General features: G+C 40.6%; 43 protein-coding genes, 2 tRNA genes and 1 pseudogene. 27 read left to right on the top strand and 19 right to left on the bottom strand.

Annotation, left to right across the window (positions count from 1 at the left end; all coding sequences use genetic code 11):
• The 7 genes and pseudogenes from EAE90_RS17040 to EAE90_RS17010 form a co-directional block, all read left to right on the top strand.
• Positions 1–559 (top strand): annotated as a pseudogene (locus EAE90_RS17040) (hypothetical protein); the annotation flags it as partial.
• 1 nt (position 560) lies between these two features.
• The gene (locus tag EAE90_RS17035) at positions 561–968 is read left to right on the top strand and encodes a hypothetical protein (protein WP_214054476.1); all 408 of its coding nucleotides are present in this window, start codon (positions 561–563) and stop codon (positions 966–968) included.
• Between the two features lie 29 nt (positions 969–997).
• The gene (locus tag EAE90_RS17030) at positions 998–1,405 is read left to right on the top strand and encodes a hypothetical protein (protein WP_214054475.1); all 408 of its coding nucleotides are present in this window, start codon (positions 998–1,000) and stop codon (positions 1,403–1,405) included.
• A gap of 29 nt (positions 1,406–1,434) precedes the next feature.
• A complete protein-coding gene (locus EAE90_RS17025) occupies positions 1,435–1,842 on the top strand; it encodes a hypothetical protein (RefSeq protein WP_036780774.1) in 408 nt (135 codons plus the stop codon).
• Between the two features lie 548 nt (positions 1,843–2,390).
• Positions 2,391–2,798 (top strand): hypothetical protein, encoded by a 408-nt coding sequence (locus EAE90_RS17020; protein ID WP_214054474.1) that lies wholly within the window; start codon positions 2,391–2,393, stop codon positions 2,796–2,798.
• Between the two features lie 29 nt (positions 2,799–2,827).
• Positions 2,828–3,235 (top strand): hypothetical protein, encoded by a 408-nt coding sequence (locus tag EAE90_RS17015; RefSeq protein ID WP_036780770.1) that lies wholly within the window; start codon positions 2,828–2,830, stop codon positions 3,233–3,235.
• A 29-nt stretch (positions 3,236–3,264) separates the two neighbouring features.
• Positions 3,265–3,684 carry a hypothetical protein gene (locus EAE90_RS17010; protein ID WP_214054473.1) on the top strand — a complete coding sequence of 140 codons (420 nt, stop codon included), beginning with the start codon at positions 3,265–3,267 and terminating at the stop codon, positions 3,682–3,684.
• Positions 3,685–4,277: 593 nt separating this feature from the next.
• On the opposite strand, the gene EAE90_RS24725 is transcribed toward EAE90_RS17010, so the two are convergent.
• Complete coding sequence (locus EAE90_RS24725) at positions 4,278–4,520, bottom strand: type VI secretion system tube protein Hcp (protein WP_422616000.1); 243 nt, start codon at positions 4,518–4,520, stop codon at positions 4,278–4,280.
• Positions 4,521–4,627: 107 nt separating this feature from the next.
• Between EAE90_RS24725 and ttcA the strand changes: the two genes are divergently transcribed.
• The gene (gene ttcA / locus EAE90_RS17005) at positions 4,628–5,557 is read left to right on the top strand and encodes a tRNA 2-thiocytidine(32) synthetase TtcA (RefSeq protein ID WP_214054499.1); all 930 of its coding nucleotides are present in this window, start codon (positions 4,628–4,630) and stop codon (positions 5,555–5,557) included.
• Positions 5,558–5,927: 370 nt separating this feature from the next.
• Here the strand turns inward: ttcA and zntB are convergent, their stop codons facing one another.
• Together zntB and EAE90_RS16995 are read right to left on the bottom strand one after the other, a co-directional pair.
• The gene (gene zntB / locus EAE90_RS17000; protein WP_214054472.1) at positions 5,928–6,911 is read right to left on the bottom strand and encodes a zinc transporter ZntB; all 984 of its coding nucleotides are present in this window, start codon (positions 6,909–6,911) and stop codon (positions 5,928–5,930) included.
• A 14-nt stretch (positions 6,912–6,925) separates the two neighbouring features.
• Entirely contained in the window at positions 6,926–8,545 is a 1,620-nt protein-coding gene (locus tag EAE90_RS16995; protein WP_214054471.1) for a peptide ABC transporter substrate-binding protein, read from the bottom strand.
• Positions 8,546–8,718: 173 nt separating this feature from the next.
• Here EAE90_RS16995 and tpx point away from each other — a divergent pair, with 173 nt between their 5' ends.
• Positions 8,719–9,222 carry a thiol peroxidase gene (tpx, locus tag EAE90_RS16990; RefSeq protein WP_214054470.1) on the top strand — a complete coding sequence of 168 codons (504 nt, stop codon included), beginning with the start codon at positions 8,719–8,721 and terminating at the stop codon, positions 9,220–9,222.
• Between the two features lie 167 nt (positions 9,223–9,389).
• Here the strand turns inward: tpx and tyrR are convergent, their stop codons facing one another.
• The 6 genes from tyrR to pspA form a co-directional block, all read right to left on the bottom strand.
• On the bottom strand, positions 9,390–10,973 hold the full coding sequence (tyrR, locus tag EAE90_RS16985; protein ID WP_214054469.1) for a transcriptional regulator TyrR: 1,584 nt from the start codon (positions 10,971–10,973) through the stop codon (positions 9,390–9,392).
• Positions 10,974–11,230: 257 nt separating this feature from the next.
• On the bottom strand, positions 11,231–12,295 hold the full coding sequence (locus tag EAE90_RS16980) for a YcjF family protein (RefSeq protein WP_214054468.1): 1,065 nt from the start codon (positions 12,293–12,295) through the stop codon (positions 11,231–11,233).
• Positions 12,292–13,689: a YcjX family GTP-binding protein gene (locus EAE90_RS16975; protein ID WP_214054467.1), complete on the bottom strand. Its 1,398-nt coding sequence runs from the start codon at positions 13,687–13,689 to the stop codon at positions 12,292–12,294. Before EAE90_RS16975 ends, EAE90_RS16980 begins: the two co-directional genes overlap by 4 nt.
• Positions 13,690–13,781: 92 nt before the next feature.
• Complete coding sequence (gene pspC / locus EAE90_RS16970) at positions 13,782–14,135, bottom strand: envelope stress response membrane protein PspC (RefSeq protein WP_214054466.1); 354 nt, start codon at positions 14,133–14,135, stop codon at positions 13,782–13,784.
• Entirely contained in the window at positions 14,135–14,353 is a 219-nt protein-coding gene (gene pspB / locus EAE90_RS16965; protein WP_214054465.1) for an envelope stress response membrane protein PspB, read from the bottom strand. The genes pspC and pspB overlap by 1 nt, the downstream gene beginning before the upstream one ends.
• Before the next feature lie 36 nt (positions 14,354–14,389).
• Positions 14,390–15,064 (bottom strand): phage shock protein PspA, encoded by a 675-nt coding sequence (gene pspA, locus EAE90_RS16960; RefSeq protein ID WP_110091274.1) that lies wholly within the window; start codon positions 15,062–15,064, stop codon positions 14,390–14,392.
• Positions 15,065–15,250: 186 nt separating this feature from the next.
• Here pspA and pspF point away from each other — a divergent pair, with 186 nt between their 5' ends.
• The 9 genes from pspF (at position 15,251) to gstA (ending at position 25,070) form a co-directional block, all read left to right on the top strand.
• Positions 15,251–16,255 carry a phage shock protein operon transcriptional activator gene (pspF, locus tag EAE90_RS16955; RefSeq protein WP_214054464.1) on the top strand — a complete coding sequence of 335 codons (1,005 nt, stop codon included), beginning with the start codon at positions 15,251–15,253 and terminating at the stop codon, positions 16,253–16,255.
• A 263-nt stretch (positions 16,256–16,518) separates the two neighbouring features.
• Positions 16,519–18,183, top strand: coding sequence for an ABC transporter substrate-binding protein SapA (sapA, locus tag EAE90_RS16950; RefSeq protein ID WP_214054463.1), 1,665 nt, complete (start codon positions 16,519–16,521; stop codon positions 18,181–18,183).
• Complete coding sequence (sapB, locus tag EAE90_RS16945; protein ID WP_214054462.1) at positions 18,180–19,145, top strand: putrescine export ABC transporter permease SapB; 966 nt, start codon at positions 18,180–18,182, stop codon at positions 19,143–19,145. Before sapA ends, sapB begins: the two co-directional genes overlap by 4 nt.
• On the top strand, positions 19,132–20,022 hold the full coding sequence (sapC, locus tag EAE90_RS16940) for a putrescine export ABC transporter permease SapC (protein ID WP_214054461.1): 891 nt from the start codon (positions 19,132–19,134) through the stop codon (positions 20,020–20,022). The genes sapB and sapC overlap by 14 nt, the downstream gene beginning before the upstream one ends.
• Positions 20,022–21,014: a putrescine export ABC transporter ATP-binding protein SapD gene (sapD, locus tag EAE90_RS16935; protein WP_214054460.1), complete on the top strand. Its 993-nt coding sequence runs from the start codon at positions 20,022–20,024 to the stop codon at positions 21,012–21,014. The genes sapC and sapD overlap by 1 nt, the downstream gene beginning before the upstream one ends.
• Complete coding sequence (sapF, locus tag EAE90_RS16930) at positions 21,015–21,824, top strand: putrescine export ABC transporter ATP-binding protein SapF (protein ID WP_214054459.1); 810 nt, start codon at positions 21,015–21,017, stop codon at positions 21,822–21,824.
• A 174-nt stretch (positions 21,825–21,998) separates the two neighbouring features.
• The gene (gene fabI, locus EAE90_RS16925) at positions 21,999–22,787 is read left to right on the top strand and encodes an enoyl-ACP reductase FabI (protein WP_046396879.1); all 789 of its coding nucleotides are present in this window, start codon (positions 21,999–22,001) and stop codon (positions 22,785–22,787) included.
• Between the two features lie 542 nt (positions 22,788–23,329).
• On the top strand, positions 23,330–24,088 hold the full coding sequence (locus EAE90_RS16920) for a hypothetical protein (RefSeq protein WP_214054458.1): 759 nt from the start codon (positions 23,330–23,332) through the stop codon (positions 24,086–24,088).
• 376 nt (positions 24,089–24,464) lie between these two features.
• Positions 24,465–25,070, top strand: a complete 606-nt coding sequence (gene gstA / locus EAE90_RS16915; RefSeq protein WP_214054457.1) for a glutathione transferase GstA — start codon at positions 24,465–24,467, stop codon at positions 25,068–25,070.
• A gap of 60 nt (positions 25,071–25,130) precedes the next feature.
• Here the strand turns inward: gstA and pdxY are convergent, their stop codons facing one another.
• From pdxY to anmK, 4 genes are all read right to left on the bottom strand, one after another.
• The gene (pdxY, locus tag EAE90_RS16910) at positions 25,131–25,994 is read right to left on the bottom strand and encodes a pyridoxal kinase PdxY (RefSeq protein WP_214054456.1); all 864 of its coding nucleotides are present in this window, start codon (positions 25,992–25,994) and stop codon (positions 25,131–25,133) included.
• 234 nt (positions 25,995–26,228) lie between these two features.
• A complete protein-coding gene (gene tyrS, locus EAE90_RS16905) occupies positions 26,229–27,503 on the bottom strand; it encodes a tyrosine--tRNA ligase (protein WP_214054455.1) in 1,275 nt (424 codons plus the stop codon).
• A gap of 119 nt (positions 27,504–27,622) precedes the next feature.
• Positions 27,623–28,276 carry a pyridoxamine 5'-phosphate oxidase gene (pdxH, locus tag EAE90_RS16900; protein ID WP_214054454.1) on the bottom strand — a complete coding sequence of 218 codons (654 nt, stop codon included), beginning with the start codon at positions 28,274–28,276 and terminating at the stop codon, positions 27,623–27,625.
• Positions 28,277–28,325: 49 nt separating this feature from the next.
• Positions 28,326–29,438, bottom strand: coding sequence for an anhydro-N-acetylmuramic acid kinase (gene anmK / locus EAE90_RS16895; RefSeq protein WP_214054498.1), 1,113 nt, complete (start codon positions 29,436–29,438; stop codon positions 28,326–28,328).
• Positions 29,439–29,785: 347 nt separating this feature from the next.
• On the opposite strand from anmK, the gene EAE90_RS16890 reads away from it, so the two are divergent.
• The gene (locus EAE90_RS16890) at positions 29,786–30,256 is read left to right on the top strand and encodes an outer membrane lipoprotein (protein WP_214054453.1); all 471 of its coding nucleotides are present in this window, start codon (positions 29,786–29,788) and stop codon (positions 30,254–30,256) included.
• 86 nt (positions 30,257–30,342) lie between these two features.
• On the opposite strand, the gene slyA is transcribed toward EAE90_RS16890, so the two are convergent.
• Together slyA and EAE90_RS16880 are read right to left on the bottom strand one after the other, a co-directional pair.
• Positions 30,343–30,774: a transcriptional regulator SlyA gene (slyA, locus tag EAE90_RS16885; protein WP_036805437.1), complete on the bottom strand. Its 432-nt coding sequence runs from the start codon at positions 30,772–30,774 to the stop codon at positions 30,343–30,345.
• 559 nt (positions 30,775–31,333) lie between these two features.
• Positions 31,334–31,573, bottom strand: coding sequence for a DUF1289 domain-containing protein (locus tag EAE90_RS16880; protein ID WP_214054452.1), 240 nt, complete (start codon positions 31,571–31,573; stop codon positions 31,334–31,336).
• 172 nt (positions 31,574–31,745) lie between these two features.
• Between EAE90_RS16880 and gloA the strand changes: the two genes are divergently transcribed.
• Positions 31,746–32,159 carry a lactoylglutathione lyase gene (gene gloA, locus EAE90_RS16875; RefSeq protein ID WP_214054451.1) on the top strand — a complete coding sequence of 138 codons (414 nt, stop codon included), beginning with the start codon at positions 31,746–31,748 and terminating at the stop codon, positions 32,157–32,159.
• The gene (rnt, locus tag EAE90_RS16870) at positions 32,159–32,815 is read left to right on the top strand and encodes a ribonuclease T (protein WP_214054450.1); all 657 of its coding nucleotides are present in this window, start codon (positions 32,159–32,161) and stop codon (positions 32,813–32,815) included. Before gloA ends, rnt begins: the two co-directional genes overlap by 1 nt.
• A gap of 236 nt (positions 32,816–33,051) precedes the next feature.
• Here rnt and EAE90_RS16865 read toward each other — a convergent pair whose 3' ends face one another.
• On the bottom strand, positions 33,052–33,399 hold the full coding sequence (locus EAE90_RS16865) for a Grx4 family monothiol glutaredoxin (RefSeq protein WP_214054449.1): 348 nt from the start codon (positions 33,397–33,399) through the stop codon (positions 33,052–33,054).
• 841 nt (positions 33,400–34,240) lie between these two features.
• Between EAE90_RS16865 and purR the strand changes: the two genes are divergently transcribed.
• On the top strand, positions 34,241–35,266 hold the full coding sequence (purR, locus tag EAE90_RS16860; protein WP_214054448.1) for an HTH-type transcriptional repressor PurR: 1,026 nt from the start codon (positions 34,241–34,243) through the stop codon (positions 35,264–35,266).
• A 6-nt stretch (positions 35,267–35,272) separates the two neighbouring features.
• Here the strand turns inward: purR and punR are convergent, their stop codons facing one another.
• Positions 35,273–36,181 carry a DNA-binding transcriptional activator PunR gene (gene punR / locus EAE90_RS16855; protein ID WP_214054447.1) on the bottom strand — a complete coding sequence of 303 codons (909 nt, stop codon included), beginning with the start codon at positions 36,179–36,181 and terminating at the stop codon, positions 35,273–35,275.
• Positions 36,182–36,328: 147 nt separating this feature from the next.
• On the opposite strand from punR, the gene punC reads away from it, so the two are divergent.
• A complete protein-coding gene (gene punC, locus EAE90_RS16850; protein ID WP_214054446.1) occupies positions 36,329–37,525 on the top strand; it encodes a purine nucleoside transporter PunC in 1,197 nt (398 codons plus the stop codon).
• A gap of 297 nt (positions 37,526–37,822) precedes the next feature.
• Positions 37,823–38,974: a cyclopropane fatty acyl phospholipid synthase gene (gene cfa, locus EAE90_RS16845; RefSeq protein ID WP_214054445.1), complete on the top strand. Its 1,152-nt coding sequence runs from the start codon at positions 37,823–37,825 to the stop codon at positions 38,972–38,974.
• 108 nt (positions 38,975–39,082) lie between these two features.
• Here cfa and EAE90_RS16840 read toward each other — a convergent pair whose 3' ends face one another.
• Entirely contained in the window at positions 39,083–40,060 is a 978-nt protein-coding gene (locus EAE90_RS16840) for a CgnE/CgnB domain-containing protein (protein WP_214054444.1), read from the bottom strand.
• A gap of 423 nt (positions 40,061–40,483) precedes the next feature.
• A complete protein-coding gene (locus EAE90_RS16835) occupies positions 40,484–41,140 on the bottom strand; it encodes a riboflavin synthase subunit alpha (protein ID WP_214054443.1) in 657 nt (218 codons plus the stop codon).
• A 224-nt stretch (positions 41,141–41,364) separates the two neighbouring features.
• On the opposite strand from EAE90_RS16835, the gene EAE90_RS16830 reads away from it, so the two are divergent.
• From EAE90_RS16830 to EAE90_RS16820, 3 genes are all read left to right on the top strand, one after another.
• A complete protein-coding gene (locus tag EAE90_RS16830; RefSeq protein WP_214054442.1) occupies positions 41,365–42,738 on the top strand; it encodes an MATE family efflux transporter in 1,374 nt (457 codons plus the stop codon).
• A gap of 170 nt (positions 42,739–42,908) precedes the next feature.
• Positions 42,909–42,985, top strand: a tRNA-Val gene (locus EAE90_RS16825).
• A 60-nt stretch (positions 42,986–43,045) separates the two neighbouring features.
• A tRNA-Val gene (locus tag EAE90_RS16820) sits at positions 43,046–43,122 on the top strand.
• The last annotated feature ends 346 nt before the right edge of the window (positions 43,123–43,468 follow it).

The following is a 43,468-nucleotide window of genomic DNA, read 5'->3' as shown; positions in this document are numbered from 1 at the left end:
TATCAGTCACGAGTTTTATATAGAAAGACAGTTGATTATGGGTAACTTAAAGGGATTATTAAATAAATTTGGCCGACTCTCTTTGAAAATCGACCAACATCCTAATTTAAAACATGCGTTAAAGTTATCAACCAAAGCCATTGCTCACCAATGGGATAAAGCAGGGATTGGCGCGATAAAGGGATATAGCCATATAATCACCCGCAGTGCTAAAATGGTTAAATGGATGAAATATGGTGGCCGAGTTGCTATTGGTCTGGATTTTATCGATACCACCGGGCAGGTTATTGATGCCTGTAATTATGGACAAACAGGACAATGTGAAAAAGTAGCTATCAAAGAATATAGTAAATTTTCCGGTCGGACAAGCCTGGGCTTTTGGGGAGGATATTACGGCGGAATTGCAGCAGGCACAGCATGTGTTGCTCTTGGAGCTGTAACTGATGGCTTAACTGCCGGACTTTGCATGATGGGCGGCGGTCTTGCTGGTGGTTATGCCGGTAGTAAAGGTGGAGAATGGCTCTTTGAACTTATTGTTGAATCTTCAATGGGACTTTAATATGAATAGAATAATTTTTATCATCTTGGTTATTTCTTTTATCTCTTCTAACATTTTTCTTATTATATCAATAGCCATTTACAAAATAAATCAAAAAAAGATGAATCAAATTATTGAATTATATATGGAAAAAGGTTTTTGCTTATCAACAGCAGCATACATGGGTCATTTGATGGGTATTCGTGGTCAGATTTATCCTGCCATATTTTTCTATAAACTATTGACAGGAAAAAGAATAAGAATAAATAGACCTGATAGTAAATATATGCCTAAAGAATCTTATAATTTCATTCAAAATTTACCCTCCAATTTAACCCACTGGATAAAGATATATTTTATCACCATTAATATAGGTGGTATGTTCTTCTTCATAATAATGATAACATTTCTATTTAGAGAATATTTTTAACTATACTGGACATTCAATGGGATTTTAATATGAATAGAGTCACTTTTATCATTTTACTTATTTCTTGCGCTTCTTTTATTGGTTTTTTCATTATATCAGCGGCTATTTACAAAATAAATCAAAAAAAGATGGATAAAATTATTGATTTATATATGGAAAAAGGATTTTGTTTATCATCAGGAGCATACATTGGGCATTTTATGGGTATTCACGGTCAGTTTTATACTGCCGCATTTTTCTATAAGTTATTAACAGGAAAAAGAATAAGAATAAATGAGCCTAGTAGTAAATATATGCCACAAGAGTCTTACGATTTTATTCAAAATTTACCCCCCAATTTAACTCACTGGATAAAAACACATTTCATTATCGCTAATATAGGTGGGGCATTTTTCTTTATAGCAATGGTAATATACCTATTTGAAAAATACGCTTAATCATACTGAAAACTCAATGGGACTTTAATATGAACATAATCACCTTTATTATTTTGATTATACTTTACACCTCTTCAACACTTATTCTTTTTATATCAATAGCCATTTACAAAATAAATCAGAAAAAGATGGATAAAATTATTGAATTATATATAGAAGAAAGACTTTATTTACCAACAGGCATAATGATACAACGCTTCGGAAGAATGCGTGATCAGATTCACGTCGTTATGTTCTTCTACAGGCTGTTAACTGGAAAAAAAATGAAGATAAATCAGCCTGATAGTAAATATATGCACCAAGAATCTTATGACTTTATTCAAAATCTACCCTCCAGTTTAACGCATTGGATGAAAACATGTATCATTACCACTTATATAGGTGGAGCATTATTTTTTACAGCAACAATAATAATCTTAATTCAAAAAAATTATTAATCGTGCTAAATGGATATGCGTGGCTGTCGGCAGTGTAGTAGGTGGAGTTACCGGAAGCACAGAAGAAAATTTTTTAATCGATAAAATAGTAAGTGAATAATATGAATATCTTAATTAATACAGTTAACTTTATCATGCTTTCTTTATTTTTAGTTAGTATGTTTTTGTTACTATCTTTATTCGTTCTTTATGGAATAAATAAAAAATCCTTCACAGAGATCAGAGATGAATATATAAAAAATGGTTTTTTCATACCACAAATTATATATGTAATATCGTTTTCTGGCTTTTATGGCAGTTATTATCTATCATGTTTCTTCTACCAGACAATAACTAGAAAAAAGACTATAATATCTCGTGCTCTTATAGGTAACTCCATACCGCAAGAAGCATATGAATTCGCAAAGAGTATACCTAAAAAACTTGCCTCAATAATGATTATCTATTATTATTTATTTTCTACTGCTATATTCTCATTCATCTTAAGTAGTATACTTATCTTGTTATATAAGTGTTTAACGAATACATAAAGGCAATAGGAAATTAACATGAACAGATCAACTATTGTCATCATGCTTATTTTTTATATTTTATTTATTATTCTCTTAGTTGTATCAATAGCTATTTATAAAATAAACCAAAAAAAGATGGATGAAATTATTGAATTATATATAGGAAAAGGACTTTGTTTATCAACAGGCGTAAATATTGGTCGTTTCCTAGGTGTTTATGGTCAGTTTCAGGTTGCTACGTTTTTCTACATGTTGTTAACTGGAAAAAGAATGAGGATAAATAGACCTGATAGTAAATATATGCCCCAAGAATCTTATGATTTCATTCAAAACTTACCCTCCAATTTGACCCACTGGATAAAAATATATTTCATTACCATCAATATAGGTGGAATATTCCTCTTTATATCAATGGCAATGTTCTTATTTGAAAAATACGCTTAACTATACTAAATACTCAATGGAATTTTAATATGAACAGAGTCATTTTTATCATCTTGGTTATTTCTTGCGCTTCTTTTATTGGTTTTTTCATTATATCAGCAGCCATTTACAAAATAAATCAAAAAAAGATGGATAAAATTATTGAATTATATATGGAAAAAGGTTTTTGTTTATCATCAGGAGCATACATTGGGCATTTTATGGGTATTCACGGTCAGTTTTATACTGCCGCATTTTTCTATAAGTTATTAACAGGAAAAAGAATAAGAATAAATGAGCCTAGTAGTAAATATATGCCACAAGAGTCTTACGATTTTATTCAAAATTTACCCCCAAATTTAACTCACTGGATAAAAATATGTTACATTACCATCAATATAAGTGTTGCATCCTTTATTATATCAATGGCAATATGCCTGTTTGAAAAATACGCTTAATTATACTGAATACTCAATGGACTTTTTATATGAACAGAGTCACTTTTATCATCTTGGTTATTTCTTGTATCTCTTTCAATATTTTTCTCATTATATCAATAGCCATTTACAAAATAAATCAGAAAAAGATGGATAAAATTATTGATTTATATATGGAAAAAGGTTTTTGCTTATCATCAGCAGCATACATTGGTCATTCTATAGGTATTCATGGTCAGATTCATCCTGCCGTATTTTTCTATAAATTATTAACAGGGAAAAGAATAAGGATAAATAAGCCTGGCAGTAAATACATGCCCCAAGAATCTTATGATTTCATTCAAAATTTACCCTCCAATTTGACCCACTGGATAAAAATATATTTCATCACCATTAATATAAGTTTTATATCCTTCTTTATATCAACAGTAACGGCTTTATGTCATAAATACTCTTATATTTTTAACTGAATTCAACTCAAAATACGCACTAAAATTTGGAGACCATATTGGTAATAAAATTGCCAATTTTCACTCAAAATAATCGAATTTTCTGCTGCCATATAATCATCCTTAAAAAAAGCGGAAACTCTGCTCCGCTTTTCGCTTAACCGGTTCATTACCTGTATACTCGACTATCTTAATGGTTAAACCCATTCAAATTCATCACAAGTAAATCTTTTCATCATCTTCCCCTCTTTTATTTAGTAGATACCAGTAAAGGCTTACATTAAGTGACAATCCCATTTGTCATGGGTACGTGGCTCACCGGTTTTTTATCAATTTGATGTCACTTAACATGATATAAATTTATCTCACCTAACGTGATAATAATTCGATTGAACCCCTAGTTCAACAAATTTAACAACCAGAGTTGTGCTTTTTCTTCGATATATATCCCGGCAGAAATGATTGCCCTACCGATTTCGCATGTTCCGTACAGAACAAGAACGGAATTACATTGCGAAAATGTTGCTGATATAGGCATAGCATTATTTTTTACATCAACAATAATAACCTTAATTCAAAAACATTATTCATTGTACTAAACCTATTTAAGAGTTTTAATAAACATCAAATATCAGTTCCAGTTTTTCATGGCTAACAGCCGCTATCATTAGCAATAGGGAAGATCTATCTAATAGTTTAATAAAGTTTACCTTCTGATAATTGATATTTTGAATAACAGTCAGGCCATGATTGAATTGCAACACCTCAATTTGATTTTCATCTCCATTCTGATACCGGTTATCAACAGAATCTAGGGTATGGGCGATCCTCGTCTTCCATACAGAAAAAGCTATCAATTGATTAGCATTAACAGGTAAAAATAAGCGGAATCTATCACAAACTCTTTTAAGGTGTCAGGTCATAAAAATGGTATACTCCACCGCCTAAATCCCATTTAAACATTATCTACAGAGTGTCCGTGGTGGATCAGAAACAACAATATAACCTGAACAAATTACAGAAGCGTTTACGCCGTGATGTCGGTCAAGCAATCGCTGATTTCAATATGATTGAGGAAGGCGATCGCATTATGGTCTGCCTTTCTGGTGGTAAAGACAGCTATACCCTGCTCTCTATCCTGCAAAATCTGCAAAAAAGTGCTCCGGTTAATTTTTCACTTGTTGCAGTTAATCTGGATCAGAAACAACCCGGTTTTCCTGAACATATTCTTCCCGCTTATCTGGATGAACTGGGTGTCGAATATAAAATTGTCGAAGAAAACACTTATGGCATAGTGAAAGAAAAAATACCCGAAGGTAAAACAACTTGTTCACTCTGCTCCCGTCTGCGCCGTGGCATTTTATATCGCACAGCCACTGAGTTGGGCGCAACGAAAATTGCATTAGGCCATCACCGCGATGATATTTTGCAAACCCTATTTCTCAATATGTTTTATGGCGGCAAACTAAAAGGTATGCCGCCAAAGTTGATGAGTGATGATGGTAAACATGTTGTTATTCGCCCTCTCGCTTATTGCCGTGAGAAAGATATTGAGCGCTATGCAACCGCCAAAGCATTCCCGATCATTCCTTGTAATCTCTGTGGTTCACAACCCAACCTGCAACGTCAGGTTATCAAGGATATGTTACGGGAATGGGATAAGCGTTATCCGGGCAGAATTGAAACTATGTTTCGTGCGGTACAAAATGTCGTTCCATCGCATCTCAGCGATTTTAATCTATTCGATTTCAAAAATATCACTCACGGCAGCGAAGTGATTGATGGTGGTGATCTCGCCTTTGACCGCGAAGAATTACCAATACAACCCGCCAGTGATATGGAAGATCAACCCGATTATCAATCAGAACGATTGGATGTTATTGAAGTCAAATAGTTATTCTTACTGCCTATCCCAATAGCAGGCTCTTAATCACACCGCTCTGGATATATTTCAGAGCGTTAATTTCTTATTCTCTTTCGCCTTGATTTTTATTTATTTTCCTACAACAACAATGAAAAATAAAAAAAGCCGACATTATAAATTAATATCGGCACAAGAATGGGCAATTATTCTGTATAAAGACTTATGTGAGAAAAACTACAATTACGGAGAACAACGTTCATCGCTTAACGTTGCTTTCACCTGCGAGAGCTATCATGCCTCAATGATGTCTGGTGAATATTGATATATCTCAAATTAAGAACCGATTTTCGTAACACTTTCCCACAGTCGTGTTTTATCTCTCCAAATAACTATTTAATTATCATAGCCATTTACTTCGTTTTAACCACCAGGCAACAAATATAATCAATCCCAATAACAGCAAACAAAAAATACTAAAGCCCAAATGGTTTTCATTACCAGGAATACCGCCAAGGTTGACACCAAATAACCCGGTCAGGAATGTTGTTGGTAAAAAAATCATTGCAAGTAATGACATAGTATAAGTACGACGGTTCATCGCATCCGTCATCATGGATGTAATTTCATCTGAAATAATCGCTGTGCGAGCAATACAACCATCCAAATCATCCAGTTCCCTTCCCAAGCGGTCAGATATTTCCTGCATTCGATGACGATCTTCATCACTCATCCAGAGTAATTTTTCATTAGCGAGACGAGAAAATACATCTCTTTGAGGCGCCATATAACGGCGCAGAATGATCAATTGTTTACGCAGTAAAGCTAACCCACCCCGCTCTGGCGTCCGTTGCTCAAGAATCATATTCTCAAGCTCAATAAGGTTGTCATGAAGATCTTCAATAAAGTTACCCACTTCATCGGTTATTGCATCAACCATTTCAACCAACCAGTGCCCGGTCGTTTTTGCGCCTATACCATTTTGTAAATCACTCACTACCTGTTCCAGTGAATGAACTTTACGATGGCGACTGGAAACGATAATTTCAGAATTAATATAAATACGAAATGTTACTAGTTGATCGGGACGTTCACTTTTATTGCTATTAATTGTTCGCAGCGTAATCATCGTACCATCGCCGGTACGAACTATTTTTGGCCTAATACTCTCTCCTGCCAGCCCCTTTTTGACAGTTTCCGGTAACAAATCAGTGTCCATTATCCAGCGATAACTCTTGGGATTATGGTAATCCAAATGTTGCCAGAAAGGTTGAGCTGGTGTGGCTAATCCATTCATATCAATCGGCGTCATACCGCCTTGACCATCAAACTGGCAAGCATAGACTGCATCAGCCTCTTTCAATGATGCGCCATAAATGGTTTCCACATCCAGCTCCTTATTTAGTGCTTAATTATGTACATAGTATGACTATATGCCACATCTTCTGGATTGGTGATCGGGTATCCTTTTAACCAAGGTTTTATCAACCTGCCATTAGTGTATTGATAAATCGGTGCAATAGGCGCCTGTTCAGCAATCATTTGCTCCGCTTTGTTATAGTCATCGTTTCTTAAGCCATCATCTGTTCGCAAACTAGCAGATTGCAGTAATTTGTCATAATTTGCCTGATGGAATTTAGCAATATTGCCACTATGCGTTGAAGTTAACAGGCTTAGAAATGTAGAAGGTTCATTATAATCACCCACCCAAGATGCGCGAATAACATCAAAATCGCCCGTGTTACGGCTATCAATATAAGTTTTCCATTCCTGATTCATCAAACTCACTTGCACCCCCAGTTTTTTCTTCCACATAGAGGCAATAGCAATCGCAATTTTCTGATGGTTTTCAGAATTATTATAGAGCAGAGAAAGTTTCAGTGGATTGTTTGGCCCGTAACCAGCCGCTTGTAATAAAACCTTAGCCTGTTGATCCAGTTCTGCCTGTGTATGTTGTTCCATGTCACTAAGCGCAGGATGGAAACCCGCCGTCACATCCGGCGTAAAATGCCAGGCAGGTTTCTCTCCTGTCCCCAAGACTTTTTCCGTAATGACTTTGCGGTCAATTGCCATTGAAAGCGCTTTACGCACTCTGGCATCATTAGTGGGCGCCCGTTGGGTGTTAAAAGCGTAATAATAGGTGCCTAACTGATCCGGCGTATAGACTTGCCCAGGTAATTCATGCTGCAATTTTTTATACATATTTTTCGGGAAGGATTCGGTGATATCCAAATCATCCGCCAGATAGCGTTTAGTCGCGTGTGATTCCTGATTAATGGGCACAAATGTGACTTTGGTTAGGACGGTTTTTTTATGATCCCAGTAATAAGGGTTTGGCGTCAGAACGATTTTCTCATTAACAATTCGATCATGTAATTCGAAAGCGCCATTTCCCACCAGATGACCAACTTTTATCCACTCTTTCCCATATTTCTCTACTACTTTCTTATTTACCGGGTAGAGACTGAAATTTGCCGTCAGGTTGGGAAAATAAGGCACAGGCCGGTTTAGCGTCACCTTTAATGTGTGCTTATCAATGGCCTCAACACCCAGTTTTGTCGGCAGCAGTTTACCGTCAATAATTTCCTGAGCATTTTCAATACCTGCAAGCGCGGCAAACCAGGCAAAAGATGACGTATTAGCCGGAGTGACCAACCGCTGCCAGCTATACACAAAATCTGCCGCAGTAACCGGCTCGCCATTTGACCAACGGGCATCAGAACGCAAGGTAAAAAACCAAGTTTTGTTGTCTACGGTTTTCCACGCTATTGCTACGCCGGGAACGGCATTGCCATACGCATTCTGATTCACCAATCCTTCAAACAGATCACGCTGAACTTGCGCTTCCGTCAGGCCCACGGCATTAATTGGATCTAAGGACGCCGGTTCGTCTTTTAGATGACGCACCAGTTCCTGTTTGTTATTAAGCTGAGTACCAGGAGGAACTTCCGCGGCAAAAGCAGAAACGATAAGAGAACTATTGATAAGTAGTGCACAAGAAATCAGATTCAAATAACGCATAAGGTAACAATCTGCCCTGTTATAAAATAAATATCCCGTTATTAAATTATAAGCCATTATCGAAATGACACAATCAGACAATTTTACTCTCACAAGCACTATTTTTGATGGGCAAGAGCCGAATATTCTTCTACACTGAGCAATCGTGGTTCATTTATCAGAGGAAGAAAACTATGACACAAACAGTAAAATTTCAAGGCAATGACATCTCCGTAAGCGGCCAGTTCCCAAAAGCAGGGGAAAAAGCGCAAGATTTTACTCTGACAGCCAAAGATCTCTCCGATGTCTCTCTTAGCCACTATGCCGGAAAGCGTAAGGTGCTGAATATTTTCCCAAGTATCGATACCGGTGTTTGCGCGGCATCAGTGCGTAAATTTAATCAGGCGGCGAATGATTTGGAGAATACCGTCGTACTGTGCATTTCCGCCGATCTGCCTTTTGCTCAATCCCGTTTCTGTGGCGCGGAAGGGTTATCAAATGTTGTCACGCTCTCTACCCTGCGTGGCGGCACTTTCAGTGAAGATTATGGCGTCGCCATCAGCAACAGTCCTCTGAGTGGTCTCACAGCCCGTGCAGTTGTTGTGCTTGATGAAAGCGATAACGTGATTTATAGCCAACTGGTTGATGAAATCACTAATGAGCCAGATTACGATAGCGCACTGGCCGTACTGAAATAAATCCCGTGATTTATACCCTATGGATTTCAAGATGCATCGCGACGGCAAGGGAGTGAATCCCCGAGAGCATAGGTAACTATGTTACCGGGGTGAGCGAGTGCAGCCAACAAAGAGGCAACTTGAAAGACGACGGATATATATAATGCCCACTTCCGGTGGGCATTAATTTACTCGTCATCATCCAGTTCATATTCAGTAGCATGTTTCCTGCTACTCAAACCATATTCTCTCAATTTATTGGCAATCGCAGTATGCGATACCCCAAGACGTTTAGCCAGTTTACGTGTGCTTGGATAGTGCCGATAAAGCCGCGTCAACACTGAACGTTCAAAACGTTTACTGATTTCATCCAGAGAACCGTTGAATACATCTTCACTAAAAGACACCTCTGTTTCAAACTCTGGCAATTGTATATCCCGCGGCGTCAGCTCCATATTTTCCAGCTGAGTCAATGCTCGATAAATGGCATTTTGTAACTGCCTTACGTTACCAGGCCAACTGTAACTTGTCAGGAAGTGGGGAAGTTCAGGAGACAATTTAGGTTTCAGTACCCCCTGCTCTTCAGAAAAACGCTCAATAAAATACTCCACCAGCGGCATAATATCCGCTTTACGATCACGCAACGGCGGAAGTGTAATCGCCAACACATTAAGGCGATAATAGAGATCTTCGCGAAATTTCCCCTGCTGTACTAATTCAACCAGATTTTTTTGTGTAGCACAGATAACTCTAACATTCACTTTGACTTCGTTTTCTTCCCCTACTCGGCGAAAAGTCCCATCATTCAGAAAACGCAGTAGCTTAATTTGCATCTGTGGCGACATTTCACCAATTTCATCCAGTAAAACAGTGCCGCCGTTAGCCTGCTCGAAGAAACCTTTCTTTCCTTCAATCGCATTAGGGTAAGCGCCGGCAGCATAACCAAACAGCTCACTTTCTACTACATCATCCGGCATCGATGCGCAGTTCAACCCCAAAAAGGGTTGTTTTCCGCGTAAGCTGTGCAAATGACAAGCTTTTGCCAGAATATCTTTACCCGTTCCTGTCTCGCCAATCAACAGCAGCGGCGCATCCAACATCGCCATTTTACGGGCCTGCTCAATAACTTGAGTCATTTTTGAGCTAACAGCGATAATTTTCTTAAACTCGCTCCCGTCATTGACAGTCAGTTTTTTCAGTTGATTCCCAATTCGGGCAGCGGACTTGAGCATAATCACCGTGCCGACACACTGCATTTTCTGCTTTTCATCCATCAGTTGGATGGGAGTAATATCCATCAGGTAGTCCAGACCCTTGAGCGTTATCCTTTCTACTCGTTGTTGGACATTTTTATTTTCAAACCAGCGTGAGAAGTTATAACCGCTGATAAATTGCCCGATAGGTTTTTGATAAGTTTGTTCTTCACTCACCCCAAACAGCTTAAACACCGCAGAGTTAGCAAGCTCAATATTTCCTTTCAGATCAACTGAGAAAACAGGCTCAGGCAAGGACTCCAACAGTGCGCACATCGCTTTGTGTTCTCTTTCCGAAGGCATAAAAGAGACGGTACGAACATCAATAACACCATTAATACGGCGAATTTCCGCCATCAATTTACGAAATACATTGAAATCAACAGGTGAAAAATTAAGGTAAATCCGGCCGATTTGAGATATTTCTATCCCTTTTAAATCAATATTTTCTAATACCAGTAGATCGAGCAATTCACGGGTAAGCCCAATTCGATCATGGCAAATAACTTCTAAGCGCATCTGTTTTGACCTTATTTACACTAATACATATAATTTTTTAAAATACTACTCTCTACGATTATTCATATGAAGCATTCTGTCAGTAAAAATTGACCAGACTCAGGTTTTTTCAATGTCGTAAATAACACAGCATTTGAAATTTTCACTAAAATAAACAAATTCTACAATTGATTATAAAACAGATTAATAAAATAACGTAAAACATCTGCGTTATCTGGATATTTTGTGCCTTCATATAGAATTAAAGCATATATCATTTAATCAACTATATTCTTAGATTTATTTGGCAGGATATTCTTAAGTTGAGTGATTAGCTGACGACGGAAATCTCCTAATTTAGGTTTATCACCTTCTATCCAAGGCAATGGCCTGCATAATTCCATCGCTTTAATACCCAACCGGGCAGTCAGTAAGCCTACGCCGATCCCTTGAGCAGCCCTGGCAGAAAGACGCGCAGTGATATCCTGCGATAACCAATCCATACCCACTTCCCGCACCATTTCTGAGACACCAGAGAAAATAATATTCAGCAGAACAAGGCGGAAAAGCCGAATACGGCTGAAATATCCCAGTTCAATACCATACAGAGCGGCAATTCGATTAATTAACCGGATATTACGCCAGGCAATAAATGCCATATCGACAACTGCCAACGGGCTAACAGCTATCATTAATGCCGATTCCGCAGCATAGCGGCTGATTTCAGCGCTGGCTTGAGCATCCAAAACAGGTTGAACCCATTTACTGTACAACACCACCACTTCACGATCATTCTGTGTATCATGTAAAGCGGCCCGCCAGCGCTGTAATGCCGGGTTATGCTGCTCGATACCCGCCTGACTTGCCAACTTCTCACAAAACTCCCGCCCTTTACCCACACCATGATGCTGTAATAACGCTTTCGCCGTATCGCGTTCTTCAGACCGCATTCTTAGTCGATAAAGACGACGCCACTCGCTGACAAGGGAACCTATACCCGCAAAGACAATCATGCCCCCCGCTGCCGCTACACCTAACGCGCTCCAATCTTGTTGTTGCCATGATTGATAAATCCACTGCACAAACTGAGCAACAGCGCTCACACCCAGTAAAATCAGAGCGCCATATACCATTTTACGCCAGCAACTACGCTTAGGTTTCAGCGCTGCATTAACTATCCCTTCTACCTGACCTTCGCGCTCTTCCGTCTCAAGCTCTGGCGATACAGGATAGAAATTGTCCATATCTTTTTCGTCGAAAATCTGAGCGGGCTTTAAAACCGGCTCTTGTGGCCCTGATAAGGGTTCTTCAAAGTCAATTCTTGGCTTCAAGGGCTCCGTCATCTCACTTTATCTCCCACTAAAAATTCCAGCACGGTATCTAACCGAATATGAGGCAACGGTGTATCAGTCTCTACCGGACAAGGGCCAAATTCCTCAAAAGAGAAACCCTGTTTTTGCCAGAAATTATCATCAGGTAAACGCCGCGGTACCTCACCGGGAAAAAATGTCAGTGATTTACCATCTGTAAGTCGATATCCTTTCAACGCCGGAATCTTTTCACCATGATGTTCAATCATGCCACTTTCTGTCGCCCGTACCGACGCCAGGCCAACACAATCCATGCTGATACCTTCAAAAGCCGCATTTTGTCTGGCTTCCTGAACCAATTGTTGGAGTAAAGATACCAAATTAGCATGTTGATCTGCGGTAATATGATCCGCCTTACTGGCAGCAAACATTAATTTATCTATACAAGGGGAAAACAGGCGGCGGAAGAGAGTGCGTTTACCATAATGAAAACTCTGCATTAATTGTGTCAGTGCCAAACGCATATCATTAAATGCTTGTGGCCCACTGTTCAACGGCTGTAAACAATCTATCAGCACAATCTGCCGATCAAACCGTAGAAAATGGGCTTTATAGAACCCTTTCACCACCGACTGACAGTAATATTCAAAGCGCTGACGCAGCATACCGATATTGGTGTGTTGATCTGCCTGAGCAAATTGTGACTCAGTGATAGAGTTGATATCCGGCCACGGAAAAAATTGTAAAGCCGGAGCGCCCATCATATCACCGGGCAGAACGAATCTCCCCGGCTGAATAAAATGCAACCCTTGCTCTTTGCATTTAATCAAATATTCCGTATAGGTCTGAGCAATAGCCGCCAATAGATTCTCATCTGCGGGCGCCAATGGATCACACTGTTTGCAAAGTTCCAGCCAAGGCTTTGCCCACTCAGCCCTTTGTCCCTGCAATAAGCTATTCATCTGGTGTGACCATGTTAAATAGCTTTGTGCCAACATCGGTAGATCTAACAACCATTCACCGGGATAATCCACAATTTCCAGATATAATGTGGCGGTTTCTTTAAAATGACGCAGCAGAGAATCCTCAGAACGGTAACGAAGCGCCAGACGGATTTCACTGACACCCCGTGTCGGGGTCGGCCAGGCAGGTGGTGTGCCGTAAAGTGCGGTCAACCCTTCATCATAAGTAAAACGAGGAACGCCTAAATCGCGTTGAGGAACCCGTTTTACACCCAACAAGCGACCGTCACGTGCAGCAGAAAATAGCGGCAACCGGGCGCCGCTATGGAGGTTAAGTAACTGATTAACCAAAGATGTGATAAATGCTGTTTTACCACTACGACTTAATCCTGTTACAGCTAGCCGTAAATGGCGATCCATCCCACGATTAACTAGCGCAGTTAATTCATTTTGCAGCCGTTTCATGTCTCTCCTGTGATAAATATGACGATCAGGCAATACCAGTTACTTTTCCTGCAACTCGTGCTTGCAGGGCTTCACGCTGACGCTGCTTATTATCAAAGCTGCCTGAAACGACTGCGAACACTGAACGTTTCTGAGGTAACATAACGTTCCATTTGACGCAGACGAATCTCCCCCGATTTCAATTGATAATCGATTTCATTCAGCAAGTTTTGTGCCGAAAAATAATCCTCTTGAGTATAACCCGGCGGTGCCGGGTCAAGGACGAAAACCAGTACAATATAAGCGACAACTGCAAAACCAAACAGGCCAAAAAACAGCGACAATACCGCGATGACACGAATCAAGCGCACGGGTACATCAAAATAATAGGCCAACCCGGCACAAACACCTTTAATTTTGCCCTTTTCCGGTATTCGATACAGTTTCCGACGGTTACTATTCGACATTATGATTGCCTCCAATCAGGATGTTCTGCATCCAGAATATCTTCCAATGTTTTGATTCGTGCCTGCATATGTTGTACACGCTCTGCCAGATGCTGAATTTCATTCTGATCCAACTGGCTTTGATTGGAATTCCGGCTGTTATAATGCAACCACAACCAGATGGGTAACACAAAAAGTACAAAGATAGTCAGTGGAATGCCAAGAAATATAGAGCCCATCACTTTTCCTTAATGGTGAGTTGAGTGCGCCAACACTTAATGTTGTTCTTTATTAGCATTTATTTTAGCCTTCATTGCCGCTAACTGCGCACTGATTTCATCGTCTGCTTTTAATTCAGCAAATTGTTGATCCAGCGATTTTTGTTTTCCCATGCCGACGGCTTCTGTTTCCGCTTCCATATGATCGATACGCCGCTCAAATTGCTCGAAGCGAGCCATTGCCTGATCAATTTTACCACTGTCTAAATGATGACGAACTTGTCGGGAAGAGGCCGCCGCCTGATGACGCAAAGCCAACGCTTGCTGTCTTGCTCGGGTTTCACTCAGTTTATTTTCAAGTTCAACAATCTCCCCTTTCATCCGCTCAAGCGTCTCTTCCAGTATGGTGAGTTCATGTCTCAATGTATCCACTAAAGCAGCCGCTTTCTGTTTTTCGATCAGAGCTGCTCGCGCCAAATCTTCTCTCTCTTTATTCAACGCCAGTTCCGCTTTTTCCTGCCAATCGTGCATTTGCTGTTCACCTGCGGCAATACGACGAGACAACTGCTTTTTCTCTGCCAGAGCGCGGGCGGAAGTTGAGCGAATTTCAACTAAAGTATCTTCCATTTCCTGAATCATCAGGCGAATCATTTTCTGCGGATCTTCCGCTTTATCCAATAATGAAGAGATATTGGCATTCACGATATCAGCAAAACGAGAGAAAATACCCATAATAAATTATCCTCTTTGGTTAAGGTTAGTTAATACTATTCATGTCACTCCTATGATTTATTATCAAGAATCGTGCCAACTTTTTATTTGTTCTATTCTCATGAAATACAAAGAGAATTTTTTATTTGACTTTTTATCACAACAAAATAAAGTGGTTGAAATAACCAATTATTGGTGAAAATAACCATGAATGACGCCACAGAAAATCTATTAGGTGAAGCAAACAGCTTTATCGAGATCCTGGAACAGGTATCCACACTAGCAAAATTAAGCAAACCCGTTATTGTTATTGGGGAACGCGGAACCGGCAAGGAGCTGATTGCCCGCCGTTTGCATTATTTATCCCCTCGCTGGCAAGGGCCATTTATCTCCCTAAACTGCGCGGCGTTGAATGAAAATTTATTGGATTCAGAGTTATTTGGTCATGAGGCTGGCGCATTTACTGGCGCACAAAAAAAGCATCAAGGCCGATTTGAACGTGCCGATGGGGGAACGCTATTCCTTGATGAACTGGCAACCGCACCCATGCAAGTTCAGGAAAAGCTGTTGCGCGTCATTGAATATGGGCATCTTGAGCGCGTTGGCGGCAGTCAACCATTACAGGTCGATGTTAGACTCATATGCGCAACCAATGATGATCTGCCCGCAATGGCGGCTAAAGGGCAATTCCGCGCGGATTTACTCGATAGACTGGCTTTTGATGTGGTCAAAATCCCTCCATTGCGCCAGCGGCAACAGGACATCATGTTGCTAGCACAACACTTTGCTATTCAAATGTGCCGCGAACTTGATTTGCCGCTATTTCCCGGTTTCACCGACCAAGCAAAACAACAGTTACAGAGTTATACTTGGCCCGGTAATATCCGTGAACTGAAAAATGTTGTGGAACGATCGGTTTATCGCCACGGCGAGAATTCTGATCAACTTGATAATATTATTATTAACCCATTCGCCCACACACCGCATTTTATAACCCATGTTGATGATAGTAATGATTTATCTTCACAATCTCTGCCTTCACTGCCTGTTAATTTGAAACAGTGGCAACATGACAGCGAACGACAATTAATAGAGTTATCACTAAAAGAGAGCAAGTTTAGCCAAAGAAAAGCAGCAGAGAAACTACGACTGACCTATTATCAATTACGAGGCTTAATGAAGAAACATGATATCAACGTTGGCGATAAGTGATCCGAATGACAGATAAAAAAAAGCCAGCACCCGAGCTGGCTAAAAAAACACTGGAAGCAATGTGAGCAATGTCGTGCCTTTCCTGGGACATAGAAACTGTAACTGTTCCCCGGAAGTGCGGTATAAATGATAATGGTTCTCAATACGTTTTGTAAAGCACTTTGTTGAGAATTTTTCTCATTATCATCACCGCAGCGTTTTTTTGGGCTCAAGCACTATTTGAGATACAATGTGTCAATTCTAATTAATAACAGATGCCTTATATGCGCAGTTTGATTTATTGGATCATATTATCCCTTTCAGCCTCAGCTATTGCAGAAACAACGGCTACGCCTGAAAAACAGCCCCACGTTCCGACTGACATTCAGCAACACGGGTTTATTTATTGCGTTAATGGCAATCTGAATACCTTTAATCCTCAACTGGCTAGCAGTGGCTTAACTGTCGATACGCTGGCCGCCCAACTCTATGAGCGTCTATTAGATGTTGATCCTTATACTTACCGTTTGCTCCCTGAATTAGCTTCCCATTGGGAAATACTGGATAACGGCGCTACTTACCGTTTTCATTTGCGCCGTAATGTCTCATTCCAATCAACAGACTGGTTTACTCCGACCCGTACAATGAATGCTGATGACGTCATTTTTAGCTTTAAGCGCCTGTTCGATAAGCAACACTATTATCATAACGTCAATGGCGGGCATTATCCTTATTTTGACAGTCTTCAACTGGCCGACTCTATTCAAAGTATCCGTAAGATTAATGAATATACGGTGGAATTTCGCTTGAATGAGCCAGACGCTTCTTTTCTTTGGCATTTGGCAACCCATTATGCCCCAATACTTTCACAAGAATATGGGCAACAATTGCATCAAATGAATCGCCATGAACAAATTGACTGGAAACCTGTCGGCACTGGCCCATTTATGTTGAAGGATCATCGAACCAGACAATTTATCCGTCTGGTTCGCCATGATAAATACCGCAAAGGCAAACCACAAATGCGGCAAATAGTTATTGACGTCGGCGCCGGCGGCACCGGCAGGATGTCTAAACTTTTAACCGGTGAATGTGATGTATTAGCGTATCCCGCTGCCAGCCAGCTTACAGTTTTACGAGATGATCCCCGCCTGCGTCTGACTTTACGCCCAGGCATGAATATCGCTTATCTGGCTTTCAATACCAGCAAGCCGCCACTTGATAAACTCCAGGTTCGGCAAGCCATTGCCTACGCTATTAATAACCAACGGCTGATGCAATCCATCTATTATGGTACGGCGGAAACCGCCTCATCAATTTTACCTCGGGCATCATGGGCTTATGATAATCAAACTGAGATTACCGAATACAACCCAGAAAAATCCCGCAAAATGCTTAACGATCTTGGATTAAACGGCTTGCAATTGAGCTTATGGGTACCTTCCGCCTCTCAATCATATAATCCAAGTCCACTCAAAATGGCTGAGTTAATTCAAGCCGATTTAGCACAAGTTGGTATTACCATGAGTATTAAACCTGTTGAGGGCCGCTTTCAGGAAACCAAGCTGATGGATAAATCTCACGATATGACTCTATCAGGCTGGTCAACTGACAGTAATGACCCAGACAGCTTTTTCCGGCCACTGTTAAGTTGTGCTGCTATTGCTTCACAGACCAATTTCAGCCATTGGTGTGATCCAGCGTTTGATAAAATTTTGCGGGAAGCTTTGATTAACCAGCAATTATTATCCCGAATTAAGTATTATCATGCGGCTCAACAAATCCTTGAACAGCAATTACCTGTATTACCATTAGCCTATTCCCTGCATTTACAGGCTTACCGTTACGATATTAAAGGGCTAGTACTCAGTCCATTTGGTAATACTTCTTTTGCCGGTGTTTATCGGGAAAAAGAGGCTGATCAAATGACTCAGAAAGGTGGCAAATGATTATTTACACTCTCCGTCGTCTGCTTTTGCTGATTATTACTCTGTTTTTCCTGTCGCTGATAAGCTTTAGTCTCAGCTACTTCACCCCTAATGCTCCTCTCAGCGGAGCATCCCTGTTTGATGCTTATATATTCTTTTTCCACAGCTTATTACTATGGGATTTTGGCGTATCCAGCGTCAACGGTGAACTTATCAGCACACAGCTATGGGAAGTGTTCCCCGCCACAATGGAACTCTGTATTCTGGCTTTCTCTGTCGCCTTGCTAATCGGCATCCCACTCGGGATTATTGCGGGAGTATGGCGTAACAAACCAGCGGATACGGTTATCACTTCCATTGCTCTAGTCGGATTTTCCATCCCGATTTTTTGGCTAGCATTATTGCTCACTCTATTTTTTTCTCTTTATCTCGGCTGGCTACCGGTCTCAGGGCGCTTTAATCTGCTATATCAGATTGAACCTGTGACAGGTTTCTCATTAATTGATGCCTGGTTATCAAAATCATCCCATCGTAATGAGATGATCATTAGCGCCGTGCAACACTTGCTGCTACCCGTGATTACACTCGCAGTTGCACCGACCACCGAAGTTATTCGGTTGATGAGAAACAGTACAGAAGAGGTTTTTGGTGAAAACTATATCAAAGCCGCCGCAACCCGCGGTTTATCAAGGCTGACAATTATCCGTCGTCATGTGTTACACAATGCGTTGCCCCCTATCATTCCGAAATTAGGATTACAATTTTCCACCATGTTGACACTGGCAATGATGACGGAACTCGTATTTAACTGGCCGGGACTTGGCCATTGGTTAGTCAGTGCCATTCGTCAGCAAGATTATTCCGCCATTTCTGCCGGTGTTATGGTGATTGGCACACTGGTGATTTCTGTCAATGTTCTGTCTGATATTATTGGCGCAATAACTAACCCTTTGAAGCATAAGGAATGGTATGCCCTTAGATAATTTTTATCGTGAAAAGAAAATGCCGTCACCGATAAAGGTCATCTGGCGCTTTTTCTATTCCGACATGTTGGCAATGATGGGGTTTTATGGAGTGCTTATTCTGATCGCCCTAAGTCTGTTTGGTGGCTATCTGGCCCCTTATCAGCTAGATCAACAATTTCTTGGTCATCAACTACTGCCGCCTTCATGGTCATATCACGGTAATATTGCATTTTTTCTAGGTACCGACGACCTTGGGCGCGACATTCTCAGCCGATTGCTAATAGGTACGGCATCCACATTCGGTTCAGCGCTGTTAGTCACTTTAGCGGCCGCTTTATGTGGTTTGATTATCGGCTGTCTGGCAGGCATGACACGAGGATTGAAATCCGCAGTACTCAATCATATTCTCGATACATTACTCTCTATTCCATCATTATTGCTGGCAATTATTGTCGTCGCCTTTGTGGGCGCCAGTTTGCAGCATGCAATAATCGCTATTTGGTTGGCGCTATTGCCACGTATCGTTCGCACGGTTTACAGCGCAGTTCACGATGAGCTAGATAAAGAATATGTTATTGCCGCTCGCCTGGATGGCGCCTCTAATTACCATATTCTATGGTATGCCGTATTGCCAAACATTACCGCCGCCTTGGTCAACGAGCTAACACGCGCTCTTTCTATCGCCATACTTGATATCGCTTCACTTGGTTTTCTTGATCTTGGCGCCCAGCTTCCCTCACCCGAATGGGGCGCCATGTTGGGCGACTCACTGGAACTAATCTATGTTGCGCCCTGGACTGTTATGTTGCCCGGCGCGGCAATCATGTTCAGTGTCTTGTTAGTCAATTTATTAGGTGATGGATTACACCGTGCAATTAATTCCGGGGTGGAATAATGCCATTACTCGACATTCGCAATCTCACTATTGAATTTATGACGGCCAAAGGGCCAGTTAAAGCGGTTGATCGCGTCAGTATTTCACTGACAGAAGGAGAAATACGCGGCCTGGTTGGTGAATCCGGCTCAGGTAAAAGCCTGATTGCCAAAGCAATAAGTGGAGTCACTAAAGACAATCTTAAAGTGACGGCTGACCGTTTTCGCTTCGATGATATTGACCTGCTTCGTCTGACGCCACGGCAGCGCCGAAAAGTGATCGGTCACAATATCTCAATGATTTTTCAGGAACCACAATCCTGTCTTGATCCTTCGGAAAATATTGGTCGGCAACTTATTCAAGCCATCCCCTGCTGGACTTACAAAGGCCGTTGGTGGCAACGTTTCAAATGGCGAAAACGCCGGGCTATTGAATTACTCCACCGTGTGGGAATTAAAGATCATAAGGACATTATGAGTAGCTTCCCTTGCGAATTAACGGAAGGAGAATGCCAGAAGGTCATGATTGCTATCGCATTAGCTAACCAACCACGTCTGCTGATTGCAGATGAACCCACCAATGCGATGGAACCAACCACCCAAGCCCAGATTTTCCGTCTGTTAGCACGATTGAATCAGAACAATAACACTACCATTTTACTGATAAGTCATGACCTGCAAGTCATGAGTAAACTGGTAGATCGCATTAATGTTCTGTATTGTGGTCAAACGGTCGAAAGCGCCGTTCCTGATGAATTACTGATAACGCCACATCACCCCTATACACAAGCGTTAAGCCGCGCTATTCCTGATTTTGGCAGCTCTTTGCCTCATAAAAGTAGGTTAAACACCTTATCAGGCGCTATTCCATCCCTTGAACACCTACCCATCGGCTGCCGTTTAGGTCCGCGTTGCCCTTACGCGCAAAAAACGTGTATTGAAACACCACGGTTGCGGGTGATTAAAAACCATGCTTTTGCCTGCCACTTTCCACTGAATCTGGAGGAACAGTAATTGATTAATACTCTGTTAGAAGTCAGGAATTTGGCTAAAACTTTTCGCTATCGAACCGGTTTTTTTCACCGTCAACATCTTGATGCGGTAAAACCCGTTAGTTTTACCTTAAAAGCTAAACAGACACTGGCGATTATTGGTGAAAACGGTTCCGGAAAATCAACACTGGCAAAAATGCTTTCAGGCGTCATCGAACCAACTGCCGGCGAAATTATGATCGAAGGTCATAAACTCACTTACGGTGATTACAGTTATCGCAGCCAACGCATTCGCATGATATTTCAGGACCCAAGTACATCGCTAAATCCTCGTCAGCGTATTGGGCAAATTCTTGATATTCCCCTTCTGCTTAATACAGCGCTCAATACAATGGAGCGGGAAAAACGGATCAACCAGACATTACGACAAGTTGGCTTGTTACCGGACCATGCCAATTATTATCCACATATGTTAGCCTCAGGCCAAAAACAGCGGGTAGCACTGGCGCGCGCATTAATATTACAACCTCAGATTATTATTGCTGATGAGGCATTAGCATCACTCGATATGTCTATGCGATCTCAAATCATTAATCTGATGTTGGAATTACAGGAAAAACAGGGTATTTCTTACCTCTATGTCACCCAGCATCTTGGCATGATGAAACATATCAGCGATCAGGTGTTGGTCATGCATCAGGGGGAAGTTGTTGAACGGGGAAATACGGCAGAAGTATTGGCTTCTCCTCTGCATGATATGACCCGCCGTCTGATCGCCAGCCACTTTGGTGAGCCACTCACTGCTGATGCTTGGCGACAGGATATTCCTTAACATATAGAAAACGATAATCACTGCTCGGAGCAGAACGCAAAATACAGCACATTTCTCTCTAGCGTGATAGAATTACTGGGTTTATTAACAATAAAACGTCATATTGATATTGTCTCTGTGAACAATTTTAATCCATGAATATCATTACCGGCGTTATCACACAAGGATACTGTTATGGGTTTTATGACCGGCAAGCGCATTCTGATCACTGGCGTCGCCAGTAAACTCTCCATCGCTTATGGTGTTGCAAAAGCAATGCATGACCAGGGAGCTGAGCTGGCTTTCACTTATCAAAATGACAAGTTGAAACCTCGTGTTGAAGAATTTGCTGCTTCCCTGAACTCTACTATCGTTTTGCCATGCGATGTAGTCGAAGACGAAAGCATCGAAGCCCTGTTCACTGAATTGGGTAAGGTCTGGCCAAAATTCGATGGTTTTGTTCACTCCATTGGCTTTGCACCTGCTGATCAACTGGATGGTAACTATGTCAGTTCCGTTACCCGCGAAGGTTTCAGAATCGCACACGACATCAGCTCTTACAGCTTCGTTGCTATGGCAAAAACTTGCCGTGAAATGCTGAACCCAAATTCTGCTTTGTTGACACTCACCTATTTGGGAGCAGAGCGCTCAATCCCTAACTATAACGTAATGGGTCTGGCAAAGGCATCTCTGGAAGCTAACGTTCGTTATATGGCTAACGCTATGGGCGCCGAAGGTATTCGTGTTAACGGTATCTCTGCCGGTCCTATCCGCACTTTGGCTGCATCTGGCATCAAAGATTTCCGTAAAATGCTGGCTCACTGTGAAACCGTTAACCCAATTCGCCGCACTGTAACAACTGAAGATGTGGGTAACGCTGCGGCATTCTTGTGTTCGGATCTGTCCGGCGGTATTACCGGTGAAATCCTGCATGTTGATGGTGGTTTCAGCATTGTCGCAATGAATGAACTGGAATTGAAATAATCTGATTAATAATCAGTAAATTTCAATTCACAAAACAAGGCCCGAAAAGCTAGTTTTTCGGGCCTTTTATTATCAATAAAATGATAGATTAAATAGCGTTTCATAATTCTGCTACACATGGCCTTCTTCAACCCATTGTTATATATGGAATTATAAGTAGTATAAGATGTAGCACTATTTTAGAATCTTATTTAATCACTTCATTAAATCATCACTAATAGGTAAAAATTAATTTTAAATCAAAATATAAAAACTATTGAAAAGAATTATTAAACCCTTTGTAATTAAAGAGTTAAACGATATTACCTTATAACTATTTTATTGGAATAAAAAATATCATCTTATTTCCTTGCGCTAATCAGTAATATGTCCTTTAATATAATCAACAACTTAATTTCATAAAATCGACTGTCAGTACAATATTTTTAGTTAAATATTTTCAGTAAAATATTTTATTATTATTTTGACCTTTTAGTTTGAATATTATATTTCATGCTTTTATACAATTTAATAATATTTATTACTTTAGCAAGGTGCATAAAATGAAAAATGATTTTTTAATTATATCCAATATGTTTAAATCAATTACCAATATAAAATTGCCAGAATGCCTGAAAAATTATGATCTATCTCAAGAAATTTCCAATTCCTGGAATGAGTTTAGTGGATCATTATATCGCTGGCCATCAGCATTGGAAGGTTATGAATATGCATATAATTCCGATGAGCAAGATATTGATAGAATTATTAAAAATATGCATAAAGCAACAACTTATTTAGGTTCACTTAGCAGTGGATATTTAGGTCATGGCTATGTTGCTAGGGTCGATCATGCATTGAAAGAAATTTCATCAGGTTTTAGTAAGCTAAACGATTTCATCTCAAAATTGCCACAACTATTTGAAATATCTCAAATTGATTTTGAGCGTAAGAAAAACTCCGCAGAAAAAACACATATAAAAATACAACAATTATTAAAGAATATTCCCGATGGAGAAGATAAAAAACAAATATACAAAGTCTCTTTATTGATGGAAGAAATCACTTTAAATATATCAGATGTTTCATTTAGTCTTAGAAATATAAATAATTCCGTCAATAGACTTCACGAACAAATAAAAATAATTAATAATATTTACAAAGATTTAATCGAAAAATTTAACAAAGAGAATAAAAAAGACATTTTTACAAGAAACTATAGACAATGCATGGTCTATTTTAATGACTTTGCAAATAAATTTAATTTATTTTCCTATGATTACAAATCATTTAACAAAAATAATATATTAATTATCTTATAATCGATATAAGATGAATTTTTGCAACTATCAATAATCGCCATTATTTATTCCATATAATATAATCAGTTGTAAAATATGCTATATGACATAATAATACGGGGAAGTTCTGGATAAGTCACTTCATCCAAAGCTACCCCTAAATTTCTAGATTAATACAACCAATCTACTTGAAAATAATGATAAAAAATCAATAAACCATTTCTATAACCGAGCATAGAAAAGGGTTATTCACGATACCATCACACCACTTTATATCTATTTAATCATTCATTTATTTCCATCTGTCGTGGTAGTATATATCAAGGCTATAGCAATGCCTTACTGAGTTCCTTTGTCCTATTATATCTATTACCGGAAAATTTTTAAGGAGCTATACATGAAACTTTATTACCAACCTGGAGCTTGTTCTCTCTCACCTCACATCATACTTCGTGAAGCAGGGCTTGATTTCAGCGTGATTAAAGTTGATCTGAAAACTAAAAAAATGGAGAATGGCGACGATTTTTTCGCAATCAACCCAAAAGGCCAGATACCCACTCTTCTGTTAGATAACAATGAGATCCTCACCGAAGGAGCTGTTATTGTCCAATATATTGCCGACCAAAAACCGGACAAAAAATTAATTGCACCAGCCGGAACGATGGAACGATATCATCAACTTGAATGGCTTAGCCATCTTTCCAGTGAGATTCATAAAGGATTTTCCCCTCTGTTTTTTCCAGGAACCCCAGAAAATTATCGTCCTGTTGCTATTAATAATCTACTCAGGAGATTCAAGTATATAGATGAAGTATTAGCAAAACAGCCATACATTGCCGGGGAGCATTTTACTGTTGCTGATGCTTATTTATTTACGCTCAGTAACTGGGCACCTTTAGTGCAATTGGATCTATCAAATCTGGTTCATCTTAAAGCTTATCGAGAGAAGATCGCAGAACGTCCAAATGTTCGTGATGCACTGAAAGCTGAAGGATTAATTTAAAAATAAAAAACCGTTCCACTCAATGTCATTCCACACAATGTCAGTGGAACGGTTAATATCTTAATCCAATTGTGTCGCACAGAATTTATGGTCAGGCGCCACCATTCTGTCCTGAGCAGCCACAATTTGTAATTCGTATTCGCCCATATCTTTCGTCGTTACCATCACTTCATAAACCGCAGCAGCGACATGTTCGAGGGCAGTTTGTAAAGACTCGCCTTTTAATAGATTAACCAGTAACAAGCCGCTGGTTAAATCACCAACACCAACTGGCTGGCGTTCGCCAAAGTCCACCAAAGGCCGACTCACATGCCAGCTATGTTCTTTAGTCACTAATAGCATTTCAAAACGATCAGGCCGATAACCAGCGCGACTAAGATGTTTAACCAGTACAATATCCGGCCCTTTATCACATAATGTTCGAGCAGCCACAACCGCTTGTTCTACATTAGTCACTTTCTGCATACTGAGTGTTTCAAGCTCCAGCAAATTTGGCGCAATGATATCACTTACAGGAAGTGCATCTTTACACAAAAATTCAGCTACCCCAGGCACAACAATACAACCTTTCTCTGGGTGCCCCATAACGGGATCACAGAAATACCAAGCATCAGGATTCACCGCTTTTACCCGTTTTACTATATCGATAATATGGCCGCCCTGCTCCGCTGAACCGATATATCCACTTAGTACTGCATGACAAGACTTAAGCTGTTCAATTTCTTCAATGCCCTGAACGATTTCAGTAAGATGATTCGCCGGCATAACACACCCTTTCCATTGAGCATATTGGGTATGATTTGAAAACTGTACGGTATTCAATGGCCATACATTCACCCCCATCCGACGCATAGGGAATTCCGCAGCGCTGTTACCAGCGTGACCAAAGACAACATGAGATTGAATTGAGAGAATATTTTTCACAATAACGGCCTATATTTTTATTCTGGCTTCTGTTTGTAAGATTAAAGTTATGGTAAGAGTAGTAAGAAGAAGGGCAACATTATTGTTGCCCCATCATACCCGTTATCTTTCAAGTTGCCTCTTTGTTGGCTGCACTCGCTCACCCCAGTCACATAGTTCGCTATGCTCCCGAGGATTCACTCCCTTGCCATCGCGATGCATCTTGAAATCCATAAGGTATATATGCAACCTTAGTTATTTCCAGCAGATCAAACAATCGTGTTTTTTACCACGGCGCAACAGAGTGTAACGACCAAACAGACGGTTACTGTCAGTAAACAGATATTCAGGTTCAGACTGTTTTTCACCATTAATTGCGACAGCGTTGGAACTGATCATCGTACGCGCCTGACCACGAGAAGGCACTAATCCAGCATTAACTAAAGCTTGTTGCAAATCTGCACCTTTTTCCAACTCAATGACCGGCATACCATCCTGTGCCAATTGAGCAAAATCCGCTTCGGTCAAATCAGCAACAGCCCCGGAGAATAAACTTTCTGTAATCCGTTTAGCGGCCGCCAGACCTTCTTCGCCATGTACCATACCGGTAACTTGTTCTGCCAACACATACTGAGCACGAGGCGCTTTACCGCTATTTTTATCTTCTTCTTCCAAAGCATCAATATCTTCAAGATTCATGAAGGTAAAGAATTTCAGGAAACGATAGACATCGGCATCCGCAGTGTTAATCCAGAATTGATAGAATTTGTATGGGCTGGTTTTCTTCGGTTCCAACCAAACAGCGCCGCCTTCTGTTTTACCAAACTTAGTGCCATCAGATTTGGTGATCAGCGGAACGGTCATACCAAATACTTGTTTCTGGTTGATACGACGAGTTAGATCAATACCAGAGGTAATATTTCCCCACTGGTCAGAACCACCAATCTGTAACTCAACACCATGTACTTCATTCAGGCGAGCAAAGTCATAGGATTGCAGTAGATTATAAGAAAACTCAGTGAAAGAGATACCCACATCATCACGGTTTAAACGTTGTTTAACCGCCTCTTTGTTAATCATTTGATTAACTGAGAAATGTTTACCGATATCACGCAGGAAAGTCAGAACATCCATGTTGCCAAACCAATCGTAATTATTGGCTGTTTTAGCGCTATTTTCGCCACAATCAAAATCGAGGAAAGGTGAAACCTGTCTACGGATTTTCTCCACCCACTCTTTAACGGTAGCTTCAGTATTCAGTTTACGTTCAGTGGCTTTGAAACTTGGATCGCCAATCAACCCCGTGGCTCCACCAACTAACGCCACGGGTTTATGCCCGGCTAGTTGGAATCGTTTTAAACACAGCAAGGGAACCAGATGCCCCAAATGCAAGCTGTCAGCGGTCGGATCGAAACCACAATAGAGGGAGACAGGGCCCTGCGCCAGTCTCTCCGCTAACGCATTCTCATCCGTCACCTGGGCAATGAGGCCCCGCTCTTGCAGTTGTTTTATCAGGTTATTGCTAGACATTAATGACTCCATCAATTTGTGTATTTTGTCTGTTGTATAAATCGCGATTTAAAAAGAGTGCGGCATAGGATAAAACGCCGATACTATAAGTGCTAGTATTAAAAATGATAATCCACGATTTATGGTGCAAGCCTGTCAATATGCCAACTATCGCCTTGCCGTTGATAAATAAACCGATCATGGAGCCGGTTTGCCCCACCTTGCCAAAATTCAACAGAATCAAAGGTCACTTTGAATCCTCCCCAAAAGCTAGGCAAAGGCACCTCGCCATTCAAGAATTTCTGTTTCAATTCAAGGAACTTCCCTTCCAAAACACCGCGGGCGGAAATACGAGAAGATTGTTGTGATGCCCATGCAGCAATCTGGCTATCTCTGGGACGACTATGGAAATATTTCACCACTTCAACAGCAGAAAGACGCTCCGCTTTACCAAGAAAAGAGACCTGCCTTTCCAAAGGATACCAAGGGAAATGGAGACTGATTTTGTTATTATGCGCCAAATGCTTGGCTTTCCGGCTGCCTAAATTTGTATAAAAAATCAAACTGTTTGTGTCAAAATGCTTCAATAACACAATACGTTGATATGGTTGACCATTCTCATCGACCGTTGCTATACACATTGCAGTTGGATCACTCAACTTAGCTTCATATGCTTGCTTGAGCCAACGCTCAAAAAGTTCAATAGGTTCTTTAGTCAAATCTTTACGTCTTAACCCACCGCGAGTATATTCACGGCGTAATTCTGCAACATCAAATTCATTATGTTCTGACATTAACGTAGCTCTGTTTATGACTCACTAAATACCAGACAGCTTATCATTGTTATTGATTATTAACAGGATAAACTGCCCCTAAAATGGTTTCAGTACTCGCACCAGTAACAGAAGGCAAATTCCCTGACGCACCTGACATCGTACGGAATGCCAACCAGGCAAATGCCAGCGCTTCCATATCATCGCCGCTGAGGCCATATTTATCTGTCGGGCAAACCTCTGTCCCCGGTAATAAGGCAGAAAGTCGACTCATTATCTGTGGATTACGTGCGCCGCCGCCACAAACCAACAGACGTTCACATCCACCACTCAACATGATTTGCTGCGATACAGACACCGCTGTCAGCTCGGCCAGTGTTGCCTGGACATCAACTGGAGATAGGTCAGGAAAGTTAGCTAATTGCGCCTCCAACCAACTCATATTGAAATACTCCCGGCCGGTGCTTTTAGGGGCTGGCCGTGAAAAATAGTGATCAGAAAGCATTTGTCTAAGTAATGAATTACTAACCGTACCTTCTCGTGCCCACTGCGCATCTTTATCATAGGGCTTCTTCTGATGGCGCCATACCCAACTATCCATCAACATATTACCCGGACCTGTGTCATACCCTTTGACAGGTGATCCCGGTAATAACGTCGTTATATTGGCAATGCCACCGATATTGAGAATTATCCTGCGTTCTGTCGGATGACCTAAAACAGCGAAATGGAAAGCCGGAACCAATGGCGCTCCTTGCCCGCCATATGCCATATCCCTCCGACGAAAATCGCCAACCACAGTCATCCCAGTTAAAGCCGCGATACGGTTATTATCACCCAGTTGCATAGTGAAAGGCGTGTGGCCATCCGGCTCATGCCAAACGGTTTGTCCATGACATCCCACAGCAATAATGTCACTTGTGGTTAACCCTGTTTTAATCAGTAAGCCTTGTACCGCTTCAGCGAATAAAGAACCAAGTTCATAATCTAACCGGCCAATTGCTGATAATGTCGTTTGCTGCCCTTGGCAGACTGCCAGAATTTTTTGTTTTAATTCGTGTGGGAATGGGTGCGAATAACTGGCTTGTTGAGCAACAACTTTATCATTGATCGCTGCAAGCACCACATCAACGCCATCCAGACTTGTACCCGACATTACACCAATATAACGACCTGACTTCATAACCATTTAATTTGCCTTCCTGCTTAAAATCTGTCTTGATAAAATCAGAAACCACGCCAATAACTATAAAGCGCAGTGGTTTTGGCTGTATATGACTAATAGACAAACTAAGGAATAAAACCTGAGTTTTGGAAACAACTTCACAAAAAATGCTGAATTTCTCACTAATAGCTATTTCTTTTAAAAATCTCTATTGACGTTTAATATATGTTTAGCACTAGATTGCTAATGTACTGGCATTCTATTTGAATAAATTTTTTATTACTTATTGCTAATGCCAGTTGTTCGCCTGACTGCCCAGTAAGCTATCAGATTTACGCAGTCAGGCATCGAAATTAGGAGTTACTATGTTTAAGCACTTTTTAGTTAGCGCGGTTGCCGTTGCTTCATTATCAGGCTGTGTCAACACCGATTCTCTTTCTGGTGATACCTATACTGCTGGGCAAGCTAAGCAGGTCCAGACTGTCTCTTACGGTACAATTGTTTCTGTTCGTCCTGTCAATATTCAGGCGGGTAGCGATGAGAATGTATTAGGCGCGATTGGCGGCGCGGTTCTGGGAGGCTTGGTTGGTAATACTATCGGCGGCGGCAGCGGCAACACATTAGCAACTGCCGCTGGTGCGATTGCGGGTGGCGTTGCAGGACAAAACGTTCAGGGGGCTCTTAACACAACTAAAGGTGTAGAACTCGAAATTCGTCGTGACAGCGGCGAAAGCATCATTGTTGTTCAAAAACAAGGCAAAACTCTCTTCCATAAAGGTCAACGAGTAAGAATCGCCGGCCAAGGTAGTAATATTACTGTTTCACCTCGACAATAAGATATAGAGATAAGAAAACCGTGACTTCATTTTGGTAAGTCGCGGTCTTCTTTCATCCAGTTAGCATTTCATGGATATCGTAATTACTATCTACTCTGTAATTGGATAATATTTTGCTCTAACTTCTGCACTAAAGTGGAAAGAAAAGCAAGTTCCTCGCGTGAAATACCTTCCAGAATCTCATTTCTTGTAGATTCAATAACACCATCCAACTCCCTAATAACCGATGCAGAATCTTCAGTTAGCTTGATTCTCTTTGCACGACGATCATTGGCACAAGTATGCCGGGTGATAAGTTTTTTTTCCTCAAGTTGATCTAATGTCCTGACCAAAGATGGTTGCTCAATACCGATAGCTTTCGCCAACTGTATCTGAGATTGCTCCTGAGGTAACCGGCTAATATTGTATAACGTTACCCAATGAGTCTGAGTTAATTCTAACGGCTTTAAACGGTAGTCAATTAAAGCACGCCAAATACGAACTAACCGTGCCAGATCTGATCCCAATGTAGATTCCAATTGTCCCTCCTTAAATAAACTAGCCTACTAAACATAACAGCCAAATTTTTCTAAATCAGGCTAACTAGCCTTAAAAAAGTATATATAACTTCTGTATAATCACAGTAAATTCTTAGCAACTAACTAATTCAGGTAACTATAACCAAGAACAACTAAACTTAATTTAAACTCAGAACAAAACAATTAACATACAATATTTTTACCATAAAAACTATCAGAACTATGAATACAAGCAGACAGAAACCAATAAATATCATTCAATACTTTATTCAAAGTACTATAAGAATAGCTGTCATCTAAATGCTAAGCTATCTATTTTTACATTAATGTTGTTTTTATTTTACATTTGTCACACAATCAAGCTTAAAATTCCATTTAAAACATAAAGTTATAAAAACATTCAAATAAACAACCTTAGTCTTTTCGTTAAGTAAGAAATAAAAAAATAACAAACAAAATACTTAAGATTATAGTAGAACATTTATAACTTCGCCAAAAATATAACCCTATATAAGTAAATCATTGAATTGTTAACCCTAATAACATCAAAAATCTCTAATTAAAATAGTGATGGCTGTTCAGGTAGTTCTTCATCTGCCTGATTTTGTGCTCTCAATGAACGCAAATATCTTTGCCGGCACAGTCGCAATACTTCACGTTTTTGCCCATCAGACATTTTCATCCAATTAAATCTTTCTTCCCGGCTGCGATAACACCCCAGACAAAAACCTCGCTCATTAGCCTGGCAAATTCCTCGACAAGGACTGGGAATAGCAAAAAACTCCAGTTGCTCAGCCATCACATCCCGTTTCCTATACAATTCACATACTATATTTAATTATAAACCTAGATAAGAATAAATTATAATTATGGGCAAATTGAACTGTAACCGTAAGACACGTTATAGTTAGTGGTTTTTGTGCGGCCTACCGCACAAAAATATTGGCAAAACCATTAAATTAGAGGTAATTATGCGTTTACTCCATACCATGATCCGTGTTGGCGATCTACAACGCTCCGTTAATTTTTACACTGAAGTGTTAGGCATGCGTCTGCTACGCACCAGTGAAAACATCGAATATAAATACTCACTCGCCTTCGTTGGCTATACTGATGAAAGCGAAGGAGCAGTAATCGAGTTAACCTATAATTGGGGAGTTGACCATTACGAAATGGGGAATGCCTTCGGTCACATTGCATTAGGCGTTGATGATGTCGCAGCCACTTGCGAATCTATTCGCAAAGCTGGTGGTAACATTACCCGTGAAGCAGGCCCTGTAAAAGGCGGAACAACTATTATTGCTTTTGTTGAAGATCCCGATGGTTACAAAATTGAACTTATTGAAAACAAAAATGCCAGCAACGCCCTGGGTAACTCGATCTGATGTCTGATAAAAAAGAGCCAAATGTCCTCAGTGGACGTTTTCGAGGTTATTACCCTGTTGTTATTGATGTTGAAACTGGCGGCTTTAATGCCAAAACAGATGCATTACTTGAAATTGCCGCCGTTACACTGGAGATGGACGGTGAAGGTTGGCTAACGCCTAGCGAATCGCTTCACTTCCATATTGAGCCATTTGAAGGAGCCAATCTTGAACCAGCAGCCCTGGAATTCACCGGCATTGATCCATCAAATCCGCTACGTGGAGCCGTGAGCGAATATGAAGCTCTACACGCTATTTTTAAAATGGTTCGTAAAGGGATAAAAAATAATCATTGCAATCGGGCAATTATCGTTGCTCACAATGCTAGCTTCGATCATAGCTTTGTTATGGCTGCCGCAGAACGCACCGGACTAAAGCGAAATCCGTTTCATCCGTTTGCAACTTTTGACACCGCTGCTTTAGGTGGTCTGGTATTAGGACAAACAATCTTAGCAAAAGCCTGCATCACAGCCGGTATCCCATTCGACAATCATCAGGCTCACAGCGCTTTATATGATACTGATCGTACCGCTGAGTTATTCTGTAAAATGGTTAACCGTTGGAAACAACTTGGTGGTTGGCCATTAGCGGCAGCAACAGAAGAAAAAACCGGATAAATAGCTGAACGGCTAGATTAATATAATCAAATCTATACCCTATGGATTTCAAGACGCATCGCGGCGGCAGAGGAGTAAATCCCCGGGAGCATAGAGAACTATGTTACCGGGGTGAGCGAGTGCAGCCAACAAAGAAGCAACTTGAAAGATGACGGGTATAAATTCAAGCAATAATACCCCCCATATATCAGTATATGGGGAGATAACCTAATAATCTGTCTGTAAGTAATAAAAAATTACTCTGTCGCTTCTCCGTCCTGAGAACGATATTTATCAGCCGTTTCTTTGATTAATGTTTGTAATTCACCACGCTGATACATTTCAATGATAATATCGCACCCACCTATCAACTCACCTTCCACCCAAAGCTGAGGAAAGGTTGGCCAATTAGCATATTTTGGCAATTCTGCCCGAATATCTGGATTTTGCAAAATATCTACGTAAGCAAAACGTTCACCACATGCAGATAAAGCCTGAACAGCCTGCGCAGAAAAACCACAACTCGGCAACTTAGGAGAACCCTTCATATACAATAAAATTGGGTTTTCTTTAATTTGGCGCTCAATCTTCTCAATAGTCGTCATTTTTATTTCCTTTAAACCAACACTATGTTGATAACCAACATCGTCACAATATTACGGAGAATACCATTTTCTCTCACCAAGATGTATCCTGATCTTTTCTTATCCTGAGATAGATGACATCATTTTTCACTGTTATTTATCGTAGAAGTTGTTAGGATGACCAGAAATTTACTGACACAACGTTACCCACGCAACGTTACTGACACAATGGTGAAAAATTTTGGTTCTGGGCTGAGCTTAACGGGCTAAGAAAACAGATAGTACTCTGGCTATCGTGAATATTTCTAATGCAGCGACTCCACTGACAAGTTTCTGGGGGGTTAATTCACTGGGAATGTGTTACAGAGAATCTGGCTTAACAACCATCAGATTAATTCATTACTTTCTGTTTTAATACCAAAGGCAAAGGGCAGATAAACCACTGAGACTATCTGCCCAATTTCCTTTCAACGTAAAGTCCAATTTTCAAATCATCTAATCAGTTCAAAACATCAGGCGAAGATCAAGCAAAGAGCGGCAAAAATGGCAATCATCACCAATGTGCTAACAGCAGTAAATAAACCAAGTTTCAAATCGGTATTCATAGAACCTCCTCAGAATAAAAAGTTTATAACGACAAAAACCCGTCTATTGAGATGGTTAATTGCCTTTACATAAGGAAAAGCATAAATAGCGATTACCATACATTTTATAACACTGATTATTGCTTTCACTTTTGAGCCAGATCAGACAAAATTCAGGATTTATCGCTAACTTATTACCAGTCCCTGTGTAAAAGGGTTGGCAAGCGATTAACAAAACGTTTTAAATTTAGACCAAAAGGTCAGGAGTCTTTCACCTCATGGCAACGATCAAAGATGTGGCCAAGCACGCTGGCGTCTCAACCACTACCGTATCCCATGTTATTAATAAAACCCGCTTCGTCGCTGAAGATACTAAAGCTGCCGTTTGGGCTGCTATTAAGGCACTGAATTATTCACCCAGTGCCGTCGCTCGCAGTCTGAAAGTTAACCACACAAAATCGATCGGATTACTAGCAACGTCCAGTGAAGCCCCCTATTTTGCTGAAGTCATTGAGGCCGTTGAAAACAGTTGTTATAGCAAAGGCTATACGCTGATTTTATGTAACTCACACAATAACATTGATAAACAGAAAGCCTACCTCGCCATGCTGGCGCAAAAACGTGTAGATGGACTGTTGATTATGTGTTCAGAATACCCGGAACAATTGTTGGGAATGTTGGAAGATTATCGCAATATTCCAATGGTCGTTATGGATTGGGGACAAGCCAGAAGCGACTTCACCGATACGATTATTGATAACGCACTCCACGGCGGTTATCTGGCTGGTCGTTATCTTATCGAGCGTGGCCATCGTGATATTGGCGCGATCCCTGGCCCTCTGGCACGAAATACCGGCGGCGGCCGCCATCAAGGATTTTTGAAAGCGTTAAAAGAAGCCAATATTCCGATTAGAGAAGAATGGATTATTCAGGGGGATTTTGAGCCAGAATCAGGCTATAAAGCCATGCATCAAATTCTGAATCAAAAACAGCGTCCGACGGCGGTTTTCTGCGGCGGAGATGTTATGGCTATGGGGGCTATTTGTGCTGCCGATGAATCAGGATTACGCGTCCCGCAGGATATTTCTATCATCGGTTATGACAATATACGCAACGCTCGTTATTTCTCTCCGGCATTGACCACCATTCATCAGCCAAAAGAACGACTGGGGCAAATGGCGTTTTCTATGTTATTGGACAGAATCATCAACAAACGTGAAGATGCACAAACTATTGAAGTACATCCACGCCTGGTTGAACGACGCTCTGTCGTGGATGGTCCATTTATCGACTATCGTCGTTAATCTGCTTTATTCATCTTGAAGCCATTCAGCATTAAGAGTTTCACTATCGCCAAGATAGTCAAGCAGCCAACTTAATGCTGGAGAATGGCTGTTTTGTACCCATGCCAAACAACATGGACTGTCTGGTAAAGGCTGTTCCAATTCCAGCACGGTTAGTTTCTTCTGCCGAATAAGCGGCATTGCCCTATGCTTAGGCACCATTCCCACACATAACCCTTCGTTTAGACAAGACAGACCAGACTCCCAATCAGGAACTACCAGCCTGCGCTGGTTATCCAGATTCCAGGTGTCACGTTTCGGTAAATTACGGGATGTATCTTCAAGGCACAAACTTGGGTAAGGCCGCATTTGGTCATCAGATAGCGGCCCCGGCAACTGAGTCAACTCATGGCCTGCGCTAACCACACATAGCCAGGGCATAAATCCCATATCTCGGAAACTATACCTTTCCCCGACTGGAACCACCCGAGTTGCTCCAATGGCAACATCAACTCGACTATCCACCAGCGCGTCCCACACTCCATTAAACACTTCCTGATGAATAAAAAGTTCTATATCAGGAAAATGGTGGTAAAAATCAAGAATAAGCTGACGACTACGTTCTGGTTTGACAACGCGATCAATAGCAATATTGAATTGCCCTCTCCAGCCGTTTGCAACTTGTTGACACTGGTGACGAGTATCAACCATTTTTTTGATAACAGAGCGGGCTTCTTTGATAAAAATAGCACCTGCCTTAGTTAATTCTACATCCCGGTGGTGACGCTCAAACAACGAAACGGCAAGCCATTCTTCCAATTGTCTTACGGTATAACTGATCGCAGAAGGGACACGGTGAAGCTCCGATGCCGCGGCACTAAAACTGCCTGTTCTGGCAACCGCATCCACGACTTCAAGTGAATATTCTGACCACATAATTTTACCTTTCAATTTTTTTCACAGCACTATGCAAATATTACCATTTCACAAGTAAAAATCACGACGTATAGAATATGTGTCAATATCGTTATCTATCTATCACTGCAAATTATTTCAATCATGACATCCAAAGAGAGTAATCAAATGAAAAACTCAAGTCAGTTCATGTTCTACCTTGCAGGCTTGAGTATGCTAGGTTATCTGGCTATTGATATGTATCTGCCAGCATTCGGCGCTATGCAACAAGAATTAGGTACAACGGCAAACGCAATTAGTGCCAGCTTGAGTATCTTTCTTGCAGGTTTCGCCTTTGCGCAACTTTTGTGGGGACCTCTTTCAGATCGCTTTGGCAGAAAGCCGATTATCATCACCGGGCTATCCCTGTTTTCTATTGGTTGTCTGGGAATGATTTGGATAACAGACTCCACCCAACTTTTAGTTTTGCGTTTTATCCAAGCCATCGGTGTTTGTTCAGCCGCCGTCTCATGGCAAGCATTAGTTATTGATCGTTACGATTCCAATCGTACCAAACGTGTTTTTGCAACGATTATGCCCCTGGTTGCGCTCTCCCCTGCCCTGGCGCCTTTGATGGGAGCCTGGCTGTTGCAACATGGCGGATGGCGTACGATTTTCCTAGTCTTACTGGCAATTACATTGTTACTGTTGTTTTTTACTCTGTTCTTGCAAGAAAATCGCAAAAACCGTGAAATTCAAGTGCAAACAAATAGTGTCTCTTTCCTTACGCTATTAAAATCACCGCTGTTTAATGGCAACGTTCTGATATTCGCATCATGCAGCGCTGGCTTTTTTGCCTGGCTAACAGGCTCCCCTTCAATTCTCGGCGATATGGGATATACTCCAGACGACATCGGTCTGAGTTATATTCCTCAAACGTTGGCCTTTATCGTTGGAGGTTATGGATGCCGCGCTATTTTGGCCAAAATAAAAAGTGAGATTATTTTTCCTTATCTGTTAATTGGCTATGCTGTCAGCATGATTGTGCTCTATTTAATGGCAAAATTTAGCGAACCAACTCTATTCACTATTCTGATCCCTTTCTGCTTTATGGCTGCAATGAATGGTGCATCATATCCCATTGCAGTAGCAAACGCCTTATCCGCTTATCCACAAGACAGTGGAAAAGCCACTGCATTACAAAACACGCTTCAATTAGGGCTCTGTTTTATTGCCAGCCTGATTGTATCGGCATTTATCAGCAATCCACTTATATCCACAACCACTGTCATGGTTTCTACCGTTGTTCCAATGACATTAGGATATTTTATACAGCGGAAAAAAAACGCTGATCGCCACATTCAAACAGTTGAACAAAATTCCTGATATTAATCAGATTGTTATCTCAATAAAGGCTGCCAATTACCAATTAATTGCAGTCTTTATTTATTAATTGATAAAACAATTTTACGCTTTTATACTCAATATGTTCCCTATTATAAATAACCTGGAATTTGAGGTTCTTAGGAGCAATGACTGCCCCCCATTAAACTCATGGATTAGTCATCTTTAAGATTTTTTACTTTGATTCTTTGTTATTTTTTGCATTTTGCGTCTTCGCATCCTGCTTTGTTAGCTAAAACGAGCTCCTCAATATTCCATCACCTTAACGCTGGAGAGTATATGAGTTCATCCTGTATTGAAAACCCGAAAACAACCATTAACTCTTGGCAGAGAATTGCCAATCAGATGCTAGAAGAAGCAGGTATTCAAATTAATGGTCATAATCCTTATGATATCCAAATAAAAAATCCTAATTTCTATAAAAGAGTTTTACAACAAGGTTCGATGGGGTTAGGTGAAAGTTATATGGATGGCTGGTGGGATTGTGAGCGGTTAGATATTTTCTTTTATCGCATTTTACGCGCCGGATTAGAAAATAAAATGCCCAATAATCTCAAAGATACAATGAGAATCGCAATAACCCGCTTACGTAACCTGCAAACGCCAAAACGGTCATGGATTGTCGGTCATCAACATTATGATTTAGGAAATGATCTTTTTACCCGTATGCTTGACCCTTATATGCAATATTCCTGTGGATACTGGAAACAAGCTAAAACACTGGAACAGGCTCAGCTTGATAAGTTGAAACTCATCTGCGAGAAATTGGAACTTTCTCCAGGTATGACCCTGCTGGATATTGGATGTGGTTGGGGTGGGTTATCAGCTTATGCTGCTAAAAATTATGGTGTTTCCGTCACAGGAATAACTGTTTCAGCCGAACAACAGAAATATGCACAGAAACAATGTACAAATCTGGATGTAAAGATCATTCTGAAAGATTATCGGGATTTACATGAGCAGTTCGACAGAATTGTTTCTGTCGGTATGTTTGAACACGTTGGACCTAAAAATTATGCGACTTATTTCGACGTTGTTCAACGAAACCTGAAACCTGATGGCTTATTCCTGCTACATACTATTGGTTCCAACAAGGCTAAAACCAGTGCTGACCCGTGGATCAGCAAATATATTTTCCCTAATGGCTGTTTGCCTTCAATTGAGCAAATAGCTTACACCAGCAAAAGCTGTTTTGTGATGGAAGATTGGCATAACTTTGGCGCAGATTATGATCGCACATTGATGGCTTGGTATGAAAGATTTCTTGCTAATTGGTCTGAAATACAAGATAAATATAGTCCAACATTTAAACGCATGTTTAGCTATTATCTGAATGCCTGTGCAGGTGCATTTCGTGCTCGCGATATCCAGTTATGGCAAATCATATTCAGTCTAAAAGGGATTGAAGGCGGGTTACGGGTAGCCCGATAGTTAACCAAAAGCTACAGGTTTCCACTGTAGCTTTTAATCAATGCAACATATCCATTGCTAACTCTAAATATTAAAAGCTGATTTTAAAAAGATCGCTCTGTTTTTTCACTAACGGAAATCCCCCACATAACCATTATCAAAGAAAACTGTTTGATTAAATGCTATTTTTCCACCAGAAAATATCAAATCTAAATGATGACTCCCTTTTACACCACCACCTAAACCAAGATGTAAGCCAGGATGCCGCTCTTCAAAACCGGCATTTCTGCCATAAAGCGCTTTCACCCCGGTGTTAGTACCAATACCAAACTCTTCAACAATTCTATTTCCGTGATTATGGTTTAGGTATAAATTAAAATCTCTACTAAATTCATCATTCTTACAATCAAAGCCAATAATTTCGCCCTCTTTTATATTTAAAGTCATCATATCATTGACGACCCCATACTTTATAGCAAAAGGAGCAGTACTCAAAAAGGTACCACTAAAGCTAATATTACCGTTAAGGTTCTTTATATGGCTTGCTATTTCCCCAGGAATAACATCAATATTTCCACTGCCATCAATAGAAGTCCACTTATGATCCTTTTCTAAATAACCTACAATCGAGTTCCCTTTATTATCTGTATATTGAATCTTCTGTGATCGACTTGACAATTCAATAAGTTTTTTATTCCTTTCTGTTATTGATGCTGGCGGCTCACTGAATGCCTCAATAAAATGCGGGCCATAATCTTTAAACAGTACAGATTTCTTCCATGATTCAGTAATAAAACTTCTTATTTTAGTCAGATATTCTGGCCCTTGTGGAGATGCATTCTTTAACGTTGATGATGCATAAAGAAAAATAAACAAATCACAATCGGATATTTTTTGTTTTACATCGTCTGGCGGCGTTTTTTCTAAAAAAGCGAAATCAGATTTCACATCGAAATTCTTCTTATACACATGCATCTTTTGCGCAATATCACTATGCTCAATATCAGATCCGATAAATATTTTTATACATTCATCATTTCTTACTTTATCCGAAATAGCAGGATGATATGATAAACAACGATACATATTCTCAAGACTTTTATCCATGAGGACAATCCTGTTTATTTTTAAGTAAGGGGAAACTCCCCTTACTTATCTATTATTATAAAGAACCTTAATTATAAAAATCCGTTAAGGCCAAAGTGCGGTACCAAAAGGTACGACAGCTTGCGCGTTCATCATTTCAACAGCATCATCGTGTGTAGGTTCTTCAAGCCATTCATCTAACTCAATCGGGTTTTCCATAAAGTAGCCTCTAAAAATATCATCGTTAGGATTAGTCTGCGCTTTACGAGAAAGCGCATTAACACAATAATAACAATATTAACTATATTAGTTAACACAATATGCAAAACACTGTAATATAAATCACAAAAAGGAGCATTGGTGGGTTCAATGCTCCTTTTTGACGCAGTTAATTCTGTTTGAAAGCGACAAAGGGAATCCTCTTGCCGCTCCTCAATTTATTGATCATTCTTCCATGAATGTTTCTGGCTGCTGAGAGACGACCTGTTCCCGCTCTCTCTGAGCCAGAACACGCTCCACAGTATCAACAATCGCTTGAGTCTGTGAGTCAATCTCAATATTTACCCTCTGACCAAGACGTTTCTTACCTAATGTTGTACGTTCCAATGTTTCAGGAATAAGGTGAACGCAAAAACGATTATTAACCACATCGCCAATTGTCAGACTAATCCCGTCGATGCCGATAAATCCTTTATGCAGGATATATTTCATTAGTTGCTTATCATGGATACGGAACCATATTTGATGGTTGTTTTCTGAAGTGAAAATTTTAGCTATCTCAGCAACCGTGATGATATGACCGGACATCAAATGTCCACCAATCTCATCCCCAAATTTAGCCGCCCGCTCCAGGTTCACATAATCCCCTAGCTGCAAATCACCAAGATTAGTCAGACGTAGAGTCTCTTTCATTAAGTCGAAACTAATCTTATCGCCTTCTATTTTTGTTACCGTCAGACAACAACCGTTATTGGCAACCGACGCCCCGGTTTCAATACCTGGCAATAATTCAGCCGGGAATTTAACAACATGAGTCCGAAAATTGCTTTTTTCATCAATAGCAACCAAGGGTGCCTTTCCCTGAACGATGCCCGTAAACATAGAAGAACCTCTTAATGACTGTGTATAATTATTAATTAGTTTATATCAAGTTGTCATTGATAAATACCATCTAAACGTTTGAATATAAACTCAGCATGATTGTTGTAATATAGTATTAAATAGTTACAATACCTCAGTTAGTAAACGGTTGATTTTTCGAAAATCGTTTCTTATATACAGACATTTTTCTTAATATTTTCTACTTTTAAAATAAGGTGTAATGCGTGCAGAAGTATTTAAAAGAAGCGCGTAGTTTGCTCGCTCTAGGGATCCCCGTCATTATTGCCCAATTTTCACAAACTGCAATGGGAGTTGTGGATACGGTTATGGCGGGTAGCGTCAGTGCAACCGATATGTCTGCGGTCGCCGTTGGCACCTCTATCTGGCTGCCAGTTATTTTATTTGGTTACGGCTTACTATTAGCTTTGACACCCATTATTGCGCAAATGAATGGTTCTGGACGCAGGAATCTCATTGCTAACCAAACTCAGCAAGGGTTCTGGTTAGCGATTTTCCTTTCCGTTATCATTATCGCTATCTTATACAACAGCAAATTCCTGATTGACAGGCAGCATAATATAGATCCACTTTTAGCCGAAAAAGCGGTTGGATTTATCCATGCAATAATGTGGGGTGCGCCAGGTTTTCTGTTTTATCATGTGCTGCGTAATCAATGTGAAGGTTTATCGAAAACCAAACCCGGCATGGTGATTAGCTTTTTAGGATTGTTGATTAATATTCCGATTAACTACATACTCATTTACGGTAAATTCGGCGCGCCCGCTTTGGGTGGTGTTGGTTGTGGCGTTGCAACCGCCAGCGTTTACTGGGCCATGTTCCTACTAATGCGTTGGTATGTGAAACATTCGTCATCACAAAAGGATATCCTTCCTAAACATCGTTTTGCCGCACCAGATTGGCATATTCTGAAACGTATTTCAGCCCTCGGTTTTCCTATTGCGATGGCGATGTTCTTTGAAATTACCCTATTTGCCATAGTGGCATTGCTGATCTCTCCTTTAGGCATTACTGCTGTTGCAGGGCATCAAATTGCACAAAATTTCGGTTCATTAATGTTTATGTTCCCAATATCTTTAGCCGCAGCAACCACTATCCGCGTGAGCTACAATTTAGGACAAAAGTCTACCGATAATGCCCGGATATCAGCCTATACCGGAATTATGGTTGGTTTGGTATTTGCTTGTTTAACCGCAACTTTTTCTATTATTCTGCGAGAGCCAATCGCTTTGATGTATAACGACAATCCTGAAGTTATCATCATGGCATCGCATCTGATGCTATTTGCCGCGCTTTATCAATTATCTGATGCCGTACAGGTTGTAGGGGCTGGTGTTTTACGTGGATATAAAGATACGCGTTCTATCTTTTATATCACCTTCATCGCTTACTGGATTTTGGGGCTGCCAAGCGGTTACATTCTGGGATTAACTGACTATTTCGTACCTGCAATGGGACCACAAGGGTTCTGGATCGGCTTTATTATTGGCCTGACTGCATCAGCAGTGATGATATTTACCCGTATTTTGTGGATACAAAAACAGCCAGATGAGACAGTTTTACAACGCTCCACTCGCTGATTTATTTTCTATAAAACCGGGGACGAATACTTAATTGGTGGAATAAACGACAAATTCACTGTATGTAGATGCAAATACGAACAGTTGAACAATAATTTGTATTATTCCCTTGCCAGAAGGCTAACTCGCCGCTAATATTCGTCCCCGTTGTCACCAATGCAATTTAGATTGCGTCCGTAGCTCAGTTGGTTAGAGCACCACCTTGACATGGTGGGGGTCGGTGGTTCGAGTCCACTCGGACGCACCAATTATATTGGTTAATATTATTTGGTTAATATTGTTTGGTTGATAGCATAATCCTATTAGTGCGTCCGTAGCTCAGTTGGTTAGAGCACCACCTTGACATGGTGGGGGTCGGTGGTTCGAGTCCACTCGGACGCACCAAGTCTACGAATCTCTTTTCTTGCCTTTGTTATCTCTTGGTTATATTTAAATCCGTTTACCGCGTCGAAATACACCGTGTTGGCTGTTTACCAGCAGTTTCCGCGATGAGTCATAACACCTTTTTGTTAAGCTCCGCATCATTTCCCCAGTTTATCGTTATAATTAATTCACATAACCCGAATTCTGGATAAGAAATTGACATGAAGCCTGTTCCAGGAGCAATGTTTTGGTGCACGCCGAAACAGCTCCGGGGAGGAACAGGCTATGAACAAGTTAGTTGAAATTTTCTGCGATGTCGATGATTTTTGCCGCTTCTTTATTCCTCAATGGGAATTATTTTGTTTCG

This window comes from Photorhabdus caribbeanensis, assembly GCF_018448885.1.
In the GTDB taxonomy this organism is placed as follows: Bacteria; Pseudomonadota; Gammaproteobacteria; order Enterobacterales; family Enterobacteriaceae; genus Photorhabdus; species Photorhabdus caribbeanensis.
Note: the sequence above shows the minus strand (reverse complement) of the source record. Positions and strands in the feature narration are given on the sequence as shown.

What these genes read in the sequence shown, in the direction of transcription:
- EAE90_RS17035 (WP_214054476.1), top strand. Translation starts at nt 561, where the DNA reads ATGAATAGAATAATTTTTATCATCTTGGTTATTTCTTTTATCTCTTCT.
- EAE90_RS17030 (WP_214054475.1), top strand. Translation starts at nt 998, where the DNA reads ATGAATAGAGTCACTTTTATCATTTTACTTATTTCTTGCGCTTCTTTT.
- EAE90_RS17025 (WP_036780774.1), top strand. Translation starts at nt 1,435, where the DNA reads ATGAACATAATCACCTTTATTATTTTGATTATACTTTACACCTCTTCA.
- EAE90_RS17020 (WP_214054474.1), top strand. Translation starts at nt 2,391, where the DNA reads ATGAACAGATCAACTATTGTCATCATGCTTATTTTTTATATTTTATTT.
- EAE90_RS17015 (WP_036780770.1), top strand. Translation starts at nt 2,828, where the DNA reads ATGAACAGAGTCATTTTTATCATCTTGGTTATTTCTTGCGCTTCTTTT.
- EAE90_RS17010 (WP_214054473.1), top strand. Translation starts at nt 3,265, where the DNA reads ATGAACAGAGTCACTTTTATCATCTTGGTTATTTCTTGTATCTCTTTC.
- EAE90_RS16995 (WP_214054471.1), bottom strand. Translation starts at nt 8,545, where the DNA reads ATGCGTTATTTGAATCTGATTTCTTGTGCACTACTTATCAATAGTTCT.
- tpx (WP_214054470.1), top strand. Translation starts at nt 8,719, where the DNA reads ATGACACAAACAGTAAAATTTCAAGGCAATGACATCTCCGTAAGCGGC.
- tyrR (WP_214054469.1), bottom strand. Translation starts at nt 10,973, where the DNA reads ATGCGCTTAGAAGTTATTTGCCATGATCGAATTGGGCTTACCCGTGAA.
- EAE90_RS16980 (WP_214054468.1), bottom strand. Translation starts at nt 12,295, where the DNA reads ATGACGGAGCCCTTGAAGCCAAGAATTGACTTTGAAGAACCCTTATCA.
- EAE90_RS16975 (WP_214054467.1), bottom strand. Translation starts at nt 13,689, where the DNA reads ATGAAACGGCTGCAAAATGAATTAACTGCGCTAGTTAATCGTGGGATG.
- pspC (WP_214054466.1), bottom strand. Translation starts at nt 14,135, where the DNA reads ATGTCGAATAGTAACCGTCGGAAACTGTATCGAATACCGGAAAAGGGC.
- pspB (WP_214054465.1), bottom strand. Translation starts at nt 14,353, where the DNA reads ATGGGCTCTATATTTCTTGGCATTCCACTGACTATCTTTGTACTTTTT.
- pspA (WP_110091274.1), bottom strand. Translation starts at nt 15,064, where the DNA reads ATGGGTATTTTCTCTCGTTTTGCTGATATCGTGAATGCCAATATCTCT.
- pspF (WP_214054464.1), top strand. Translation starts at nt 15,251, where the DNA reads ATGAATGACGCCACAGAAAATCTATTAGGTGAAGCAAACAGCTTTATC.
- sapA (WP_214054463.1), top strand. Translation starts at nt 16,519, where the DNA reads ATGCGCAGTTTGATTTATTGGATCATATTATCCCTTTCAGCCTCAGCT.
- sapB (WP_214054462.1), top strand. Translation starts at nt 18,180, where the DNA reads ATGATTATTTACACTCTCCGTCGTCTGCTTTTGCTGATTATTACTCTG.
- sapC (WP_214054461.1), top strand. Translation starts at nt 19,132, where the DNA reads ATGCCCTTAGATAATTTTTATCGTGAAAAGAAAATGCCGTCACCGATA.
- sapD (WP_214054460.1), top strand. Translation starts at nt 20,022, where the DNA reads ATGCCATTACTCGACATTCGCAATCTCACTATTGAATTTATGACGGCC.
- fabI (WP_046396879.1), top strand. Translation starts at nt 21,999, where the DNA reads ATGGGTTTTATGACCGGCAAGCGCATTCTGATCACTGGCGTCGCCAGT.
- EAE90_RS16920 (WP_214054458.1), top strand. Translation starts at nt 23,330, where the DNA reads ATGAAAAATGATTTTTTAATTATATCCAATATGTTTAAATCAATTACC.
- gstA (WP_214054457.1), top strand. Translation starts at nt 24,465, where the DNA reads ATGAAACTTTATTACCAACCTGGAGCTTGTTCTCTCTCACCTCACATC.
- tyrS (WP_214054455.1), bottom strand. Translation starts at nt 27,503, where the DNA reads ATGTCTAGCAATAACCTGATAAAACAACTGCAAGAGCGGGGCCTCATT.
- pdxH (WP_214054454.1), bottom strand. Translation starts at nt 28,276, where the DNA reads ATGTCAGAACATAATGAATTTGATGTTGCAGAATTACGCCGTGAATAT.
- anmK (WP_214054498.1), bottom strand. Translation starts at nt 29,438, where the DNA reads ATGAAGTCAGGTCGTTATATTGGTGTAATGTCGGGTACAAGTCTGGAT.
- EAE90_RS16890 (WP_214054453.1), top strand. Translation starts at nt 29,786, where the DNA reads ATGTTTAAGCACTTTTTAGTTAGCGCGGTTGCCGTTGCTTCATTATCA.
- EAE90_RS16880 (WP_214054452.1), bottom strand. Translation starts at nt 31,573, where the DNA reads ATGGCTGAGCAACTGGAGTTTTTTGCTATTCCCAGTCCTTGTCGAGGA.
- gloA (WP_214054451.1), top strand. Translation starts at nt 31,746, where the DNA reads ATGCGTTTACTCCATACCATGATCCGTGTTGGCGATCTACAACGCTCC.
- rnt (WP_214054450.1), top strand. Translation starts at nt 32,159, where the DNA reads ATGTCTGATAAAAAAGAGCCAAATGTCCTCAGTGGACGTTTTCGAGGT.
- EAE90_RS16865 (WP_214054449.1), bottom strand. Translation starts at nt 33,399, where the DNA reads ATGACGACTATTGAGAAGATTGAGCGCCAAATTAAAGAAAACCCAATT.
- purR (WP_214054448.1), top strand. Translation starts at nt 34,241, where the DNA reads ATGGCAACGATCAAAGATGTGGCCAAGCACGCTGGCGTCTCAACCACT.
- punR (WP_214054447.1), bottom strand. Translation starts at nt 36,181, where the DNA reads ATGTGGTCAGAATATTCACTTGAAGTCGTGGATGCGGTTGCCAGAACA.
- punC (WP_214054446.1), top strand. Translation starts at nt 36,329, where the DNA reads ATGAAAAACTCAAGTCAGTTCATGTTCTACCTTGCAGGCTTGAGTATG.
- cfa (WP_214054445.1), top strand. Translation starts at nt 37,823, where the DNA reads ATGAGTTCATCCTGTATTGAAAACCCGAAAACAACCATTAACTCTTGG.
- EAE90_RS16840 (WP_214054444.1), bottom strand. Translation starts at nt 40,060, where the DNA reads ATGGATAAAAGTCTTGAGAATATGTATCGTTGTTTATCATATCATCCT.
- EAE90_RS16835 (WP_214054443.1), bottom strand. Translation starts at nt 41,140, where the DNA reads ATGTTTACGGGCATCGTTCAGGGAAAGGCACCCTTGGTTGCTATTGAT.